Here is a 57,671-nt window from a genome sequence, read left to right as displayed (position 1 = left end):
TTAAAGTAGCATCCAATCACCAGGTTTACGCCCTATGATTGAGAGCTAGTAGGTCTTAAAGCACATTTCCCGTGACTCCATCTATCCCTTCAAATTCAAATCCCGACCAGGCAAGACCCTGGCACACCTTAGAAGTTGAAAAAACGCTGGAACTGCTCTCTAGCGACGCAGAATCTGGTCTAACCACCGTAGAAGCTCAAGAACGGTTGCAGCAGTACGGCCCCAATGAGCTACAGGAAACTGCCGGGAGGAGTTCCTGGGAAATCTTGCTCGATCAGTTCAAAAACATCATGTTGTTGATGCTGATCTTGGTGGCGCTGATTTCTGGGATTCTAGACCTGGTGGATTTACGAAGCGGAAAGTTAGCCGCAGGCGAAATCCCCTTCAAAGATACAATTGCCATTTTGTTGATTGTAGTCCTCAACGGCATATTGGGCTACCTTCAGGAAAGCCGTGCCGAGAAAGCTCTAGCAGCCTTGAAAAAGCTGTCTTCCCCAAAAGTGCGAATCATTCGCGACGGCAGACAAGTGGAAGTGGAAGGCAAGACGCTGGTGCCGGGGGACATTATGCTAGTGGAAGCTGGGGTGCAGATTTCCGCAGACGGGCGGCTGATTGAAGAGGCAAATCTGCAAATAAGGGAATCAGCACTCACTGGCGAAGCTCACGCGGTGAACAAACAAGCATCAGTGCATTTGAGCGACGAAACATCTTTAGGCGATCGCATTAACTTAGTCTTTCAGGGAACCGAAGTTGTCCAAGGACGAGGCAAAGTAATCGTCACTGGAACCGGAATGAAGACGGAACTCGGCAAAATTGCCGATCTGTTGCAATCCGTCGAAAGCGAAGACACCCCCTTACAACAACGGATGACCCAGTTGGGTAACGTGCTTGTGAGTGGTTCTCTGATCTTAGTTGCCATAGTGATCGTGGGCGGCATGATCCAAAGCCGCTTCAGCTCAGGACGTTGGGATTGGGGTGTCTTGCAAGACCTCGTAGAAGTTTCCCTCTCGATGGCTGTAGCTGTGGTGCCAGAAGGCTTGCCAGCTGTAATCACCGTAACTTTGGCACTGGGAACGCAGCGGATGGTGCGCCGTCACGCCCTAATTCGCAAACTCCCAGCAGTAGAAACTCTGGGTTCAGTTACGACTATTTGCTCAGATAAAACTGGCACCCTCACTCAAAATAAAATGGTGGTGCAACGGGTAGAAACTGGTTCCCAAAGTTTCCGCGTCGCTGGCCAAGGTTATATCCCCACTGGGGAATTTTATCTAGGCGATCAACAGGTAGCAGTAGAACAGTATTCGGATCTGCAAACCTTGATGCTTGGTTGCGTGCTTTGCAATGATGCCATGTTGCAGCACGAGAAAGACCAATGGACGATTCTGGGAGACCCCACCGAAGGGGCGCTGATTGTCCTCGCCGGAAAGGGAGGCGTGGATAAAGAACCTGTCTTGCGGCAGATGCCCCGCGTCAGAGAGTTTCCCTTCTCCTCTGAACGCAAGCGGATGAGTGTAATTTGTCGAGCCGGGGACAAAGGACAGGCGAACTCCCAGTCACCTTACTTAATGTTTACCAAGGGTTCGCCAGAGTTAATACTGGAGCGTTGTACTCATATTCAGATCGGCGACAAGAAGGAGCCTTTGAGGGATGAGCAACGCACTCAGATTCTGGAGCAAAATAACCAAATGGCATCCGCTGGCTTGCGGGTGCTGGGCTTTTCCTACAAGCCTATGGACAACGTTCCTCCAGAAGGGTCAGAAGAAACAGAGGAACAAAAATTAGTGTGGCTGGGTTTGGTGGGAATGCTGGATGCTCCCCGGCCAGAAGTGCGGGATGCGGTAGCCAAATGCAAACAAGCTGGCATCCGAGCGATGATGATTACTGGCGACCACCAGCTGACAGCGCAAGCGATCGCTCAAGATTTGGGAATAGCACAAGTAGGCGATCGCGTCCTCACAGGTCAACAGTTGCAAAAGTTTAGCCCAGAAGAACTAGATCAACAAGTTGACGACGTTAACATCTACGCCCGCGTTGCCCCAGAACACAAACTACGCATCGTCCAATCCCTCCAACGTCGCGGCAGATTCGTCGCCATGACTGGTGACGGTGTTAACGATGCCCCAGCCCTCAAACAAGCTGATATTGGCATCGCAATGGGCATCACAGGCACCGATGTCAGTAAAGAAGCAAGCGACATGGTACTACTAGACGACAACTTCGCCACCATCGTCGCCGCCACAGAAGAAGGGCGGACAGTTTATAGCAATATTCGCCGCTTTATCAAATACATTCTGGGCAGCAACATTGGTGAAGTGTTAACCATTGCCGCCGCACCCCTACTGGGCTTGGGAGGCGTTCCCCTCTCGCCATTGCAGATTCTCTGGATGAACCTCGTCACCGATGGTTTACCAGCTCTCGCCCTCGCCGTAGAACCCGCAGAACCAGACGTGATGCGCCGTCCTCCCATGAATCCTCGCGAGAGTATTTTTGCGCGGGGACTGGGGTCTTACATGATCCGGATAGGGATTATCTTTGCCATTATCTCCATTGCTTTGATGGTAGTGGCATACCGCTACTTTCCCGATGATTGGAAGACGATGGTGTTTACGACTTTATGTCTGGCTCAGATGGGACACGCGCTCGCAGTTCGTTCCAACACTAGGCTGACAATAGAGTTAAACCCCTTCTCTAACCCTTATTTGCTATGGGCTGTGAGTGTCACCACGGCGTTACAGCTGCTGCTGCTTTACGTCCCATTCCTGCAAGATTTCTTTGGTACGACACCACTATCTCTGCAAGAACTGGGTATTTGCCTGGGATTCAGCTCTTTAATGTTTGTTTGGGTGGAACTGGAAAAGCTGTTTATTCGCTGGTACAAAAGCAGACAATGATAGCTGATGGCTAATTAGCTGATAAACAACTAGCAATTAGCAATTAGCCATTAGCAATCCTTCCATTATTTATGTACCTCAAAAGCCTTAACCTCCGTTCCTTTCGCAACTACCGCGAGTGCTTAGTCGATTTCGACGCACCCAAGACAATTTTGGTGGGGAATAACGCTCAAGGGAAATCTAATCTTCTGGAGGCGGTGGAGTTATTAGCAACATTAAAGAGCCATCGAGCCGTACGCGATCGCGATCTCGTTTGCGAGGGAACGGCGGAAGGTAAAATCGCCGCAACCCTAGAACGCGCCAACGGTACAGTCGATCTAGCTTTAACCCTACGCACTCAAGCGCGGCGCACCGTATCCCTCAACTCCGAAACCTTACGTCGCCAACTCGACTTTCTCGGCGTACTCAACGCTGTCCAGTTCTCCAGTCTAGACTTGGATCTGGTACGAGGTTCGCCAGAGATGCGTCGCAACTGGGTAGATTCCATTCTGACTCAGCTTGAACCTGTCTACGCTCACATTTTGCAGCAATATAACCAAGTTTTACGGCAACGCAACGCCCTGCTCAAGGCTTTCCGAAAAGAGTCCGATTCAAACAACTCAACAGCCAACACTCCAAACTCTTCAGAACTGGCGTTGTGGGATGCCCAATTGGTAACAACTGGTTCCCGCGTCACACGCCGACGCGCCAGAGTCTTGACGCGATTGGCTCCTATAGCTCAAATTTGGCACTCTAGCATTAGCGGTAGGTCAGAGGTGCTGGAATTGAAATATGCTCCCAATATCAGTTTAGAGAAGGACGACCCCGAAGCAGTGCAGCAGGCATTTTTAGAAAAAATCCAGCAGCGTCGCATCGCCGAACAGCACCAAGGTACAACTCTCGTCGGCCCTCACCGAGACGAAGTTGAATTTACCATCAACCAGACACCAGCAAGAGTTTATGGCTCCCAAGGTCAGCAGCGAACGCTAGTATTAGCCCTAAAACTAGCAGAGCTAAAGTTAATTGAAGAAGTCGTTGGTGAACCGCCCTTGTTGCTACTTGATGACGTTTTGGCTGAACTAGACCTGAATCGTCAAAATCAACTCCTAGATGCCATTCAAGACCGCTTTCAGACCCTGATTACTACAACTCACTTAGGTTCCTTCGATGCTCAGTGGCTAGATTCTTCCCAAATTCTCTGTGTTGAAGCAGGACAGATAAAGCGATAGTCATTAGGTGGGGACTAATGGCTAATGACCAAGGACTAATCCTTCATCCGGAGTTAAAGGAAAAAGTCTCGTATCCTAAAAGTACGCCCTGATTAGGGGATAATTTGGGTATCAATTGCCTAGCGGTCTGGTAACAGACACCCCGAATGATGGTGAATTTACTAAACTTTGCTGTTATGCACCGAACTAATATTACTATTGATGCGGATGAGATTGTCGCACTGGGTGCTTCTTTGCAACGGATCGATCAGAAGATACTGACCCCAGTCAAAGTAAATGGTTCCAAAAGAATATGGTATCAAGGTATTAAAGAACCTTATTTTGATGTCTTTTTGGATCTGCGCGAGGATAATATCGAGTGGTTTCAGTTTACTTTACGTGGCAAATCTCTTTCTTGGAATAAGGCTGGCTGGCAAACAGGAATAACGAATGAAGGAAGTGTGAATGACATCACTTTTTATGCTGCTAGCAAGCTTATTAATACTGATAACAAACTTGACTTCTCTTTCGTGAAATTAGCACATTCTATTCTACAAACTCGTGCTGGCGATGCCATTTTTGATAAAATTTTGGCGTTATTTGAGCCTGATAAAATTCATTAGTTATTAGCCATATGCTAGTAGGTTGATTTTGGTTGACGATAGGGGTATAGCAATGCCCACTGGTCTCAACTTAAGCCCCGGCGAATGAATTCGCGGCTACAAAAACCAAGTCCGCCTGCGCGGACTAACGGAAAACTAAGACTTTTGAAACCCTCGCACCATCAGGGTTTTGTTTGTGTAGCTGCGGTTTTAAGCGCCAAGTTCTTAAATTGACACCGATGGGCATTGCGGCAAAAAAGAATCGATGGACGCAGGCAGAATACCTGCGCCACAGACAACTGACTAGAAAGTAAAGGTAGTGCGGATCGTACCGATCACAATATCATTATTGCGCGAGTTGTGATCGGGAGCGGTGAGCCAAATAACTCCAGGAGTGATGGAGACATTTTCTGTCACTTGATATTGGTAAAACGCTTCAACGTGCAGTGAAGTATCGTCATTTTCTCCAACTGGGGGTAGGGGTATATTTGGAGGTAATAGAGCTACTGCGCCTAGATTTACATCTATGGTGGAGTTAGTTACTTTAGGTTCCATCCCGACAATCACACCACCCAAGTTGCCTTTTTTCCCAAGGTCGGGAAATGCTAAAGTAATAGCCCAGTTCCAGATATCAACATCTCCGCGGTCAATTAACCCGCCCAAGGTGGAGAGGTTGCGGGTGTTAGTGTAACCAGCCCAACCACCGATAACAAAGCGATCGCTTAATTGCCAAGACAACTCCAAACCATAAGAATTACTAACTAGGGGGAGTCCGGTGCTGAAACCCAAGCTACCCAAAGTATCGCCTACCGAGGAACCGCCAGCATCTCGGTCGAAGAAGCGAGAAAGTCCACCTTGGAAGTTAGCTAGATTACTTCCAGTCCCAGTGTCATTGTTGTTATATGAATGAATGTAAGTTAAGCCAATATTCAAGCGATCGCTTGGCTTGATCAGCAGCTGTGCAAAACCAGCGTAAGGGCCATTGAACAAACCCCCATCGTCTTCTGGGTTCGCGGCATCACCAGCTAAATAACCTAAGCTGATTTCCAGTCTATTACCTAACTGATGTCTTACCCCAATCCCGGCACCTTCAGCGAGGTAATAAATCGGGTTGCGCGTTCCAAAGGCAGACAGTGCGCCCGTTGCACCGTCGCCATCTAGGAAATTGACGGTACTGGCAAAGTCATCCGAAGCACCAGCATTAGCGGCAATTACAACCTCTGTGTTTTCGCCGAGGGGAAAAGCGTAAAGCAAAGCATCGACAAAAATATCATTGTCTGCTTCTCCAGAGAAAGCTAGCTGACCTTCTGGCGTCAGGGTACGTTCAGCAAGAGAACCCAATCCTTCTGCTTGCAGTCGCGTTCTCAAAACGTCTCTTCCGGTGAAGCTGGTTTCAAAGTTGAGACGCGATCTATGACCAAAAATTGTCAGGCTGTCAATATCATCGCCTGTGGCATCTTCTCCGGTTAAGATACTTGCCAGCCCAAAGATAACTTCGCCCGCTAGTTTGGTGGTGGTGGAGAAGTTATTTTCTTCTAAGAATTTGGTGCGACCTTCTAGATTATCTACTCGCGTCCGTAAAGTCGCCAATTCTGTGCCAAATTCATCAATCAGCCGTTGCAAAGTGGCTAAATCTTCTTTGGTGACAAAATCAGCTGTGCTGGCGGCAATCAATTTCTCGATTTGCAACAGACAGGCATTCAACCCAGCAGCAAATTCATAACGCGATAGCGCCCGATTGCCGCGAAATGTGCCATCAGGATATCCTGCAATACAGCCGTAGCGTTCGACAAGACTTCGCAGTGCTTCATACGCCCAGTCTGTCGGTTGCACATCCCGCAACTGAGAAACATTCGTCACCTGTTCCAGGGAATCTTCACTAACGCGATCGCTATAAACATCGATTTGTTCTAATACATCAGCATTTGTGGTTGATGGTTGATTGCTATCAGCCACAATTTCTGAACTTGGAACCACTCTTTTGATTGTTGATGGTTGATTGTCAGCCACCAAATTCGGTGTTTCTACTGCCTCTATTACATCATCTTCAGTAACATTAGTTACGTTATAATCTGCGTTAGCATCTGAAACTTCTAAGTTTGTACCTTCGATAACATCTGAGGTTTCAGACGCGATCGCACCAGCACCAATCAACAAGATCGCACCCAAAACAGCTGGACTTACCAGCAGAGCATTCCATAAGCTCTTTAACATTCTTTTTTAACTCCTCACACCCGTTTAAGATTCTCAGAAATTTTTGACTTACTGCCTAGAGGCAGCTTATGGACAAAATTTTTTCTTGATTTTGCCCGTAGCTTGTCCTGTTCAACTGCAAAGTATCAGTTGCTACCGAGAAATTATGCCTATTTTCACACCAATGTAATTGTTCTGATTTTTTGAGAATTTTGCAATCCTCCACTAGGGCATTACTTTCGCAAAATCTCATCGCCGACAGTAACATCGTACTAAAATGAGACTGATTCTCATATAGTAGAACAAGACTCATTCTCAAAAAAAAGATATTTATCAAGTTAAGGGGAAAAATTGTGACAAGCCCTCATATGCGACATCATCCGGGCAGAATTGGGCTATTTTTGGGAGCTTTGCTGCCGATATTAGCTGCTAATGGATGCACTCAAACCCAATCTACGGCACAGTCTCAAAATCAGACAGCTTCGCCGCCAGCAGCAAAAGGTGGCGAGACGGTGAAAATAGTAACAACCTTTTTGCCGATGTACTGGTTCACCAAGGCAGTTGCTGGTGAGAAGGCACAGGTAGATATTTTAGTACCACCGGGTTCGGAAGTGCATGAGTATCAAGCGACACCAGCAACCGTACAAGTGATCGCGCAAGCGGATGTCCTGGTGAAAAACGGTTTGGGTTTGGAAGAATTTCTCAAAGAAACAGTCAAAAACGCCGGAAATACCAACCTAAAAGAGATTGAGGCAAGTAAAGGTATTAAAACCCTAGAAGAAACCGACCACGACCACGCCGAAGAAAAAGGCGATCGCGAACACGTCGGAGGTAATCCCCACGTTTGGCTAGATCCATCCTTAGCAAAGCAGCAAGTTGAGAATATTCGGGATGGTTTAGTCGCAGCCGATCCGGGAAACCAAACTACTTACCAAGCCAACGCAGCTGCTTACATTCAGCAGCTAGAAGCGTTAGACAAAGAATTTCAGCAACGGTTGCAACCTTATCGCGGTTGCACTTATGTCACCTTCCACGATGCTTACCCTTACTTAGCTAAACGCTACCAACTTAAACAGGTTGCGGTTGTCCAGATTCCAGAAGATAGCCTCTCGCCTGCTGATGTACAAAAGGCAGTGGGAGCAGTGAAACAGCATAAGGTGAAAGCTTTGCTTGGGGAACCGGAAACTGACAACAAATTGCTGCAAAGTCTTTCCCAAGACTTAAACTTAACCCTGCGTCCCATCGATCCTCTGGAAAATGGCCCGCAAGATCCGGATCATTACTTTAGAGCGATGAGAAACAATCTGCAAACTATTGAAGCTGCGTGTAAGGAAAGTTAGGAGTTGGAAGTTGGAAGTTTTGAGTATTGAGTGTTGAGTTGTGAATTCAAAAAATTTAAATTGCCAACACCCGATTTTGAAGGTGGATGGCTTGACTGTTTATCAAGGCAACTATCTGGCGTTGCGGGATGTCTCTTTTGAATTGCAGCCTGGAACTGACACAGCGGTGGTGGGGCCGAATGGTGCGGGTAAAAGTACGCTGGTGCAGGCGATTCTAGGATTGATTGAGCGAAGTGCTGGAAAGATTGAGATTTTTGATCGTCCAGTGGAAAGATTGGGGCATCTATGTCATTTGCTGGGCTATATGCCGCAAAATTTTATTTTTGACCGCAGTTTTCCCATATCTGTTGAGGAATTGGTGGGGTTGGGATGGGTTAAGGAAAGCAAAAGCCTTCATGGGAATTCCCCCAGTAACAAAGGGAATACACCCTTTTGGCGAAGGCTGTGGTGGGAAGATGGAGAAAAGATAGATGCGATCGCATCCGCGCTTAAACGTGTGGATGCCTACCACCTGCGCCATCAAGCCATCGGCACTCTCAGCGGCGGACAACTAAAGCGAGTATTGTTGGCTTATTGCTTGGTGATGCCTCGTCAACTGCTGGTGCTGGATGAAGCGTTTGCTGGTGTGGACGTACAGGGGGCAGCAGATTTTTATACTTTGCTAAATGAACTTAAACGGGAGCGAAACTGGACAGTGTTACAGGTTTCCCACGATATTGATATGGTGAGCCGACATTGCGATCGCGTTCTCTGTCTCAACCAAACCGTCGTTTGCACTGGCACGCCCGATATTGCCCTTTCTCCCCAAAACCTTTTAGCTACCTATGGCCCTGCCTTCAGTCGCTATCACCATCATCACGGTTAACACTCCCCGCATTAAAGTAATTCACTACAGCAATTCCAGGGTTGGGTGGGATACATCTGTAGGGACATGGCAATGCCTAATGGTCTCAATTTAAGAAGAGCTTGGCAGTTAAAACCGCAGCTACACAGACAAAACCCGCCTGCGCGGGTTCCAAAAGTCTTAATTTTCCGTTAGTCCGCGCAGGCGGACTTGGTTTTTGTAGCCGCGAATTCCATTCGCCAGGGCTTAAGTTGACACCAATGGGCAATGCCATGTCCCTAACAACGCTGCCCGAAAGTCCCAATTGCTACGAAGCAAAGTTTTCAGCCCAGCAGGTAGTCATTAGTCAAAAGCTATGAACTAATGACTAATGACTAATAACTAATGACTAAATGGCCTCTTTTTTTAGCAGTTCAGCGATCGCTTGCCGTTCTGCTGGGGGTTCAGATGGTCGCACCTGACGAGCGTCAGTAATTAGCCAATCTAACGCTGCTGCTTGGACATCAATCGTGGCACCAGTTTTATCCACGCAGTAGCGTCCAAACACTAACTTATCTACCAGGCGCACGTCTTCTCCCAAGCGGGAGTATTCAAAAATTACGCTGTTTTCCACTTTCGCGCCGCTACAGACCCAGCAATTTGGCCCAATCATGGTGGGGCCTACTATTTTGGCTCCATCTTCAATGTGGGTCATAGCGCCGATATAGACGGGGCCTGTAATATCAACCTTGTCCCAGTTCACAGCAACATTCAAGCCAGTGTAGATACCGGGAGCCACTTCGTGTCCGGGAATGGCAACATTTTTTACTTCTCCCAGTAGTACGCTGCGAATTGCCCGCCAGTAATCCGGCACTTTCCCAATATCCACCCACTCGAAATCCATTGGAATCGCGTAGAAAGGGGCATTCATCTCTACTAACTGGGGAAATAGGTCGCTACCAATGTCATATTGAACGCCAGAGGGGATGTACTTCAACACTTCTGGCTCAAAAATGTAAATACCAGTGTTGATGTTGGTGCTGAGAGCTTCTTCCACCGAGGGCTTTTCTTGGAAAGCTTTAACTCGTCCGTCCTCGTCCGTGACGACGACACCGTAGCTGGAAACTTCTTCTCGCGGGACGGTTTTCATGACGATAGTAGCGATCGCGCCCTTTTCTCGATGCCACTTTACTGCTGCTGTCAGATCGAGATCAATTAGGGCATCTCCGCACAAAACTACAAAAGTATCGTCAAAAAAAGGAGAAAAGTCCTGAATACGCCGCATTCCCCCAGCAGATCCTATAGCCTCTCCTACCAGATCGCCGTTTTCTTCAATCTTCCCTTCAAAAGAGTAGCCAATCTGTACGCCAAAACGCTGACCATCCCGGAAATAACTTTCAATCTCGTTAGCAAGGTGGCTGACATTGACCATGATCTCGTCAAACCCATGCTGCCTTAGCAGTTCCACTAAAAACTCCATCACTGGTTTTTGCAGGATCGGAATCAAAGGTTTGGGAATGGTGTAGGTAATAGGACGAACGCGAGTACCCTTACCAGCCGCCAGAATCATGGCTTTCATGAATATTTTTCCTCAATCCTATGCCACTTTAGTTTTATTGCATTTAGCTGAATCTCCATCCCTTAAAGAATAAGGGATGGACGGACAAACATTGTAATCTACCGACTCTGTAGATGTTCTACAAGTTTCCTTGTAGGCGATAGGCATTGGCTAAAAGAGAATTTTTAGTTCCCAGTACAACCAATACAACCAGTCGCTAGTCCCCTGTCACTAGAGTACGGATTTTCAGGTCTTGGTAGAACTCTTCTTGGGCTAACTCTACTTTAGACTGAGCTGATAGTAACAGCAGCGCCCAAAAAACGCCCACTCGATCATGTAGTTTTGGCACAGCATAAGCCTCTGGTGGAGATGCCTGACCGTTTAACTTTTCTGAGTGTTGCTTCACCCCTGCCCATAACTCTACCAGCTCCTCTAGCTCTAGCCAATCCTGACCAAGTGGCATTTGGGGACGATGGCGGCTCAAAAACACGTCTAACTGGGCTGCTGTCTCGGTAAGATTTTCATGGTGAGCCAAAGCAGCGATCGCTTTGGCAGCTTGGGCGCGAGACTGGGAGACGCGATAAAGTGGGTCTTTCGTAGCACGGCGAGAAGGTTTTTCTTCTAGTGCATCTGCCATCTGCTGTATTTGGTCAATTAATTCTTGCAGCGTCACGCGACGGCTAGAAGGAGGCATAGCAGTCCCGCGTCGGCGCAGATGTCGCTCCAGCTTTACTGGTAAGCTTCTGGCAGCATCAGCAACCTCTTGTGCATCGGTGTCATCCAGTTCGGGATCGTCTGCTGTTGATGCTTGGGAAAACAGGGTGTCCGCCTTGAGTAACACCAGCATGGAAGCATACAAAAAAGCCTGTCCAGAGTGAGACAGTTCTACTTCACAGGTGCCAGAATACTTATCGCCTAATTTCTCTAGTTCCGATAGGCATTTGTCAATTACCTCAATCACCTGAACATCCCAAGGGTCAATTTCTCCTCGCTGGGCGAGATCGATGAGGAGGGCGATCGCTTCTTGGGCTGGTTGGGCTGTCATATGAATTCTGGATTTTGGATTTTGAATGGGGAATTGGGAAATATCCTAATCCCTCCTTTTGCCCCTAGACCTTTTTCCAACCAAGTTAAATGGACTGTGCAAAGGCTTTTGTTGTCTCTGCCTCTTGCTCTTGGAGAGTAGCACTAAGGGACATACTTTGTTTTTCTTCCAGTTCTGCTTGACGTTGGGCAATATTTTGCTCTAATTCCTGAATACGCTCGTCCTTAGAGCGCATCTGGCGCATTTGTTTTCCAGATTCTATCCCGCGTAGCAGCCGCGTCCAGATGCTAAACAGCCAAGCGAGAATCGCGCCCACGCCCATCGCCAGAATCAGTTCAATACAGATGGGCGCTTGCACCTGCACACCTTCGACAATTTGAATAGCAGCGGGTGCAGTATTTTCTAAACTGAATAAAACCAAGGCAAGGATTAGCGCAAAGATTATCAAGAAATTAATTTGCCGCATAATTTATACTCCTCAACAAGCACACTTACTTAAAAAGTTTACCGGGTAGCAATGCCTAAATTGCCAAGAAAACCCGATTTCCATCTCAAGTTAACCTACCGCAGTGCCTGTCTTCAGCTTATTTTCTCGTTTCCTCACTTCAGTTAGCAACAGAAAATGTTGCCAAGCGGTGGTATCTATCCTGTCAATCCCAATAATTCTCCGATAACCCTACAGGACTTGTCACCTCAATGCTTTACAAACCAAGTCAGCCAACGTAACCGCCTCTTGCAAAGCATTCCTCAGTAGAACCTCGAAACGAGAGATTAGAAAATAAATTCGTTTAAAATTAGCAAAAATTAATTTTATGATTCTTTAAAGATGCCAGTGAAACCAGCCAATCATTGTATCAACGTGGGAACTGCACTTTTATACTTAATATTTTTCCTAACCGCGGCATCAACTTAAAAACGCCAATAGCAACTACGGCAAAGGAAAAAATACAACATCTAAACTCTACTATCAATCAGCATCTCTGATTTCTATAGCACTTTCCCCAGAGGGTTAGTGTCTAATGGATTCATTTCAGATGCAATTTCAACAACTTCTGGTTCAACTGCCTCAAGATGTTTTTCCAAAATTGCTAAATTACGGATATTTGACTTGTAATAAGCATCGAACAAGTCACCCACCAAAGGCACCGTGCCAACGACAGCTTCCAAAGAAATATTGAAAATCATTCGTCTTAAATCTTCACCCGGTATCCGGAATTTGGCAGCTAAAAAGATAATATAAGCAGAAAATGTTGTACTTACAATATCTCCTGCTCCTGGGACTAAACCAATTATTGGATCTAAACCAATCCGAAAACGTGTGCCTGGAATACCGATGGCTGTATCCATCAGGCGGCTAAGCTTACGGATGCGATTAAGGGTAGCAATGCGTTCAGCGGTGTTCATGTTTTTGATTTTGGCACCATAAACAGACGCTCGTCTTGTACCGCGAGGAATAATATACAATTGCACCTAGCCAATCCAAAGCTATACCTGTATTGGATTGTGGAGGCAATGCCTACCTATCTCTGTCTAAGTGGCTTTGGTTTATTAAACTAAAAACTAATATAGCAGTGCTAAATGATTCGGGAATGCCAGCTCCCCGACTTCTTAGAGAAGTTGGGGAGCTGAAGTGCTGGGACATCAGAACTCAAATAGGATTGCTATGCTATAGGTTCCCCTAAAATATCAGCCCTTAGGTGGATTAATAAAAATTGAGTGTTCTTTCTATAGATAGCTGAATATTAACGTGAGATTGAATATTAGTAGTGATAAGCATTTTGAATTAACCGTTTTTATTTTTTTTAATGAGGGCTTTAGATATGACTGTTTCGACAGAATCTACAAGACGAAATAGAGCCACTCGGACTAGAAACCTAATTATCAACGGCAGTTTCCAAAACGGCCCTAGCCCAGGACAATCCTTAAAACTCAATCCAGGGTCAACAGCCATTCAAGGATGGGTTGTGACACGAGCGCCCATTGATTATGTAGGCACACTATGGCAAGCTGCTAATGGCGATCGCAGTCTGGATCTTGACGGTGCAGGTGCTGGCGGAATTGCACAAACATTTGACACAGTACCTGGTGAAAGTTACGTTGTTACCTTTAGTCTGGCTGGAAACCCGTTGGGCGCGCCTCCAATTAAGCTGTTGGGTGTAACAGCGGCAGGACAATCAACTAATTTTGCATTTAACATTTCTGGTCGTACTCCAACGAATATGGGCTGGGAAACTAAAAGATGGATGTTTATGGCGCAATCTAACAAGACAACTCTTGAGTTTTTTAGCCTTAATACATCCGGTGGTTCTTGGGGCCCTGCACTTGATAGCGTATTGGTTGTATTAGCTTGAGAAAAGGTTGACAACTGTTATTTGTCAATTCAGAAAGTCTTTCTTCAGAGGTGTGTCTTATTTCTGTATCAAGTTCAAGATTAGTAACACTATCTCAAAGGAAAGGAAGTTATAATGGTTAGTCACCACAAATTATCTGGGGTTGCGGGTAGAGTAGCAATTATTGCCAGCTTAGTGCTTGGAGTAGGGCTTTTAGAAAGTAGAAATATAGCAAAAGCGACAATTGTCTCTCCAAGTATGTCAACTAACATAGAGGGGAATGGAAATAATAATATCCCTTTTAATAACTTCCTTGTTTCTCCTGTAGGAATACGATATCAACAAGTTTTTGCAGCTCCTGAATTTTTAAGTATAGAACCAGGATTGATTACTCAAATTGCTTTTCGTCCCGATGCAGGACGAGCGGGTAATGCTTTTTCATCCACTATCCCAAATATCCAAATTAATCTTTCCACAACCAGTTTATTGCCAGATGCTTTAAGCACAACCTTTGCCGAAAATGTTGGAGATGATGAAACAATAGTCTATAACAGGGAGCTTTTACTCTCTAGTGAGGATATTGGCGCTCCAAACCAACCAAAAGATTTTGATATCGTTATTGATTTAGAAAATCCATTTTTTTATGACCCAAATCAAGGCAACTTGTTGCTTGATGTGAGAACCTTCTCTTTCACTAGGACAACTGCATTTGATTCGCAAAATACCTTTGGAGATTCTATATCTCGCGTGTTTAGTTTCGACCCTACTGCTTCTACTGGTACTGACGATACAACTGGGTTAGTAACTAAGTTTAAAATTGCAACTAGGAATAATACAGCTTTGATTCCCGAAAGTTCTTCGACGTTAGCACTGTTAGCATTTAGTGCATTAACTGCAATTTCACAAGTGAAGCGTTCTCTGTCAACTCCCAAGTAATTTCCACTGACAAGGGTTTTCTCAGAAAAATTGAGGCAAAACCGTGTCTAGATTCGCCAGAATAGAGGGGTGTGTCACCTGGAAATTGAAAGATGATCGCGATCGCTGTGGGTTTTAACGTGCTGATCTCGCTGGTGCTGTTGTATAGTGCCTGGGTAATAACTAAATTGCGATCGCGTCTAGCAAAAATAGCAGATAAAATAATTGCCGCCGAACGCAGTACCTACAAAGTGCTACATAATGCCCCCAAAACCATTTTTAAAGGTCAAACGGGGGCATTGCGGCTAGGACAGCAATATCAGCAACTCGATCCTCAACTACAACGAGTGCAACAAGTTTTAGGATTATTCAGCCTAGGCAGAAAGTTCTGGCTGCGGGGTAAGCCGAAATCGGTAGCAACAGGGGTACGCTTCTGGCGCAGAAGTTGAAACCACTACTGTTAAGATTGGGGCAATTCTTCAAAACAAAGATTAGACGATTGCCTTGTTGTGTGGGCAACATATCAGTATTAACGGGAAAACTGAATAGAATTGGAGTAAGACATAGAGACTAGAAGATGTCAAACAACCGTGCTGGATCTGGATCATTTATTGGTGGTGTGTTACTAGGCACCGCTATCGGAACAATAACCGGGTTACTGATTGCGCCCCGCAATGGTCGAGAGACGCGGCAGCTGTTGAAAAAATCTGCCGATGCCTTACCGGAGTTGGCAGAAGATTTATCAACCAGCGTGCAGTTGCAAGCCGATCGCCTCTCAGAATCAGCACTGAAAAACTGGGATGAGACGCTGATCAGATTGCGGCAAGCGATCGCAGCGGGGATTGAAGCTACTCAACGCGAACAACAAGCCCTCAAGCAAACACCGGGGGCAGAATTAGAACCTGATGTCCGTCCTCTTGTAACCACAGACGATAGGCGAACGTTAAGTGACTGAACCCTTATTTTGGCTTGGACTCTCAATTCTACTGGTTGCCGTCAGCTTAACCGCAGTCTTAATCACGCTACTGCCAGCAGTGCAGGAGTTAGCGCGGGCAGCCAGAAGTCTAGAAAAGTTGGCTGACACTCTGCGCCGAGAATTGCCGCCAACCCTGGAGGCAATTCGTCTGACAGGTATGGAAATTACTGACTTGACAGATGATGTCGGCGAAGGTGTCAAAAGCGCTGGTCAAGTCGTTAAACAAGTCGATCAAAGCATCAGCGGTGCCAAAAAGCAGGCTCAAAATATCGAAGTTGGCACCAAGAGCGTTTTTGCGGGTGTCAAAGCGGCTTGGAGAACCTTCAAGCGTCCCACCTCGACCCGTCGGTCGATGGATCGTCTGCCACCAAGCCACAGAAATTCCGTTGAGATGCGTGGCTACCGCGATGCTTCTTATCAAGACCCTACTAACAAAGCCTCTCCTTCCAATGGACATTATGAGGAATGGGAGCGGGAGCAGCCAGACTCAGAAGATTAGAGGGCTATGGAATCAGCAGCTCTGTCAGTGAATTAGCAACTAACTCAACACTCTTTAATCATGAGAAACGATAGAAACTCACAGTCTGCCAATTCCGCCACTGACAGGCTGTTAGATGATAATCGGCATTCCCCCCGGCGGAATTATCAATACAACGGTGTTTTTGCCCTGATATCAATCAACCTCCTGATATTTATTGTTGGCAATATACCCGGCATTCCTCTTACTAGAACCCTGGCTCTGAACCATTCCAACCCAGCCTGGTATCAATTTTTTACGGCAATGTTTTCTCACGCAAGCTGGGCGCACTTGTCGGGAAATCTGTTTTTTCTTTACATCTTTGGTCGCTTAGTTGAGGAAGAGGAAGGCCTTTTAGGGGTTGTTGGCTCTTACTTAATATGCGGACTGGGAGCTAGCCTAATGAGCTGGCTTTTTCAACCGGGGGGAATTTATTCTTTGGGAGCCTCGGGAGCAGTCTTTGGGTTGTTCGCCGTCAGCGTGTTGATTAAGTTGAGCTGGAATTGGCGAAAAATTCTGGAAGTGCTGATTCTGGGGCAGTTTGTTGTTGAACGAGTATTTTTCGAGTTCGGACAGACGGGGGCGCGAGACGGCGTAGACCATTTCGCTCACCTGGGCGGCGCTGCTGTGGGGGTAGCGCTGATTATGGGGTTGATGCGACTAGAGAAAAAGCACCAGGGTAAAGGCGGGTAATCTGAGGGCGATCGCTATTTGAGGAGACTCAATTAGATGGCATAGTATTAAAGGAAGGTAAACAAGTGTTAAGAAATATCAGTTTACCTAACCAGTCCGTTATAAAAAAAATCAAATTGCCAATGCCGCATATTTCCCCAAAACGACTTCTGGCATCTCTGGTCGCCTTTATTTTGGCAATGTCCATATGGGCGATCGCTCCCGTGGCCCACGCCTATAACAACCCCGACTTACTGCCCGAAACCCCTACCCCAGTAATAGACTTAGCTAAAGCCCTCACCAACATTCAGGAAGAGGCACTTGTCAAAAATATAGAAGAATTTGAAGCTGAAACTGGCTGGAAACTGCGAGTTTTAACCCAGTATGACCGCACCCCCGGTCGTGCCGTAAAAGATTTCTGGGGACTGGATGATAAAAGTATCCTGCTAGTTGCCGACCAAAGGGGCGGCAATATCCTCAACTTTAATGTAGGCGATGAAGTTTATAAGCTCATGCCTCGTACCTTCTGGATCGAGTTACAGACACGCTTTGGTAATCTGTACTTTGTCCGCGAAAACGGCGAAGACCAGTCAATCATTCAATCCTTAGAATCCATCAAAGGCTGTCTGGTTCAAGGTGGTTGCCGGGTTGTCCCCGGACTGCCCAGAGAGCAGTGGATTCTCACCCTGATTACCTCCATAGTTGGTGGAGTTATCTGTGGCTTTGCCGCTATCCCCCGCAAAGAAGGGCAGATTTTTGCATGGCAGTGGGCTTTAATCTTCTCACCACTGTGGGGAATTTTGTTTATTGCCTTTGGCATCGGCCCAGTTATCTCTCGTACCTCCGAGTGGTTGCCTCTGTTTCGCAACTTTGCAGGTTTCATGATCGGTGCCTTAGTAGCTTACCTCTCGCCAATGATCAGTAACTCTACGGCTTCCGAAACCTAAAGGGTGTAAGGTGGAAGGTGATATTTAGGAGTTAAAAGTGAAGAGTTAGGAGTGAGGAGTTGTAGAGACAGCGATTTATCGCGTCTTTGAGTTATTAATTTATAACCCATAACTCATAACTCATAACTCATAACTTATAACTCATAACTTTTTCATCCCCTTCTTGCTGATGGCTATGGAATGGCACGTAACAGATGCCCAAAGTTTGGCAATTATCGACCGGGAAATGGGCGACCACATCTTTTCTCCGGCAGAATATGAGATTGTCCGCCGGGTGATTTACGCAACCGCCGACTTTGAATATATGTCTTTAATACGTTTTTCTGAACGTGCGCTCCAAGCTGGTGCAGCAGCTTTAGCGGCTCGTAGTACCATTGTCGTAGATGTGCCAATGGTGCAAGTCGGCATTACACCAACTATCCAAAATACTTTTGCTAATCCGGTGTATTGCAGTATGGAAGCCCTGACGCGCCCCCAAAAAGAAAAAAGTCGTGCTGCCTGGGGAATCGAAACCCTAGCTAAACGCTATCCTGAGGGAATTTTTGTCGTCGGTCAGGCGCAGACGGCTCTCACTGCCCTTGTAGAGTTAATTGAGGCAGAGGAAATTAGACCAGCGTTAGTGATTGGTACACCTTCGGGATTTGTAGATGTGGATGTCGCCAAAGATCGGCTGAAAGATTCTCTGGTTCCTCACATTCGGATTGAAGGTCGGAAGGGCAGTGCAGTAGTAGCTGCGGCGATTGTCAACGGATTGGTTGACTTAGCTTGGCAGGCATACGGGCAAGATCCTAATGGCGTAGGCTAAAATCTTTACTCTTGTTACCGAGTTTAAACCCGGTAACAAAAGCTACGAGGCAGTGCCTCCCCAACAAATCCTAACCAGAGTGCGATCGCACTCTGGTTAGGTATTTCCAGTCCTCAGCCTAGAGACTAACGTGAAGGCGGAACTTCGCCCTTATTACTTACCTGGTAATCCGTTATGTCGGTTCGGGTCTTTCTTCTGCTTCTTAGTCCCATCAGATTCCTTTTTAGGCTTTTTGGCTTCTCTACCGCCCTTTTCCTTTGCCATTGCTTTTCTCCGTTAGGGGTTCCCTTAATTGTGTATCAACTTTCCGATTTCCGAACTTGGGAAACTCTATTTTTTTTTTAACCTTCCCTTGAATAATTCGGGATAAGGTCAAAAGGGATGACGAGCGTTATCCTGATTATTTATTTGAGGAATTAAGGACGACGCGATCGCTTACGCCGTTGAGTACGCTTTTTAGGCTCTTCAGGATAGGGAACATCATCGGCGTACTGCAACTGACGGCTGACATCGACAAAGAAACCTCGTTGCAAGTAAGGATAGTCGCTTACCCACAGATTCTCATCCGGAAGATAAACGTCTGTGAATTTGGCAATGCGTCCCAAATCTTTTTGATTTGATAGCACTACCATTTCCGCAATTTGCCCCGGTCTAATTGCTTTATGAGTCTTCTTTAGGGGCGCTTGTATCTGAGTAGTAAATCCGGTTTCGTCTCCGACTTCTATATTCAGCCGTCGTTCCCGATTTTCAATGATCACCAGCTGTCCGCGATTATTGACAGTTTGCTCCTCGCCAATCAATTCTTCTGTAACAAAAACATCCAATACCTCACCCCGCCAGAATCCACTGTAAGGGTAGCGACGATAGGAAACATTCCGCATACTAGCCGAGTAGATGGGCCCCCACAGCCAGTAAAGACCACCTATTACTCCCAAGAAAAAGGTTATCCCACCCAACTGTTCGCCCAAAACAAAATTACCTAAGAGTGAAACCACCACAACGACGAGGACTGAAATCAGCAGTCGCTTTAAAAACTCTTGAAACTTACCCCAGTAGTACGCATACTGCGGGCCTGTGGCGATGACGGGAATCAACTCTTCAAATTTCTGGCGCGTTAATGGGACTAACATGAGGAAAGCTAATTGCTAATTGGAGAATTGCTAGTTGAAGGATTGCTAATTGCGATTAGCGACTTACAATATCTTTTCTAAACCATAAACTAAAGATTTGAGTTGAGTAACTTTGCGGATGGCTAGTAGAACACCAGGCATATAGCACGACCTGTCTGTAGTATCGTGGCGCAGAGTATAAATTTGACCAGATGCTCCAAAGATAACTTCTTGGTGGGCAATCAAACCAGGTAGACGAACGCTGTGGATGCGAATTCCTTCCTCTGCTTGAGAACCTCTGGCACCTGGTAGTTTTTCAGTTTCTTCTACCGATGGTGGGTTAAAGGTTTTGCCGAGTTCAGCTAACAATTGGGCAGTCTGAAGAGCCGTACCGCTAGGGGCATCGGCTTTTTGGTTGTGGTGTAACTCGATAATTTCAACATGGTCAAAGTATTGGGATGCCTGGATAGCGGCTTGCTGTAGCAACACCATGCCGATAGAGAAGTTAGGGATTATCAAGGCACCTGTGCTGGCTTTGTCGGCGAAGTCGGCAAGGTCTTGAATTTGTTCTACACTCAGTCCGGTGGTGCCAACTACGGGACGAATGCCGTAAGCGATCGCACTCCGCACGTTCTCATAAACTGAGTCAGGATGGGTAAAATCTACCATCACTCCCTGTTGTCTTTCCTGTGTCGCCAGCACCAGCATCCCTTGTAAGTCGCTGACAATCGGCACTTCCAAAGGGCCGCAGCCTGCCACTTCTCCAACGTCTTTCCCTTGATGTTCCGGAGTGCGGTCTATTGCGCCCAAGAGGGTCATATCTTTGGCTTGTGCAACGGCTTTGACCACTTCGCGTCCCATTTTGCCAGCCGCACCGTTGACAACAACGGGGATGGGAGATTGTTGATTCGTCATACTTTAAGCATATCCTTCTTGACAAGGGCATTTTAGAACAAGAAGGGCAATGCTGTGGGCTAGTTTTGAATTAGTGTATCAAGGTAATTGAAATTAGGCACTTTTCACTTCAGATAGCGCCTTACTAGATTTTGCGATCGCTACCAACCCCAGGTTCCCGGTTCGCCTTTGAATGGCCCTACAATATCGCTGGTAATCCAACCGCCGTAAAAACCCCCAGGCTGCGGCTGCACTTTTTCACCATCGACATAGCAAGCATCCATCATCTGGGCATAAAAGGCTATGTAGTCTTTAATAGCTGCAAAGGTTGGCGTGGGATTGGGATAACCCCAGGCTGCGTTTGGTGCTTGTTTATCGCCAACGGAGACGGTGTAGTAAATAGCACTTCCTTTCCACTCACAAAATGAACCCTTAGTTGCCCCCACCAGGTATTCCATCTTGATATCTTCCGGAGGAAGGTAGTAAACGGGCGGGTGACTGGTTTCTAGTACCCGCTGTGCCTTGTGGGTATCTGCGATCGCTATGCCATTGAAGACAATCTGGATGTGTTTGGGGGTTTCTTCCAGACGCGGCGGACGCGGATAATCCCATACTGATTCTTGACCGGGGCCGGGGGGAATGCGATCGCGTTTCATTTTGACTTTTCTACTCTTGAAACCACACTCGTTATTGTAGAGGTGTTGCGTTGCTCTTTAAAAATCAGCTTTCTTAATTAGATGTTACTGCCCAAAAGGATTGCATTTTACCTAGAAGACATTGAAACCCCAGCCGGAAAAGTTTTCAATCTCATCATTACCGGACTGGTGCTACTGTCTTCAGCCATTTTTGTTATAGAAACTTATCCCATACCAAATTATGTCCGATTCAATCTTGAAACTATAGATTTTTGTATCTTACTCCTTTTTGCCTGGGAGTATTTGCTGCGTTTGGGGTATGCCAATGATAAGAAAAAGTTTTTTATTAGTTTTTATTCAATTATTGATTTACTAGCCATATTACCATTTTTCTTAGGGATAGTAGATATCAGTTTTATCCGTATATTTCGCTGGTTCCGAATTTTGCGGCTCATCCGATTTATCAAAGGAAAAACTTTATTTGGCAGCATCACTTCAGAAGATAGCGTAATTTTCGCCCAAATATTATTTACTTTATTTGCCATCGTCTTTGTTTACTCTGGCTTAATTTATCAAGTCGAGCATCCAGTAAATCCCAAAGTCTTTAATACGTTTTTAGATGCTTATTATTTCTCTGTAGTGACGATGACAACTGTTGGATTTGGCGACGTTACCCCGATTTCAGAAGCAGGTCGCTTGCTAACAGTATTAATGATTTTCACCGGAATTGCTCTAATCCCTTGGCAGTTGGGAGATTTAATTAAGCGATTAGTTAAAACTACAAATCAGGTAGAGACACTGTGTACTAATTGCGGTTTATCAACCCATGATGCAGATGCTAAATTCTGCAAAAATTGCGGCAAAAGCCTGGAATAATTAGATACATCTATAGCAATTCAATGGTTGGCTACGATACATCACTAGGGACATGGCATTGCCCATTAGTGTCAATTTAAGCCCTGGCGAATGGAATTCGCGGCTACAAAAACGAAGTCCGCCTGCGCGGACTAACGGATCAAGATTCTTATAACCCGCGCAGGCGGGTTTTGTTTGTATAGCTGCGGTTTCAACCGCCAAGCTAACGTTAAGTTGACACCAATGGGCATTGCCATGTCCCTACCAACGGGGGCTGAACCTCAAAACTGCGATATATTCCACCCAACTGAGAAACGTTCTATTTGCTTATAATAAAATTTACCAAATTATCTACTTTACCGCTTCACTAAAATTTACAAATTTAATTAACTTAGCTTTTCCGTAATAGCGCAACCTAACACTGTAGGAATGCGCGGGAATAACTATCCAAATGCAAGAAGGATTGTTAGTAATGGATAAGCTACTAATTAGTATCTTGGCTTTGTTAGTGGTTGTGGTAATCACGAACCCATTAGCCAACCCAATTGCAAATATGTATGGCCCGTACTTTCTGCTACTTTATGCCTTTGTGAGCGGAGTGACGATAGTAATTTGCGGGTTGAGCATCCATCGTTCCGACCAGACCGCAAACTTACCTTTGCCCTTAGTTCCTGCCGACCCCAACCCCTACGAAATTGCCTATATGCGGGGTGGAGAAAATGAAGTTACAAGATTGGCTCTTTTTAATTTAACAGGGCGCGGTTACTTGCAGGTTGCAGGCGATCGCTTAGAAAAAGCACCCAATCATCCAGATCCTTTAATTCTGCCTGTAATAGAGGGCGATGTGTTTCGCTGGTTCGTTTCTTCTCACAAAGCCCAGGAAATCTTCCAGTCATCGCTACCTGCCACAGTGAAGCAGCACTGTACAGTTTACGAACAGCGGCTACAAAATGAGAAACTGCTGTGTCCGGATGAAACAAAACAGATAGCACAGCGCGTTAGTTGGAAAGGAGTGCTAATTATCCTGGGTTTAGGCAGCTACAAGCTCGTAGTAGCTCTAGCAAAAGGATATACCAATGTTGTGTTTCTCATCGTTCTAGGCATTGTTTCGCTCATTACCCTGGCCGTTGTCTGCAAACCACTGCGCTTGAGTCAGCGAGGACAAGCTTATCTCAAGCGACTCCAGCAAACATTTGAGCGCCTGAAGTGGCAACCTTCCATCCTCCACCCTAGCGGAACAGACTTCGGCCTGTTACTGCCTGTAGCCATCTTCGGTGTAGGGATGTTATCAGCAACCCCCTATGCTGAATTTGAGAAAATGTTCCATCTGTCAGCAGCTAGTGGTGGCGGTGGTTGTGGTGGAGATAGCGGCGGCTGTGGTGCTGGCTGCGGTGGTGGCTGTGGTGGTGGTTGTGGTGGATGCGGTGGAGGATAAGAAGCCATCAGAAGCTTCTCTTTGACTTGTCTTCGCGTCCTTTGCGGTTCATTTCTTATGCTCTCTAATCTAGCCAGTTTTCTCTCGTTTCCAAGTTGAGCCTGGAAACCAGTAGAGTCTCTACAGCCTTTTCTCTGCGTTCTCTGTGTCTCTGCGGTTAATTTTCTATGTCCCATCTACCCACTCTAGGCATCGGCTTAGGCTTCCGAGAACCCTTCCGTAGCGACTTGTTTTTGTATCAACAACAAGTTGACTTTCTAGAAATTGTTGCCGAACACTATCTGGATGCGCCACCCCAAAAACAGCAAGAATTAGAACTATTGGCGGATCACTTCCCGCTTATCCCCCACGCGATTAATCTGTCGCTAGGTAGTGCAGAAGGTTTAGATACCGATTACTTACGGAAACTGGCAATACTAATTAAACAACTCAATCCGCCTTGGTGGAGCGAACACATCTGTTTTACAAAAGCGGGTGGAGTAGATATCGGACATTTATCACCGCTACCCTATACACACGAAGCGGTAGAAGTTCTTTGCCGCAACATTGAGCAAGTGCGGCGCTATGTTGACGTGCCATTAATTTTAGAAAATATTACCTATATGGTGACACTTCCCGGCGCAGAGATGACGGAAGCCCAGTTTTTAACCGAAGTGGTAGAACGTTCTGATTGTGGGTTGTTGCTGGATATTACGAATTTGCATATCAATGCTGTAAATCATAATTATGATGTTCGTGATTTCTTATCGCAATTGCCTTTAGAAAGAATTGTCCAGCTGCATTTTGTGGGCGGACATTGGCATAATGGCGTGTTAATTGACAGCCATTCGCATTCGACACCGAAGGAAGTTTGGCAACTTATGGATGAAGTTGTCGCCAAAGTTCCAGTTAAAGGGATTGTGCTAGAACGGGATGAAAACTTACCGCCTTTTGCCGAACTTTCCGCTGAATTGGAGGAGGCGCGTAAAATTGGAAAGCGTTATAAACGATGGGATTAGCTCAAACACAGCAAATTTTAGCCCAGCTTTACACTAATAGTCTGTTGCGATCGCGTTTTTTTGCCAATCCGCAAGCAGTCGGTGAAGAGTTGGGACTTAATTCTGATCAAGCACAGCAGCTGGCTAAATTATCTGCACAACAGGTTAACCTTTTCGCCAGTTCGCTGAAACGCAAGCGGTTGGGAGAAGTGCGCGAACTGCTACCTTTGACGCACTCCGTTTTGGGTAAAGGCTTTGCTGAGTTATTTTGGCGATACGCTGAGACTTATATACCCACGGGAATCAAAAAACATCTGGAGGATGCGATCGCATTCTCCGCTTTCGTCGAAAATGTTACTCAGCTAGAAAGCATCGATCCGCCTTGGGTTGTGGATTTGGTGCGCTACGAAAAAGCCTGGTTACAAGCCGCAGAACCTAGTAGCCGATTAACTGTATGCTGGTTTCGTTATGCCATCGACAAGTTAGCGCGAACAGTACAACAGAATGAAACTCCGGTGGTATTGATGCAACCTGCGATCGCTATCTGGTTTCGCCTGTCGCCGCGAAGCCATCTACGGCATTTCGTGCTGAAGTTGTAGAGTGGGATGCGCTGATGCGCTACCGCTTCGGCGTAAGTAGCTATAGTATTCCTAAACGATTTATGAAGTATTTTTTTGTTTGTCCCGCCTGCCACAGCCATCCTACCTGCCCTACAATTTACAAATGAAATAGGACTCTTATATACATAAAATACCTTTAATTTAAACAGCCCTTCGGCTTAATCTAACTAGAAATATTTATTTAATAGTTATTAAAATTTTATAGGTTGGGCAAAAGCCTAACCTATAGAATCAAACTATTAGACTTCTTGCAAAAGTACCTGAATAACTCCTATCTAACTTTCCTAATTAACAGCAGAAGCACGAATTATTATTACTTCCCGCTGTTTACGAAGAAACTGAGTTTTGTTGTTTTCACCTTTTGCAAGAAGGCTATTAAATGTGCAATGCCCTGGAAGTTCTAAACGAAATTGAAGTTACTACTATTCAGATTCAGGTCTAAAGGCGAAACCCCTTGAACAATAGCAACTAGGTCGTTGCCAAAAGATATGGATGTCCCCGACGGAAGACCTTCAGGAGATGCACCTAAGCTAAAAGTAGCAGCTTGAACCCCAGCTAAATCTATCGTGTAGTTGCCAGTACCACCGCCACTACCGGGGAAACTAGGTGGCGTTCCAACTGGATCGTTATTGAAGCTGGAGATTGCTAGAAAGTATGTACCCGATTCTAGTGTTGAAGCAGGAAGCGTGGATTGAAAGGTGCCGCTAGAGTCGTCATTTTGAGCAACTAAGATGCCATCCTCGTCGAAGAGGAATAACTGCGTGTCAAAATTAGCGCCGCCCACTGTTGTAGCAAAAAAATCTTCCTCGCCACTCAGAGTGATTTGGAACAGGTCAACATCGTTACCACTGGATATTGTCCCAGTAATAGAGTCTAACGTTCCCGATCCGGGTGCAATAACCTGAGCCTCAGTAAGAAGCTGTCCTGCGTCCCCTGCTTCAGCAATAGTAAGAGGAGTGTCGGGATTTTCAGGGAGTTGTATAACATCTTCAGTGAGATTGAAGTCACTAATCAGGGCGTAATCACTATTACCGCCACCAACATAGTAAACTTCAGAGCCTCCCCGTGAGTTCCCTAGTACCGTTCCGTTGTCGCCGAGAACGAAAGTATCGCTACCTTCACCGCCAGTTAAAGTATCAATCTCGAAGGGAGCGATCGCGCTTCCGTTTCCGCCAAATCCAAATTGTGGAACAAACGGGTCAACGCCAATCAGCGTATCATTCCCCGCGCCACCAGAGAGAGAGTCGCTACCAACTCCACCAACAAGTAGGTCTACTCCCGCTTCACCAATGAGCGTGTCATTGTCTAAGCTACCGAAGAGTATATCGTCACCATTCCCACCATTGAGGAGATCGTTCCCAGCTCCCCCATCGGCTAGGTCGTTACCCTCGTCACCGAAGATTTGGTCATTTCCGGCATCAGCAAAGAAGCGATCGTTCCCAATGCCTCCAAAGGCTATGTCGTCGCCGTCCCCGCCATTAATGATATCGTCCCCATCGTTACCAAACAGAATGTCATTGCCAGCTTCACCAAATAGTCGGTCATCCCCCAGATCCCCCGATAGTTGGTCATTCCCCTCGCCAGCAAATAGAACATCAAATCCATCGCCACCAAATAGTCGGTCATTACCAGCACCCCCATTCAGATTGTCAACCCCCCTGCCACCATTCAGGTTGTCATCGCCATCTCCACCATTGAGAGTGTCGTTCCCGTTCTCCCCAAAAAGGGAGTCATTTCCACCTTCACCAAATAGAACATCCAACCCATTACCACCATTGATGAAGTCATTTCCACCTTCACCAAAAACTTGAGAGTCACCATAGATTAGGTCGTTGCCGTCTTCTCCAAATAGGAAGTCGTTACCACCGCCACCAATAATAATGTCAACCCCAGTACCACCAAATACAAAGTCATCTCCATTAAGGCCAAATATGCCATCATTGCCATCCAGCCCAAAAATTTGATCGCTCTCATTAGTACCAATAAGAAGATCGTTGTTACCAGGTGCGCCAGAAATAACAGCCATCTATGTTCACCTCATTTTTTAAAGAAATCATGGTTTTGCTTGCAGAAAGTGTGGAATGAGTTTTCACATCTCTCAGCAGCTTCTCTTGACATAAATTGGAGTGTTTCATCTTGAAGTCCACAAGAATACTCTTGGCGTCTCCCTATAAAACTTGGGTTATATTGCCGAGATAAAATTTGCCGACTTCTGATGACTTATCAGGGTCAGCTCCGGGAAATTACGCAACTCGTTACAAAAGTACACATTAATCTTTTGGAGGGTCACAAAACCCGATTTTCAGGAGCTACTTAGAGGGTGTTTGAAAAGGTATTATTTGTAATATTTCTCACTCAGCGCTCCCCCTAAATCCCCCTTTAAAAGGGTTGAAACAGCCTCAAAGTCCTACTTTTCAAGGGAGATTTAGAGCAGGGTGCTTTCATAGAATCGAAGAAAATATCGAATATTGACGATACATCTGTAGGGGCATGGCATTGCCATGTCCGAACCCAAGCAGGTATGGCGGGAACCTGATAACCACCATATATTCAACCCAACTGAGAAACGCTATAGTTTTGTCGATAGGTTTTTGCTCGTCTCAGCCCCTCTTAGGAAAGGCTTTTGCTCAAAGCGCTCTAGACCTAACCCTCAGCACCTTCCCTGGCAGGGAAGGGGAGCCATCTTTAAAGTCCCTTTCCGCATCGGAGAGGGGTTTGGGGAGAGGTCTGCCGACTTGTGTATACACGGTAGCTTGGAAAAGAAGGCTCTTCAGTTCTGCTTTATTGATTCCACCTTTCATCACAAGCGTTTCCGGTTCCGCCCTTTTGAAGGAGCGTTAGAGGGGAGCAAATGTGTGGCATCAAAACGTATTGAATTAGGATTAGCAGTCTGGAAAAAGCAGCAGCTAAGTTGTAGAAATAACTAAAACTAACTCATCCCTACCTATATGACAGGATTTGAACCACTGGCTCCATTGGGTTTAGAAGTAGGCAAAATCTTTATCAAAACAGTTTGGGAAGGTGGGGGAAAAGTCATCGGCGGGATAGGCAGAAGACTAGATGAGGGAACAAAGAATTTAATTTTTCAGGCATCTCAGCAATATGACAAGAACTATACTAAGCGTCACGGCATCCTGAAAGTGTTGGGAATGCGGGAGCCTGTAGCTTTGGAGTCAGTCTATACTGGCGTTCAGTTTTTGGATGAGCGGGATATTTGTCGATTTGAATCAATTACCAACCTAGAAGAAGCTTACCGCCAAGCTCAAAAACGCAGCTATCAGTCTAAAGATTGCCCAAAGCAAGATGGGCTGAAAGTTGCTAACGAAAAGCAATATCTAATGGTACTGGGTGGGCCAGGAGCGGGAAAATCCACATTTTTGCGGCGGATGGGGCTGGAAACTCTGAAGGGCAAAAAAGGAGAATTTGAACACTCCTGTATCCCCGTTTTCATAGAACTCAAAAGATTTAACGCTAGAGACATCAATATTGAGAAAGTAATCGCTGATGAGTTTAGTATCTGTAATTTTCCCTCACCTGAAGAATCTACCAAGAAATTATTATAACAAGGCAAGTTGCTGATTTTGCTAGATGGGTTGGATGAAGTGCCGACAAGGAATATAAATGAAGTAATCGGTCAAATTCAAAACTTTGTTGATCGATATGATAAAAATCGCTTCATTGCCTCCTGTCGCATCGCTGCCTATCGCAGTGGGTTCCGTCGCTTTAGCGATGTGGCAATGGCAGACTTTGATGATACCCAGATTGAGCAGTTTATTAATAACTGGTTTCAGTCAGAGGTAGATAAACAGGCAGAAACCGCTAATAAATGCTGGGAAATTCTGCAAAAATTAGAACATAAAGCGGCTAAAGAGTTAGCCCATACGCCGTTATTGTTAACATTTCTCTGTCTAGTATATGACCGTTCCCAAAGTTTTCCTAATAATCGCAGTATTCTCTACGGGAAGGCGCTGGGGATATTGCTAGAGGAATGGGCGTCAGAAAAGCGAATTCTGCGAGATGAAATTTATCAAGGGCTGCGTACAGAGCAAGAAGAGATACTTCTATCTGAGATTGCCTACAAAGGTTTCGAGGCAGATCGATTATTTTTCTCGCAGCGAGAGGTTGTTGAGCAAATCAAAACCTTTTTGGCGAGTAACTTAAATGCGCCTCAACATCTAGAGGGCAAGGCGGTTCTGAATGCGATTGCTATTCAACAAGGCATCTTAGTAGAAAGAGCAGAGGATGTCTTCTCTTTCTCTCATTTGACGTTACAGGAATATTTAACCGCACAGTATATTGACGATCATCAGCAAATTAAGGAGTTAGTTACCGAACATCTTACAGATAAACGCTGGAAAGAAGTATTTTTGCTAGTGGCTGGGTTGATGCGTGGTGGTGCAGATGAATTGCTGTTGCTGATGGAAAAAGAGGCGCAAAAGTACATTAATACTCCTAAACTAAAAGCTTTATTACAATGGGCTGAACAAGCAACCGCTGGCTCGGAAAGTAATATTAAACCTATGGGGAAAAGAGCTGTTGCAATAGCTCATGCCTACGGCAACAACAATAGCTACTCCTATGCCGACGCTATTACCAATGTCAATACTATTAGCAACATCAGCTCTACTGCCAATGACAGCGGCATTCATAACGCCATCGTATACATTTACAGCAACGTCTATACTTACTATGCTAACGCTAACGCTAACGCTAACGCCATTGCCATCGTCAACGCCATCACCAGGCTCTTTATTTATGAACTTGAGAAACTAAAAATTTTCAATAACGTAGACTTTGATGTGCTAATTATCCAACTGAAAGCTCAAATTTCTGATAATCAACAATTGTTGGAATCGCCTCCAGAATTTGCTGAGCGTCTTCTGCAAACTTGGCTCAAAGCATTCAAACTCAACCTAGAAATGCTTAATTTATCTAAGGAAGAAGCAGATACACTAGAAAATTATCTCTATGCCAATTACCTCATAATTCAGTGCAAAGAAGCAGCGGTGCGGGTGTCGCCCAAAACGTGGGAAGAAATAGAGGAGCGGATGCTGCTGGTTCCTAATAATTGAAATTGCAGATACCAGCAGATAAAAGGTTTATAACCCGCACCTTCATCGCGCGGCAGAACCCCTGTAAATTCTTTCTGCTTGCTCAGAAGATAACCGCATGGATGGAATTCGTTCAGTATTAGATACTACAGGCTGATCATCATACGAGGGAAGTTCACTGTAGGGTGCCGCGAACTCGTGAAGAACAGGATCGTACTCCAAAACCTCCCCTGTTTCAATCTGATAGACCCAGGCGTGGAGAGATAGCTGTTTTCGGTGAAGTTTGGAGCGAATTACTGGATAAGTCCGCAGATTTTCGATTTGGGTTAGCACGTTCTCAGCAATGGTGGCGTCCAGAAGTTCTTCCCCAGCGAGGTCTGTGTAGTTATCTTTAACCAGCCGCCGAGTTGCTTCTGCGTGCTTTAACCATTCGTAAACTAGCGGCATTTCTTCAGCTAATTTGTCCAATTTTAACAGTCCCTTCATTGCGCCGCAGTGGGAATGACCGCAGACAACAATTTGCTCGATACCTAAAGCATGAACGGCGTATTCAACCGCTGCGCCTTCGCCGCCATTGGTTGCGCCAAAGGGCGGAATCATGTTACCAGCATTGCGAATAATAAATAGTTCGCCGACACCAGCTTGAGTGATCAAATTCGGGTCGATACGCGAATCTGAGCAGGTGATAAATAGCGCTCTCGGTTTCTGACCGTGAGCGAGTTGCTCAAACAACTCATGGTGCGTGCTGAAGTAGCCGCTTTGGAACTGGCGCAGACCTTTAATCAGTTTTTTCATAAAACCTATTTTTTTTTGCGATCGCGATCGCAATTTCCCTCTAATAATAGGAAACCGCGATCGCATCTCTAGAAGACGCATTGTAACGAAATTGCAACAATAATCCAACTAATTTTAGAGCTTTGCTACTTAGCGAGAGTGCCAACGCTTCACTTTTTAAATTCACACAAATGGCAAATTGTCAATAAAAAAGTTTTGGCAAGTGTCCCGCCTACCCTACAATAAAGTTTATTAGCGATCGCACTTTCTACAGATAGCAGCACTCCCACAAAATTGTTCAAAATAAAGAGAGAACGTGCTTAATATCGCTCAACAATGACAACCGCCACTAAACCATCAACACAGAAAGCTTGGGCGAAAGCGATCGCCAAACCCGCTGCTGAATTTCCCCTCACCCCTTTACCACTGCTTTCGGGCAAAATACCGGAAGGTTTGCGGGGTACCCTGTATCGCAATGGCCCCGGACGCTTAGAACGCCAACCTTCGGGTCGGGTGGGACACTGGTTTGATGGCGATGGGGCAATTTTGCGAGTGCATTTCACAGATGAGGGCGCTACCGGACTCTATCGCTACGTGCAAACAAAAGGATACAAAGAGGAAACGGCGGCGGGTAAATTCCTCTATGGCAACTATGGCATGACCGCACCAGGGCCAATCTGGAATCAATGGCTCAAACCCATCAAAAACGCCGCCAATACCTCAGTGCTGGCGCTGCCTGATAAACTGTTAGCACTTTGGGAAGGTGGGCAACCTCACGCCCTCGACCTACAAAGTTTGGAAACTTCGGGATTAGATGATTTAGCTGCATTGGATGCGGGAATGCCTTATTCTGCTCACCCCAAGCGCGATCCTCAAACGGGCGAAATTTTTAACTTTGGTATCGCAGCTGGAATGAACGGCAAGCTGAATATCTATAAAAGTGACTCTACAGGCAAGATTCTGCAAAAGGGGGAAGCTCAACTTGATGGTATCCCTTTAGTGCATGATTTTGTCTTGGCAGGGCAATATCTGGTGTTTTTTATTCCCCCAGTGCGATTAAAAGCCCTCCCGGTGTTGGCGGGAATAAGTAGCTATAGCGATTCGCTAGAGTGGCAACCTAAACTCGGTACTCAGATTTTAGTCGTTGATCGCGACACCTTATCTGTAGTGAGTCGCAGCGAAACCGATCCTTGGTATCAGTGGCATTTTAGCAATGGTTATGTTGATGCTGATGGGATGGTTATTGTAGATTTTGCACGCTATAAAGATTTTCAGACGAATCAGTATCTCAAGGAAATAGCGAGTGGCGAAACTCACACACCTGCTAAACCAACGCTGTACCAAGTACGATTAAATCCGCAAACGGGCAAGGCAATTTCTGTGCAAGAATTGTTAAATCGACCCGGCGAATTTCCGCTGGTTCCTCAGCAATACGTGGGTAAAGCTTCGCCTCATACCTATCTATCAGTATTTCGGGAAGGGGCGGATATTGGTAAAGAAATTTTGGGCGCGATCGCACGTTTCGACAACCAAACTGGTAATCTCACAGAAACTGATTTGGGCGAAAATCGCTATCCCACCGAACCCATCTATGTGACTGATGCCTTGAATCCTGCACAGGGTTGGGTGTTAACTGTGGTATACGATGGTAATTCTGATACTAGCGAAGTCTGGGTTATGGATAGCGATCGCTTAGACGATCAACCCGTTTGTCGTTTAGCATTGCCTAGCGTTGTTCCTATGGGTTTTCACGGTACCTGGAAACCCGCTTAAATTAGGAGCCAACGAGTTATTAATTTAAAACTCATAACTCCTAATCCCATTACCTATGTTCTGAACAAAAAGAGCGCCTATAGCAATCCTATTTGAGTTGTGAGCCAGGGGTTAAGATACCCGACTTCTTACAGAAGTCGGGTATCTCGCCTTCACGAATCATTCATAACTGCTATATAGCAATTCTAGGGTTAGGTGCGATACATCTTTTGTAGGGTACATGGCAATGCCATGTCCCTACCAAGGTCGCGCGAAGGTCAGAATTACGATATACTCCACCCAACTGAGAAAGGCTTTACAAAAACAAAAAGAATAAAACAAGAAGCTTATTTAATTTAATTAAATAAGCTTCTTGTTAACAAAACCAACTTATATTTCAGATACCATTACAAAAAAGATTGGCGACGTATGGCTCCCTAAAACAACCGATGGCAAGAGTTTCAAAATCTAAAATCCAAAATCCAAAATCCGGCCGCTCTACTTCGGCTCTCTAAAAATAGAAATAAATACCCATTGGAGCCTAATTATTCGGGGCTTATTTCTATGCCTAGTCAAGAGTTTAAAAACTCCTTTCAGCCATCGCGACACTACCTATTCCTTTCCGTCCGCTACCGCGATGGGCGCTGTCCTGGCTAGGATCGTGAGCGGACAACTGTTGTTGAGCCGAAGACGTTTGTTGCAGATTTTCAGAGTGTTTTTCAACTGCATGCAAGTTTACCGCTAAGCCAGTAACTAACAAACTTGAGAATAAGATGGAACTGTAAAGGCGCATAGTAGATGTCTCGTCAGAGCTTCTATTGCCTGATTCGGACTCTTTGATGCACTATCAGGATAAAATCCTGAAATCGTTTGCCTGATGGGGTTCCGGAATGTCAAAAATTATTTTTTAATGCGTAGAATAAACACTTGACAGTTCGGCTTACCGTATTTTTTTATCAGAATAAAAAATCCTAGATTTTTGCTTTGGGGGTGCGATGGGTGGGCAAGAGCATTAAATATCTTTGCTCGTAGCACAGGCAGCTAAAGTAGGGCAGACATCGCCAGCTATAGCATTCCTAAATGATTCGTGAAGGCGAGATACCTGACTTACATAAGTCAGGTATCTGAACCCCTGGATTACTTATACAAATTGGCTTCGCTAAAGTTTTGTGTTTAAATAGGCTGCGGGCGACCAACCTGGATTCTCTGGATAGGTAAGATATACAAAGAGATATAAAGTTCCCATTTCCACGGATTTGTTTTAGCCATCCATGACCACTTCTCCCCGCCGCTATCACATCACCACCTTCGGCTGCCAGATGAACAAAGCCGACTCAGAGCGCATGGCTGGCATATTGGAAAATATGGGCTTTGAGTGGTCAGAAGACCCCAACGATGCCAGTCTGATCCTCTACAACACCTGCACGATTCGGGATAATGCCGAACAAAAGGTTTATTCCTACCTCGGTAGACAGGCAAAGCGTAAGCAAGAGCAACCCGATTTGACCCTCATAGTTGCTGGTTGTGTTGCTCAGCAGGAAGGAGAGCAATTGCTGCGGCGGGTGCCAGAACTAGACTTAGTTATGGGGCCACAACACGCCAACCGCCTTGAAGATTTGCTTCAACAAGTCTTTGACGGGAATCAGGTGGTGGCGACAGAAGAAGTCCACATTATGGAAGACATCACCAAACCGCGCCGCGACAGCAAGGTGACGGCTTGGGTGAATGTTATTTATGGCTGCAATGAGCGCTGTACTTACTGCGTCGTTCCTAATGTCCGGGGGGTGGAGCAATCTCGGACTCCAGAGGCGATTCGCGCCGAAATGGAGGAATTAGGCCGTCAGGGGTACAAGGAAGTGACGCTGCTGGGTCAAAATATTGATGCTTATGGGCGGGATTTGCCTGGGGCGACAGCCGAAGGTCGTCATCAGCACACCTTGACAGATTTGCTTTACTATGTACATGATGTGCCGGGGATTGAACGCCTCCGTTTTGCCACCAGCCATCCGCGTTATTTCACAGAACGCCTGATTCGCGCTTGTGCGGAATTGCCCAAGGTGTGCGAACTTTTCCATATTCCCTTCCAGTCTGGGGATAACGACATTCTCAAGGCAATGTCGCGGGGTTACACCCAGGAGAAATATCGCCGCATTATTGATACCATTCGGCGATATATGCCGGATGCGGCAATTACCGCTGATGCGATTGTCGGCTTTCCTGGGGAAACAGAGGAACAGTTTGAGAATACGTTGCGGCTAGTTGAGGATATTGGTTTTGACCTTCTGAATACTGCTGCTTATTCGCCGCGTCCGGGTACGCCTGCCGCGTTGTGGGAAAATCAGCTGAGTGAGGAAGTTAAGAGCGATCGCTTGCAACGTCTCAATCACTTGGTTAATGTAAAAGCGGCTCAAGCGTCGCAGCGCTACTTTGGACGCATCGAAGAAGTGCTGGTAGAAGACCAAAATCCCAAAGACCCGACTCAGGTAATGGGACGCACTCGCGGCAATCGCCTTACCTTTTTCACCGGTGATATTAACGAACTCAAAGGTAAAATAGTCCCAGTGAAAATTACCCAAGTTCGCCCTTTTAGTTTGACAGGTGAGGCGCTATCAGTCGCTTGCTGTTAGTCTTTGCCTATCCCAGCCAGAGAGTAAAATTTACTCCCACAGCGCCTTAGCCTCAATGTTCTACAACCCAAGCCCACGCAACGGGAAGATAAATATTAGTCTCGCGTTGCGTCGGGCTTCGTTTGTATAGCCGCGGCTTTAGCCGTTGGGCATTCTTACAATAAATGTATAAATACACTTCATCTGGCGGAAAATATTACTCTTGACCAGAGGAAGACATTTGCCTATTTCCCACGTCCGGGGTCAGAGCATGAAGCAGTTTTGCATCTGTTTTGAAGACTTAGGACTAATTTGCCAGGATTACGTCCAGCTAAAGGGCAATATAGTCAAAGAAAAAAGTTAATCAGATGAAAACATTTGTTACATTGTGGAAACTCGAAGTAAACTCCCGCCTCCCACTCCTGCGACGGGACTTACAAGAAGCGGTTTATCTTCCCCCTCGCTTAGCTTACGCCTTATACAACACCCTGATATTGGTGTACTGGTCGGCAATTGCGGCTGGTAGCGTCGGTTGGTTAGCTTGTCGCTTTACTTACCTACTCGGTGTTAGCACTCGTCAATTCCTGCTTCCTAAACAGGAACCGCTTCAGCTAAAGAGTAAAAAAACCACTCTTCAGACTCTAACCCCTACGACACCAATCACGGCTGCAAAACCCACTCTTCAAGCTGCTGTCACGCCACCACTCCCCGCAGCAGAACCAGTTAAGGCTCCAGTCACAAGTGTACCTTCCGCAGTTGAACAGATAGCAGTAGGCGAACTGACGACGACAGCGGCGCAAAAGGTCAAAGCAGCAAATCCTGATAAAGTTGTCTTGGCGCGACCTTGGGGTAAAGGATGGCGGATTGCTGTGCTGGAGCCAGAAGAAGCTGCAAGTATTCAACATCCTTGGAAACTGGTGGTGCGTTCTTGAAGGCAACTAGCGATCGCATTCTTCCCGATTGGTGCTATGAATCGTGCTAATTAGGTTTTAAACAGCTGGAGGTCGTTGTAGCCGTCCAGCTATGATAGGCTATCGGCTCCCAGGAGTGCCAAGGAGAAAAAAATGAAAAAATTGCGGGTTGGGTTGCTGTTTGGCGGTTGTTCTGGAGAACATGAGGTTTCGCTCTCATCAGCACGAGCGATCGCGCAAGCCCTAAGTGCAGACCAAAATACCGGAAAGTACGAAATCCTGCCTTTCTACATCCGCAAAGATGGACGGTGGCAAGCCGGGGAATTGGCGCAACAAGTTTTAGAATCAGGAACACCCCTACAATTAGAAACTTCAACTCCTGATTCTCCATCTGCAATCGCCAGTAGCGAAATATCAACCGCCAACACGCAACAACTCAACCGTTGGCAATCTCCCTCCCAAGCTGCTGAGATAGATGTCTGGTTCCCCATCCTACACGGCCCTAACGGGGAAGATGGCACGGTTCAGGGGATGCTGAAATTAATGCAGGTTCCCTTTGTGGGAAGTGGGGTTTTAGGTTCCGCGATTGGGATGGACAAAATTGCTATGAAAATGGCTTTTGCCCATGCGGGAATACCCCAGGTGAAATATATTGCTGTCAATCGGTCGCAGGTATGGTCTAATCCTTGTGTTTTCCCGAAACTCTGCGAAGAAATTGAAGGAACTCTGGGCTATCCGTGTTTTGTCAAGCCGGCAAATTTAGGCTCATCGGTGGGAATTAGCAAAGTGCGATCGCGCACTGAGTTAGAAACTGCCTTGGATAACGCCGCCAGCTACGACCGTCGCCTGATTGTAGAAGCTGGTGTTGTGGCGCGAGAAGTAGAATGTGCCGTTTTAGGCAACGACAATCCTAAAGCCTCTGTCGTGGGAGAAATTACCTTTCAAAGTGATTTTTACGACTACGAAACTAAGTATACTCAGGGAGAAGCAGATTTACTAATCCCCGCACCATTACCAGATGCGATCGCTACTCAAATTCAAGACCTGGCACTCAAAGCTTTTGCCGCCATTGATGCTGCTGGTTTAGCACGGGTAGACTTTTTCTATGTGGAAGCCACAGGCGAAATTTTAATTAACGAAATCAACACGTTCCCAGGCTTCACAGCGACCAGTATGTATCCCCAACTATGGGCAGCAAGTGGTATTTCTTTCCCTGAATTAGTCGATCAGTTAGTTCAACTGGCACTAGAACGACATACCTAAAGCAATCTCCTTGCAAGCTACAGCTTGGGAACGATACACAAGAAGCTCTGTCTCTTGTAAAAATTAAAAAAAGTTCACAATTGCGGGAGGCGTAACCGCACTTACGCGCTGCTTCGCTAACAAAATCTTCATTCCCAGTTAGAGACTGGGAATGAAAAAGGTGTTCGCCAAGGTACGCCAAGAAAAAGCTATCCTCGGTTGTCCTTTGCGTTTAAAAGCCTTCTAGTCTAATCTAAGTTTTGTATCAGTTTGTGAAATTCAAAGGAGATAAACTTGGAACGGACATTTGTCATGGTTAAGCCGGATGGCGTACAGCGCAACCTTGTAGGTGAGGTCATCCGCCGTTTTGAAAGCAAAGGTTTCACTCTAGTTGGGTTAAAACTAATGAGTGTTAGCCGCGAACTGGCAGAACAGCACTATGACGTTCACCGGGAAAGACCCTTTTTTGCTGGTCTGGTCGAGTTTATCACCTCTAGTCCAGTGGTAGCGACGGTATGGGAAGGTGAGGGAGTTGTAGCATCAGCAAGAAAAATTATCGGTGCTACCAACCCGCTGACAGCAGAACTGGGTACGATTCGCGGTGATTATGGAGTTAGCATTGGTCGCAACCTCATCCACGGTTCTGATGCTATCGAGACAGCACAGCGGGAGATAAGCCTCTGGTTTAAAGATGAAGAACTCGTCAGCTGGAAACCAAGTTTGACATCTTGGCTGTACGAGTAAATAACTAATGGCTAATGGTTAATTACCATTAGCCATAATTTTTTTCCTTTTTATTTTTGAGTTTCCGTGGGAGTTCGCTGGGAAAATCCCCAGGTAAATATGATTGCAATACAGGAGATCATTAACCAGTCTGGTGCATAAGACTCCAGGTTAAAGGCTCTCAATAGCAGTCGCAATCCCACCAACGCTACTGTAATGTAGCCAGCATCCTCAAGATGCACAAATTCATCTAGCCAGCGGATGAATAATCCCGCCATGAACCGAAGCGTAATCACCCCAATCGTTCCTCCGGCGATAACAAGCACGGTATCTTTGGAAACAGCGATCGCTGTTGTTACGCTATCGAGGGAAAAAGCTAGATCCGTAAAAGCTATTATCGGAATTGCCTGCCAAAGGGAAGTAAAACGAGGCCCATGATTTTCCCCTTCTTTCCCGTCATCGGAAGTAAAGTATTGGAACACCAGCCAAAGCAGATACATTGCACCTAGTAGCTCAAACTGCCAGAACTGAACGACCCAGGTTGCTGTCAGAATCAAGGTGATTCTGAGGATGTAGGCAACTGCTAATCCGAAGTTGAGAGCGCGACGTTGGAGAGTGCTATCTTCTAAGCCTTGTGCAATAGCTGCTAAGGCGATCGCATTGTCTGCTGACAGCACCGCCTCTAACGCCACCAGAACTAGCAGTACCAGGGGAGCTTCAATTCCTACATTGAGCGGAGAGTTCAGGATGTGGTCTAGCATTAACGCCTGTTTAAACTGGAAATATCAAATTAAAAGCAATAATTTCAAGGCTAAAACGTGCCAAAATGATTGCTATCTTAATTAAGCTTAACCTTTGTCGGGAAAGTTTAGACGAAATCAACGATGCTATGCAAACATATGGGTTAAAATTTTTAGGCTTGTGTGTTGCATCTTGTTACAAGATAGTTATAGTAGGCATGATTTAGCCGAAATTGTTGAACTATAAACCTGAAAAAGGAGTTTGTAAACAATGTCTATATCAGATACCCAAGTCTTTATTGCTTTAGTTGCCGCCTTGATTCCCGGCATCCTGGCAATCCGCCTATCAACGGAACTGTACAAGTAGCGATTAGGGGCTGGGGACTAGGGACTGGAAGGGGGACTAGGGGCTGGGAATTGGGGATTAGGGACTGGGTAAGATTCTTCCCAATACCCAATACCCAATACTCAATACCCAATACCCAATACCCAATCCCTAATCCCCAGTCCCTAATCCCCAGCCCCCAATCCCCAGCCCCTTATGAATGCAATTGAACCCACAAGACCTCCTCTGCAATCGGTACCACAACGGGCGGTTCCCCGGACGCAGCGACAACAGCGACGCCATCCCAACCGGGCGACGCTCGTGGAAACCACGGCTAAGTTAACTGTAAATATAGTGCTTTCATCGGCGGCGATCTCCGCGCTGGCGCAACTGTTGCCTTATCATATGTCCCAGCAAGCAAAGCTCTCGGACATTCAAGAGGAAGTTAAACGCACAGAAAAACGTGTCAACCGCTTGAGTGATAACTTCAGGCGTTATTTTGACCCGCAGCAAGCCAAAAGCGTTATGCAGGAGCAAAGCCATCGTGTAGACCCCTCTCAGCGTCAAGTGGTCTTGATGGATAGCAGCACGGCTGAAGAAGAAGAATTGAAAATGGCAAATTAAAAAAGGGCAATGCCTAATTTTTAATTTTTATCTTTTAATTTTTAATTGTTCTTCAGGCGATCGCAGGTTTCAGCAACTGTATCATCCAAGTTTCGACGACCAGGCGCAAGCGTCCAGCTGCACCAGATCGGGAAAGCAACGCTAAAGCGTTCTGGTAGTCAGCGATCGCGCAGTTCCAGTCACCCCTCAGTTCGTAGGTGCGACCGCGTTCTGCATAAATGTTACCTTCCAATTGTCCTAACCCCATCACTAGATCAAAATTCTCTAGCGCCAAGTCGTACAATCCCAAATCCCGAAAGGTGATACCTTGGTTAATCCAAGCGCGAACATTGCCGGGGTTGAGATCCAGAGTCATCTCATAGTCAGCGATCGCTTCTGCCATCTGTCCCACAGAAGCGTAGTAGTTGGCGCGATTGTTGTAGGCGCTGTCTAGGTGGGGATCTAGTTCCAAAGCGGTATTGTAATCAGCGATCGCTTTTTCCTTTTGACCGCTCTGAAAATAAATCAGCCCTCGGTTATTGTATTGGGCTGCACTCATGGGGTTACGCTCAATTAAAGTTGTCAGGATAGGGATCGCGCCCTCGTAATCGCCTTGTTGCGCTTTTTCCTTTGCCTGAGAGCGCAGCGAACCATCTGACTCTATCGCGTGTCCGACTGATACAGATTTGACTCGAAGTAAACGTCTTGGAGTCACGCCAGTCGATGAGATCGGATAACTGTGTTGGTGTCTTGCTTGGTCTTGACAGTGGATTGCGCGAACGTTCATATCATTCTCAAAGGTATCTTGGACTTATCTGGAATCACTTTATCGCCTTGCTTTGAGTCGCTGCCTTGCTTCTGTGTCACTTAAGTAAAGCGTCTGGCAAGCGGTCGATTGACACCCAGACAATCCAGTTAGGCTTGGATGTCCTTTAAATACCTACAGCCCCAATCCACAGCATTACTGAAACCTCTACAGACAGACAAAGCGATCGCTTTTCACCTGTCCTGAGAACCCGTTTATTATGTGAAGCTTAAGCGATTGGCATATAGAGGGATTGGGGAGGAAGTGGCTGGGAATTGGTTCTGCCTTGCATACTTTATCCCTTGCCTATCCTCTTCCCGTCTAGCCCCATCTGGTAGAATGCAAGCGATGATCAAGCTGTGTTGGTGTTTTGAATCCTTAAGGAAAACAACTTTATGACCACTGCAACTTTCTATCCCAACGCCCCGGATCTGTGCGAAGATGACTACCTCCTGCTTGGCTTAGCCACTTGCTTCTACAAGGAAGATGGCGAAGTTCGTGAAGTCAAAGTAATTGAACCCATCCCCTCAGCCGCCCTAGAAGCGATTCTCAAAGGAATTCCCACCTCATACCAGATGGCGATCGCTACCACGATGGGTGCTGTCCTCACAGAGGATAATACACTTACCCAGCCCGCTGATTTCCCGGAAGAGGCGCAGTTTAGCGATGAGTTTGCTTTTCGAGCGATCGCATCTGCCCGCACTTATAAAACCCACCCAGAAGCCCAGTCTCATATCCCTGTGGGAACAACACGCACTGACTTTAACTATTCCATAGAACGCAAGCGGGTACTGAATGCTCAGCGCGTTGTCCGCAAGGAAGACAACGTAAAACAGCACTCCCATACTCACAAAGTTCTTTAAGGTTTAACTATCATGTTGAAACTCTACGGCGGAGCCTTTAGTCGAGCGTCAATTGTCAAGTGGTATCTGGAAGAACTTGGCATCCCTTATGAATTCGTCATGCTGGATATGCAAGCAGGCGCTCACCGACAACCAGATTATCTGGCGATTAATCCTATGGGGAAAGTCCCGGCGATTGTGGATAGGGATTTTCAGCTTTGGGAGTCGGGGGCAATTCTGCTGTATTTAGCCGAAAAGTACGGCAAGATGCCATCTTCCCTAGAGGAAAAAGCAAAAATTACTCAGTGGGCGATGTTTAGCAATGCCACACTAGGGCCAGGAATTTTTGTGGAAGCCAGCCGGGAACAGGAGATGCCCAAGTTGATGCAACCGCTCAATGACATCTTAGAGCGGCAACCGTTCTTAATCGGAGACGAGTTCAGTGTCGCCGATGTAGCGGTTGGGTCAGTTTTGGCTTACATCCCAATAATGCTAAAGCTGGACTTGAGCGAATATCCAGCCGTTGTGAACTATATCAAGCGTCTTTCAGAGCGTCCGGCTTTTGGCAAGGCAATGGGGACGCGCGGTTAAACAAAAATAAAGGATGTAGAGCTGCGCCCTACATCCTTTATTTTTACAAAAGAGAATTTGGGGTTTAACGGAACCCTACAGCAGCTTGCCAAACGAAAGCAAGCAACAAGAAGAACACGGGGATGATCGGGAGAACGTCTACCAACGGATCAAAGAAGGAGTAAGCTTCAGGCAGTTTTGCCAATAGCAGTGCTGCTTCCATATTTAAATTTACCTTTCCAACACAGTTTTCAGAATTGACATGGATCTTAACACGATCTAGCTTACATATTCCTGGTTTTGGACGGTTAGAAGCAAATTTTATCGGAAGCGATCGCCTCTTGCGTGTGCCTCTAGTTCTTCACCCCCACAAGCCTTGCACAACCTGCCATCTGCGTAGATGAAAGCGTTTGGTTTCGTGGTAGTGGGAAGGATATATTTTTATACTGCAACTGTGGCAGATAATTTGTTAAAAATCTTGATAATTAAGTAAATTCACCCTTTATTAAAGGTTGAATTTATAAATTTCTGCCAGGATTTTTTTTGCTGCCATTACCTGTAATATACTGCCTAACTTTTTATTGATTGCGGAAATACAAGTGGAGAATAATTTCTTGTGTTCAAAAAAATTATTCGATTTTTTATTTTTTTGCCTTTTTGTTTACCAAGGATTTCCAATCATTGTGAAAGCTGCCCAATAATAAGGGTCAGACAAACTTTGATTTCCCAACTTGGCTAGTTCCGGCGTTAGCGGTATCTCCCCATCAGGAGTAAGCAATTTACCATTTTGGATGCGTATTTGCCCCTTGATCATTGCTACTTGCGCCTGTCTTAGCGCCTCCACCTTCACAGGAGCTTTTCTCAACTCTTCGTAAAACTGGGCCATTAGTCCCAAAGTTCCCTGATCTGACACATACCACAAACTTGCTAGCGCCGACTTCACCCCAGCTTGCACCGCCAACCCCGCAAAGCCCATCTCTGCCTGTTCATCACCTAAGGCTGTGCGGCAGGCACTTAGTACCAGCAAATCTACCGGGGGGTCATTCCAGCCCACCTGGGGCAGCTGGTTCAATGACAGCTTACTGTCCCACAGTTGGATGTATGAGTTGCTGGGATTACCTGGCTGAAATTCTGCATGGGTTGCTAAGTGAACGATTCTATAAGGTTGTAGGCGGCGCTGGGTGTTGAGATTTTTCAGGGTGAAGCCGCTGTTGAGGAAGGATTTACCAGGCCACAGCTCAGGCGTAATGGCCAATAATTCTACTGGTACAGCGGGAAGTGGCTTTTGGTCAGTAAATTTTGATACCCCCATTGCCAAGACTTGCTCGTTTACTATGTCGCGGTGTTCGGTGTTGCTGAGGCTGAGACTGGGCATCAAGCTGACGCTGTATTGCTCCACCAGAAACTGTTCACCATCATGCAAGGCAGCCAAGGGAATAGAGCGCAACCCGGTGTCTGGCACGAAGACAATATTCTGGATGCCTCTAGCTTGCAAGTCGGCTTGCAGAGGGGCGACGATCCATTTATGGAGTTGTTGGGCTGAGGTAAGGTAGGTGGGAGTTCGTTTGATTTTGATAACTTCGTTGCGAAATTCATCGGCAACTTTGATAACTTGCGATCGCGTAATTCCAGAAAACTGCTTGTGAATTGGTGTCCCCTGTGCCGTTACCAGCACCACTTCTAGCTCATCACGCGAATTTTGTGTTCGTAATTGGGAATTGGTTATGAGCGAATCCCCCTTGTCTTCCCCTTTCTCTATCTCCCCTTCAGGTGTAATATCTGGGGTAGCAAAAGAAATATAAATAATCGCTGGCCTTACGCCTGTTTCTTTTTCAACTCTCTCTAGAGTTTGACGGGTATCTAGTAGAGAATTGACACGACTGGGAACGTTTTTTATCTCCAAATATTCGGAAAAATCGCGAGTGTAATTATCTTCTCTTTCAGTGACTAAGGCATCAATTTCAATGTTTGGAACATTCTGCGGTAGTTGTAATTTTTCCTCTTCATCGTTGTCACCAACCAAGTCTGTTTGATTCAGTATTTGATTTGGAGTAGGGGTAACAAATTGAATATTTCCTTGCCCACCCCTACCTGGAAAAGATTGAAAGGTAGTAATGGGGGATTGCCCATTAGTAACTGCCCCCAATGTGCCGTTAGCAGTGGGATTTCCCACTAAAAAGGGAACTAACCTGGAACCGCCGCCGTGCCGGATAGCGATCGCGCCTCCCCCAACACCTCCGGCATTAGAAATACTTGCTAATACACCATTTTGGTCTAAAAAAGTACCCCCAACCCGGAAAAATTGATCTGTCGTAATATCAACATTTCCCCCCGTGCCGTTGGTTCCACCTTGGGCATTGATGGAGGTAACTTGGATATCCCCAACCGGATCGAGGATCACAGATCCACCATTACCAAAAGCGGAACTAGAGTTGATAACATCAGCATTGATTTGGTTGCGAGCTTTGATTGCGATCGCGCCGCCATCGCCCAAATTTGACGACGAGTTTATCGCTCCGGTAATATTAATTCTTCCTGCCGTACTATTAGGCAAATTATTACTATTTTGGTCAAGAGCCGTCAGACTAATTGCTCCCCCATCACCAACATTTGATGACGAATTTATCGTTCCTGCAATATTAATTGAACCTGTTTGACTTACAATATTAACATCGCCACCATCACCCGAATCAGAATTAGTAAAAATTCCGCCTCCAGGCAAATTCAGGATATTAATATTGCTAAAAGCGGACATAGTTACCGAACCAGCAGCATTATCAGCGAAAGTGGTAGAAGTATCAATTTTTCCTAATACTGTAATGCTGCCAGTTGCAGACAAATTGACAAAACCACTCACTAAAGGCGGCACAAAATCAGGTTGTACTGCTTGTCCCACAACATCCCCTACCACAACATCACCAGCATTCACCTGGATGCCAGAACCAACCAGTTTCACCTCTCCAGCGCTGTTAACATTTAGTTCGGTGGCATTACCGATGCCCCCACCAGTTAGCAACTGGGGCAGGGAAAGGGGTAGGGAGGCAGAGGGGGAGGGAGGAACAGAGGAGGTGAGGGGAGTAACTTCCAAACTTAACGGACTTCCCGCCTGAGAGATGCGAACCATGCTCTCGCCTGGTACAGATGCGATCACGATATCATCCCCTGGTGCCGTGAGACTACCCAGTGAGACAACAGTGCCACCAACCAGGCTTAAATCTTCTTGAACAGCTAGATCCGCCAAATTGACAATGGCTCCGGGTGTCTGAAGAGTCGTGAAGGCAAAGGTGCTGGGAGTTCCCACCAAAGCGGCATAGTTATTAGATCCGGTGGCATTAAACCATCTTATGGAGGCGGGATTCATCGCCTCTGGAAAACCAATTGCATTCGCGGTGGTGGCGGTGAAGCTTCCTGGTATATTCAAGCTGGCTCCTGCGCCAAAGATGATACCAGCAGGGTTCATCAAAAAGAGGTTGGAATTGCCGCTAACCTGAATTAAGCCGTTGATTGCAGAGCGATCGCCTCCTACTACTCTCACCAGAATATTCTCAATAGATGGGCTAGAGAGAAAATTGGCAATCTGGTCTTGACTAAGCCCAAACTGGGTGAAACTGTGGAAAAGATTAGCGCGATCGCTCGATCTAGTGCCGCCATCGATATCGAAGCGGTTCCCGTCAGGTGTCACAATAGTTCCGGTACCATCAACCGCCGGAACTATTGACTGTGCTGCTGCTGATGCGGGAATCAGGGCAAAAAACAAAGCTACCAAACTTTTAGCTTTGCTTCCCTGAATATTCAAGGAAAAAAAGCAAGACCGAAATTTCCAGCTTTTTTTACCACCAATTGGGCTAGGGCAATCTTTTTCCAGTCCCCAGTCCCCAGTCCCCAGTCCCCAGTTCCTAATTCCTGGTAGTGCTACCAGCCACAACTTAATTCTTTTTTTAGCTAATTTCATGGTGCCGATTCTGACAGGAAACACGCCCTTGCTCTAGTTATTAATTCTTCTACGCTAGCTTCCAAAGAAGTATCTGCACACCTGATGCAATTGTGCCATGACTACACTATAAGTAGTGTTTTAGATATTATCTAGCTGCCGTTTTAAATGTTTACCAGTCTAAATTGATACTTTTAATCTGCAACGGTTCACTGTATCGTTTTGCCCGTAAAGGCAAATTAATGGGGATAAGAAACGAGTCAGTTTTACCGCTGCCTCTTATAATGGACGGGCTTAACCCTAGTCAACAGGAGTTTGGTCAATAACCCATCCCCTTTAAGGTATAAGCTGGTTAACTAGCTCTCGTTGGGCAAACCTCACCACTCTGGAAAAAACCCTAGCCTTGTGGTAAAACCCACAAAGTAATAGCTTATGCAAGTGTTTCTAGTTGCTGACCCTCAAACCAAACTACTTATAAAGTAAGCGACAGAGCTTTTCTCCAGATTTCCTGCATAAATTAAAACGTAAAAACATTCTTTGTTTAGGAAGCGGTACACCCCGCCCCGCTTTCCTGCCAACCCCCGAAAAGGGATGGATGTCTAGCGGGAAGCATTATGACCAACGATGAAAGCAATTAGATGGCACCGCACCCCAATTGTTCCTGCAACTTTGCTTGTTCTGTGTCTTGGCGGTGTATCAGCCAGAGCGCAAAATAAAGTATATAATCCGATTCCTGTACTGACAAACAACGAAGTTGCCGACACGCTTACAGAAAACGATATTCCTACTGGTGAGGGAGGCTTTGCCCGTGACTACTTGGTGAAGTTGAACGCTGGAGATCAGGTGGCTATTGACTTGACCTCAGATAACTTTGACTCGATTGTTACGCTGATGGCTGCTGATGGTTCCACTGTAGCGGAAAACGATGACGGCCCAGACGGTAGCACAAATTCTGTGCTGTTTTCCCGAATTAGCGAGACTGGTTCATACATTATTCGGGTTCGGGCTTTTGGAGAAACGGGCGGCGGGTCTTTTAAGCTGAAGATAACGCGCCTGAAGCCAATTTAACGATTTTGGATGCCAGGATTTTGGATTGCTTGGGTTACTTGTGAGTTACAAACTCCTTGGAGTTAAAATCTAAAATCCTTAGATTGTGGTGAGTAGGCACAGTAACAAAGCTTCTGTCCATTCTACGACTGCGCCGTAGGTATCTCCCGTGTGTCCGCCCAGCTGGTGGTGAAACCAAGCACCAGTTAAAAGCGCGACAAGGCATCCTGCGACTGCCATGATTACCGCCAATAGAGGGCGAGTCGGTGACACAATGAGCTGTAATCCGCTTAAAAGCAGTAGTAAGACCAATCCCAGCAAGATATCCTGGGGGGTGCGAATAAACTCTTTGTGAAAAGCACCTTTGCCAGTAGGTTTGAGATAGGGATAACGAGCGATCGCTACCACTTGCCCCCACCGACCCCATCCCGCGGCTGCCATCAGCGCTAGCCAGCGGTTAGATTCAATATCTGTCAGGGCTGCTGTTTTTAAAAGTATGAGTGCGATCGCAGCGATCGCGCCAAAGGCACCAGTCGCACTATCCGTCATCACCTCTAAACGCCGTGACGGATCTTGCACTGCCAACCCATCAGCGGTATCCATTGCCCCATCTAAGTGTAAGCCTCCGGTGATGGCAATCCCCATCACTACCACTAAGGCTGAACGAGTCAGTACGGGTACGCCCAGCTGTTGCAAACAGACATCGCAAAGCGACAGAAGCGCCCCAATTAATAAGCCTACTAGCGGAGCATGGCGGGCAATGCGCTGAAATTCCAATGTCCAGCCCGCAGGAAGGGGTATACAAGTATAGAACGCGATCGCCCCTAGCAGCGATCGCCAAAACGAAGAAACTTGAATCACAAAAAATACAAAAGACACTTCTTACTTTCCGAATACAAATTCAGTAGATTAGCGTAGGAGCAGACGATAAATGTTGGGCTAAGATTGTCTCGTAGCAGTTCGATCTCGCGCATAGCGCCTATGGCGTTAGATTATTTAGCTACCTGCTTCCCCAAGTAGGAAAGCATCTACTACGACCAGACAAGATCGGGCTGGTTTGAACTAAAGGCTGTTTCCCATGATGAGTCACGACCAATCTCCGCCCAAGCTACCAGCTCCCTGTATAATTGACTTCGGCATTGTCGTTAATAAGCAAGATATGCGGCGACTGCTGGCTGATTTAGGCCGCGTCCGCTACATTCATAGTCTTGATGGCAACGTTCAGAGCCAGGGAGAAGGGTATGTGCTGGATGTATTTGCTGACGATCAACGGTCTACGATGATTGCCAACCAGGCAATTTATCTTAATGTCTACAGTTTTGATTATCTGCAACTGCACCAGTCCCCAGATCAGGAATCTTATTTTGACTTGATTCAAGACCATCGTCAATTACGTTTGATACCGCTTTCTAACCCACTCCAAGAGCAAGCCACGCCTAGCATCAATGCCGCCGCCTTAGAAGCGATGGTAACGCAAGTGCTGTCTGCTAAGTGGGATGTCCAATTTGATGACGATGATTGCTCATTCTAAGTAGTTGTTAGCCATTAGTGATTAGTCATTAGTTATTAGCAACAATCTAATAACTATTAAGTTTGATTGTCAGTCGTTAGTCATTAGTTCGTAACAATGAACTAAAAACTAAGGATTAAAAACTTCTGCTAGTGGTACTGGCTAATACCATTTTGCTTTCCAGAGATACCATTTTTGTCATTTGTCCAATGCCCGACAAATGATAAATTATTGTGAAAAGTTAGAACGCGATTTGGTATAAGTAAGTGGGATTTTCTTTTAAATGTCAGGCGCGTTGTAGCCATTCCAAAGCACGGGCGGGAATTTTTTCCACACCTCATGGTTTGGTCGAAACTCCTAAATTTATGCCTGTGGGAACTCTAGCGACTGTCAAAGGTATAACAGCAGCCCAGCTAGAAGCAACAGGCGCTCAGATGGTGCTATCGAATACCTATCACCTCCACCTGCAACCAGGGGAAGCGATTGTCGCGGGTGCTGGGGGGCTGCATCGGTTTATGGGCTGGAAGAAGCCAATGCTGACGGATTCTGGCGGCTTCCAAGTGTTTAGTTTAAGCCAGTTGCGTAAAATTACTGAAGAGGGTGTAATATTTCGCTCTCCCCGCGATGGGCGGATGATTAACCTAACGCCGGAGCGTTCGATCCAGATTCAGAACACTCTGGGAGCGGATGTCATCATGGCATTTGATGAATGTCCTCCTTACCCCGCTGAACGCTCAGATGTAGAAGCGGCAACAGAACGGACTTACCGCTGGCTGGAGCGCTGTATAAAGGCTCACCAACGTCTAGATGAGCAAGCTTTGTTTGGGATTGTTCAGGGTGGTGTCTATTTAGATTTGCGTGTCCGTGCGGCTGAGTCGTTAGCAGCGTTAGATTTGCCAGGATATGCAATTGGCGGCGTGAGTGTGGGGGAACCAGCGGAACTGATCCACCAGATTGTAGAGGTGACTGCGCCAGTGCTACCACCAGAAAAGCCGCGTTACCTGATGGGTGTGGGGACTTATCGGGAAATGGCAAGAGCGATCGCATCCGGTATAGATTTGTTTGACTGCGTGATTCCCACCCGTTGGGCGCGTCACGGGACTGTTGTGGTAGGGGGCGAACGTTGGAATTTGAAAAACGCTCAGTACCGAGAAGATTTTACACCCCTTGATGCCAGTTGTCCCTGCTACACTTGTCAGAACTTCACCCGCGCTTACTTGTGTCATTTAGTGCGATCGCGTGAAATCTTGGGTTACACCTTACTCTCAATTCACAACATCACCGAACTAATTCGCTTTACCGAAAAAATAAGAGAGGCAATTTTAAGCGATCGCTTTACCGAAGAATTTGCTCAATGGCTATGACACCCCAACCGAGGAGTTAAACATTGACTTTCTGGTTCCCACCGTCTAACTGGGAACCAGAAAGTGTATCAAAGTTGATAGTTAACGCTGAAATAAAAACCCTGATCTTGAGCATTTTCGCCTCGGTCATCAATATTAACTAAGGGAATGCCGTAGTCTAGCCTAATATTCAGCTTAGGTATCGGTTGCCAGATTAACCCTAAGCCGACACCTGCTAAAAATCTTTCATCAGGTAATGGGTTGGGGTTATCATCCACATTCCACACCCACCCCAAATCTATAAAAGGGGCAACCTGCATGGTAGCGGCTCCGGCTTCGTCTCGCTGGACGGTGATCCGGTCTTCAATAGAAAATCTCACGCCATTGTCAGCAGCACGGACATTTTGCCTGTAGCCGCGTAGCGATTGACCGCCGCCAATTACAAATTGTTGGGAGGGTAACAAACCACTGGTTGACAGCTGGACATCTGCCTGAAGAATTAAAAAGTTATCGTTATTCAGGACTTGTACTCGCTGGATTTGACCCAGCCAGCTCAAGAAACGACCATCAGGAACCGGATCTTCATTCACGGTAGCATCGAATAATCCAGTACCAAGACTAAAGAGCGATCGCAACGCCCATGCACCCCTGACATCCCGACGTAGATAATCTTGTCCAAACTTAACCACGCTGGTACGGCTGACACCATTTTCGTCTGGCCCAAATCCGAAAGGAGTCGGCCCCGCAAAGGTGAACGTCTGACCATCCTGATAAGTAAAGCCTAAAGAAAGGGCAAATTCTTCTCGCGGTGAGCGGATTAACGGCTGTCGATAACTAATTTCGTAAACTTCCGTCTCCCCCCGAATGTCAAACACATCAAAGGGACGTTGGGTAACTTTGTTGCGATTAGGTGCTGCTCTCAGTTGCAGGGTGCCGTTCATGGCGTTGAGTGGTATTCGATAGCTGAAGTCGAAAATATCAGCGCCACTGGTCGTCGTATGGTAATAGGAGCCAGCGATTTCATCCCCAAGCCCAGTTACGTTGCGATAACGCAGGTTGACTCCCAATCTTTCTGAACCGACACTGGGAGGCGAGTAGTTGTCAACGCCTAAGCTGGCTTCTAAGGGGTTAGCTTCGGTGACGCGCACCACCAGAATACTTTGACCAACCCCACTTCCAGCTCGGAGGCTGGCTTCTATGTTTTTAAATAGGGGATCGATACGCAAAAGCCTTAATTGGTCTTCCAGTTGACCTGTGTTGAGAGGTCTACCAGCCCCTAGCCGTACTCTGGAACGGATGTAATTTGGATTCAGGCGGCGCGTTCCTTCTACCCTAATTTCTTCTAGGGTGCCTTCGATGACGCGAATTTGGACGACACCATCGCTAACGGCTTGGTCTACAAGAATTGCTCTTGAGGTAATGTAGCCTTGGTTTAGGTACAGCTGAGTGATCGCATCGGCAACGTTTCTGAGTTCTTCTAGGGTGACAACGCGCCCCTCAACTTTTTGGGTAATCGCGTTCAGTTCATCTTGATCAAAGATTGTGCTGCCGAGAACTTGAATTTTGTTAACTTGAAGGCTGTCTGAGGCGGGCGCTGTAGTGGGTGTCGGGGTTGGTGTTGGCGTCAGTACAGGCGGCGGTGACTCTTGGGGCAGCGGTTCTGGGGTGGGTACAGGTTGCGGGAAGCGATCGCGATTAGGATCGGGCTGCGGCGGAAGCTGAATAGATGGTGGTATCTGCGGCGCTTGCACCAGCCTCTGTTCAGAACCCTCTAAAGAAGAATCAGGGATCAACAATGAATCGGGTTGGTCTTTGTCCATCTCGGCGCTTGGGATCGTCTGCATCGTCTCCCATTCGCTTTGTAAATTTAATCCATCTGGCACTGGCTTGGCTTCTATTGTCGCAGCATTCGCGCTGCTGGTAGCAACACACCCCAACAGCGTTGATACGCATACACCAAGGGCGATCGCGTCCTCAATTAACACTCCACACCAAAACACTTTAAACCTTGATTGCATGGCAACTATCTTCCCCACACGTTTAATCAGCTAAAAACTTGAACAAATACCATACTTTTGTCATCTCAACTGGATTTTCCTCGCTAAATTTCAATTGTCTTTTCATTGCTTGCTACTTCGTTGCTCAAATGTACTGATAGTTTTATGGCAGTGGCAATAGTAGTTTAAGCAAAAAATAAATGAATTGTATTATTTAGCACCTTTGCCAGAGAGATTTTATGGCATAAGTTTTGTCAGGCTGGATGCCTGTGCCACCAGTTAAGCGTTTAGATATAACTGACGGTACTATGTAGTAGCGATCGCTAACGCTTCACGCACAAATCTATTCCACAACTTCACCCAGTTTTACTCAGCTAATACTATTTTCCTTTTGATGTGTTACGCAGAGATCCCCCCTTGCCCTTGTCCATCGAAGGGTTTGGGGGGATCTAATTCCATAAAAGGGAAAAAGCAAAAGTTAAGAATTATTTTGCCTTTTACATGAGAACCTTTTGACTTTTAGAGGGATTTGGGGGGATTTTTAATCCAGCATCAAAAAATTGAATTTTCTTTTCAGCCCCGCTATCCAGAATATCCTGGGTGGTGTCATCAGTGGCAATGCCTTGGGCTACTAATTTTTCGGCGATGGCTGGGAAAGCGTCGCGTTGTTACTCGGTATCGGACTAATGGGAACTAGAGGCTCAGTTGCCATGTGTTCCAGCCCAACTGCCTTCAAGAGTTTTGCCCATTCAGATGATACGGCTGAATCTTTCGGGTTTGACTGGCGCAAAGCTGCTAGAGTATTCAAAGCGTCGAACCAAATGCCCGCTTCTGCATAAATATCCGGGCGAGCCTTGAGTGCGGCTTGCTTTAAATTATTATTCAGCGTGGCGTTGAGTGGCACACGCCGAATCCACCCTTCTACAAAAATATTAGGCGATCGCTCTGGCGGATTGCACAGTATCGATAAGAACCAATGATAATTCTTTCCAACTTCTAGGGGTGGTACATTAGCTGACACTGGGACGCTGACGCTGACAATACCTGACTTTCCAGGCATCATAAAAGTTGTTGTATAAATCTCTTTCTCGTTTCCATCCCTCAGCACAAACTCCACTGGCAGTGACTTAGCTTGGCGAGGCATTGGCGGCAGATAAAATAATAAAACTGGATTTTGAGCGACTGTAAACCCAATGTTGTTGGCGGGGATGAGCGCAGTTAGTGGCTTTTTTGCTATCGGACAGTTCCCGCCGCGCGTTCCTCCTCCTTCCCGTCGCCCTGGTGCGCTAATGTTGACTGGAGGTTCGTAATCAGCAACTAACAAGGGCTGTGGCATTGCCTGGGCGCTTTTTGGCTCCAGTGTGCCTAACAGCGTTGAGAAACCCGTCAGTAGCACCAGTTCCATAGATAAGGCTATGGATTTTCTTAAAAGAGAGGACTTCATCCAGGCCATAACAGAGTTGTTCTGTGATAATTTTGAGTTTTGAATATTTAGGGGTAAAGTTCCCCTCATACCATTTGAGATTTTGGCTCGTGAAACCCTAGCCTGTAGGGAGCTTCAACAAATCGATATGGTATTGCTTTCCATTGTGGCGCTGTCTTTTGCGGCTAGAAAATACTATCTGTAAAAGGCAGTTATTTGACAATTGAAGAGCTGATGCGTGTTAGGAAGGGCGGGTATAGCACTCTGAAATAGTTGAAGCTGTTATGTATTTAGTTTTCCAGTTTGAGAGCGATCGCTTTCTGGAATTGGGAACAAGTTAGGAGTTAAGAGTTAAAAGCTCCTTTGGCCTCGTAACTCATAACTCATAACTTTCTTACAGAGGCGATTTTGTGTTAATTCGGACTAGCTGCACCCTGAGTCAGAGGCTCTTTAGCAACCGGGTCTAAGTCTGCTGACTTCAGCAATTTTTCCCAAGCATACTCCAAATTACGATCGTTGGGACGCAAGCGACGTAGATCCATCAATGTTTCCAGCGTCTCATACCAAAAGTTAGCTTTTGCATACAAAGCAACGCGCTCCTGTAGACTTGCCTGCTGGAGTTTATTGTTAAGCTCTGGATCTACGGCGACGCGCTTTATCCACCCCCAGACCGCTATATCTTGTTCGCGGTCTTTAGCATTACAAATTACGTTCACTTCCCAATAATATTGCTCGTCCTGCCGCAGGGGTGGAACATCGGCGGAGGCAGGCAGTTGCAAGCTTAAAATGCCAGGAGTGCCTTTAATGGCAAATCTGTTTTTGTAAACCTCTTTGCCGTCTTCGTCTTTTTCTTTCAGCACAAACTCCACCTCTTTGGCGGTTGTTGGTGGCATATACCAAAAGAAACTTGGATAGTCGGCTGATGTCAGACCCACGCCCACTGACCCATCACCTGATCTTTTAGGGATCAAGGCGGTGAGTTGCTTACTATTATTCCCGACAAAATTATTGCTATTATTGACCATGCAACCTCCGTTACCGCGTGTTGCACCCTGTTCTCTGCCGTCAGGGTTGCCACGCTCTGGCGGCGTGTATCCCCAACTATCCGGAAGGCTGCGACTGAGCGAGGAAGATTGTGATTGTAGTTGTGCCTGTGCGGGAACGTTCAGAGCCAGTCCCAGCGAGAAGGAAACAACTAAGGTTGTAATACTTGAGTAGCGTTTAATCTGAGCCATAATAGAATTGTTTTCGGTTGACACTTTCCAAGGCTTTAGCCGTGGGATGTTCGCTTCAACGAGTCCGTTTAACAAATTGAAACTGTTTCCAAGTTGCCTGCGTGGTTTATGTCCCTGTCGGGGCGTATTGTCATAATCCCCTAATTTTTTTTCTAGCGCAGTGTCCGGTGTCGATGCAAAAACTCTCTCTACTTTGATACCTGAAGAGTTTAAGACTCCAGGCAGTTTTGGCTGCTGAACCTGCACTTCCTGACTTTGGAAAGGTCTGTTTAACAATCTATCGCTAGATTGATGTTGCTTTGGAGCAGCAAGGCGGTCTGATTGCGTGTCCATAATTATATCAAACCATCTAAAGAAAATATCTTTTTCTTTTCAAACATTGACTGATAATGTTTACGCTTGTTGTAATAATCCCCATTGGGAGGGATTTAGGCGCAATTAAGCCGTCTCAAAATTAGCTGGGTCATCATTTATGTATGATGCCCTGACGGTCGCCTGGGTTCCCAATTGACACAGACCAATAAGATATTACTCAGGTTCGCACAGAGCAGTTGTCTTGGTTGCAATTTTGGTAACTTGGGCTGCTTTCTTAGGGTCAAACCAATTTTAGATTGGCCTTGAATCCAAATTCATCGGAGGCGAATAAACTCCGATGAGGCAAAATCGCTCAGACTCGGCTTAGTGTCCACTCCTACATTATCTTCACTGAGATTTAAGATGATTCCTAATTCAGCGTTACAAGTCAAACAGAATCCTTGGCGGCGGACAGTTAGACCGATTGGAGCCTCCGCTTTGCATGGCATGGCTTTTCGGAAAGATGCGCTGATCGCTATTGACGCTTTTAGCGGATATCTTCTACAAATTGACCCCAAGAGCGACAACACAACTATCTTAAATGCTAATCATCTGCCAGATTTTCTTGGTGTGACTGGCTTGGCTATTTGGGAAGACACTCTCTGGTGTACGCAGGACAATAGTGTTTTCTTTTGTACAGATGCACTTAATGCGATCGCAACAACTGATTTGACACCGGAACAATTTGTTACGTTGTCCTATCCTGCTAATGGCATTGCTGTTGCGGAATCGACGGTTTACGTTACTTCTCGGAAGTCTGGCTATATTCTAGTTTTTAGTCGGGAGACGGGTAAACAGATTGCCCGATTTCCTGCGCCGGGGGTTGGGGTAGAAAATATTACGGTTAAGGACGAGGAACTTTGGGTTTCGGATGATATTGAACAGACGGTTTACTGCTTAGATCGGGCTACGGGGCAGATTAAATTCAGTGTACTGACTCCTTTTGAGCGTCCGACGGGGTTAGCTTTTCACACTGAACCGGAAACTGGGCAGGATATTCTTTATGTTGCTTATGCGGGTGAGGAACCGTATATCCGAGATAATCCGAATGCTGACCCCAATTTTGAATTAGCGTATCGCGATCGCACGTTTATCCACCCGCTGTATTTTCACTACAACGAAGCTGAAGGCTATGCCCTCTCTAATGGCTATTTGATTGAGATGTCCTATGTTGAGGAACTTTCCCCCCTCGACAATGTGGAGTTAACAGATGTCGAATGGCGAATTGCTTTGCCTTCGGAAACTCATCGACAGAAGGTAAGGACAATTGAATGGGTGGGATTGCCTTTTACTGAAGAAATTCAGGACGGACAGCGCGTGGCTGTGTTCAAATTTGACAGTTTAAAAACAGGCGATCGCCATATATTCGGTTGGAAAGCTTTGCTAGAAGTCTGGAGCATTAAATATCGCCTGACACCCAGAGATGCCGAAAAGCTCCCGGATCTGCCGCCATTACAGAATAAATATCTGGTGGATGATGACGACTTGGCAATGGACACAGATATTATCCGCAGTGCTGCTAAGGAGGCAATTGGTACTGAAACTAATTTACTGCGGAAAATTTACAAAATTCGCAACTTTACTTACGATGCTCTCTCCTACGGCATTAAACCTCACATTGATCCCCCAGATGTTGCTTTAGAAAGGGGCGTTGGTTCCTGCGGCGAATATCTAGGTGTTTTACTGGCGCTGTCACGACTCAATGGGATTGCTTGTCGTACTGTTGGGCGCTACAAATGTCCTCCCCATCCTGAATTAAAGAATGTGCCGTTGCAACCGGACTTTAATCATGTCTGGATGGAGTTTTATTTGCCTGGTTTTGGTTGGTTGCCGATGGAATCAAATCCTGATGATGTTGTCGATAAAGGCCCTTATCCATCAAGGTTTTTTATGGGTCTTTCTTGGTATCACGCTGAGATTGGCAAAGGTATCACGTTTGAAAGTTTGATGAGTGGGGGTGAGAGAGTTAATAAGCAGGCAGTTTCTATTGGCGATTTAGCTCTGAATCATGTGATATTCACGATTCTGGAGGAATTACAACCCGGAGCGGAAGGATGAAGAATCAGGGATGATATCATTTCCGGTTAATTACCTATAGGAACCCGGAACCTCTCTAGTAAGAGGGGGGAGGCGATGGCGGGGCCGGGTTCTTTTATCACGGGTAATCAACTGGGCTTGATATGAATTGATTTATCCTTCTTTAGAAAATCACTTAAGTAGGTAGGGCGCGTGCCTTATCTACTTTTTTTATTTTAAATTTTCCTGATATTGCCCGCATAGGTCAATGCTGAAACTGTCACAAACTTTTCCTGATATTCAAGGGTTTGCATAAATAATAATTTAATACTAAATTTGCGCTTCTCAACAGCAACAGGCAATTGCTTCAAATTAATTTGTAGTTCAAAAAGAAGTGGGTCTTGCGGCATCATGGGGTAAAATGTAGCAATTGCTACATTTTACCCAAAAAGAACAATGGACTTTCATCTAGATACCTTATTAAACTTACCGAACGTTACGGTTTTCACCGCTTATCAAAAAGAAGGATTCTTCATTCTGAAATT

Annotated in this window: 51 protein-coding genes; 32 read left to right on the top strand and 19 right to left on the bottom strand. The window is 46.1% G+C overall.

The window, feature by feature from the left end; genetic code table 11:
* The first annotated feature begins 83 nt into the window (after positions 1 to 83).
* The 3 genes from H6F74_RS10425 to H6F74_RS10415 all read left to right on the top strand — a co-directional run bounded on the left by H6F74_RS10425 (position 84) and on the right by H6F74_RS10415 (position 4,701).
* Complete coding sequence (locus H6F74_RS10425; RefSeq protein WP_190440338.1) at positions 84 to 2,891, top strand: HAD-IC family P-type ATPase; 2,808 nt, start codon at positions 84 to 86, stop codon at positions 2,889 to 2,891.
* A gap of 71 nt (positions 2,892 to 2,962) precedes the next feature.
* Complete coding sequence (gene recF / locus H6F74_RS10420; RefSeq protein WP_190440219.1) at positions 2,963 to 4,099, top strand: DNA replication/repair protein RecF; 1,137 nt, start codon at positions 2,963 to 2,965, stop codon at positions 4,097 to 4,099.
* 146 nt (positions 4,100 to 4,245) lie between these two features.
* Complete coding sequence (locus H6F74_RS10415; protein WP_199301056.1) at positions 4,246 to 4,701, top strand: hypothetical protein; 456 nt, start codon at positions 4,246 to 4,248, stop codon at positions 4,699 to 4,701.
* Between the two features lie 282 nt (positions 4,702 to 4,983).
* Here H6F74_RS10415 and H6F74_RS10410 read toward each other — a convergent pair whose 3' ends face one another.
* Positions 4,984 to 6,894: an iron uptake porin gene (locus H6F74_RS10410; RefSeq protein WP_190440217.1), complete on the bottom strand. Its 1,911-nt coding sequence runs from the start codon at positions 6,892 to 6,894 to the stop codon at positions 4,984 to 4,986.
* Between the two features lie 347 nt (positions 6,895 to 7,241).
* Between H6F74_RS10410 and H6F74_RS10405 the strand changes: the two genes are divergently transcribed.
* Positions 7,242 to 8,213, top strand: coding sequence for a zinc ABC transporter substrate-binding protein (locus tag H6F74_RS10405; protein WP_190440332.1), 972 nt, complete (start codon positions 7,242 to 7,244; stop codon positions 8,211 to 8,213).
* Between the two features lie 40 nt (positions 8,214 to 8,253).
* Positions 8,254 to 9,078 (top strand): ATP-binding cassette domain-containing protein, encoded by an 825-nt coding sequence (locus H6F74_RS10400; protein WP_190440215.1) that lies wholly within the window; start codon positions 8,254 to 8,256, stop codon positions 9,076 to 9,078.
* 367 nt (positions 9,079 to 9,445) lie between these two features.
* On the opposite strand, the gene H6F74_RS10390 is transcribed toward H6F74_RS10400, so the two are convergent.
* The 4 genes from H6F74_RS10390 to H6F74_RS10375 all read right to left on the bottom strand — a co-directional run bounded on the left by H6F74_RS10390 (position 9,446) and on the right by H6F74_RS10375 (position 13,043).
* A complete protein-coding gene (locus tag H6F74_RS10390) occupies positions 9,446 to 10,615 on the bottom strand; it encodes an NDP-sugar synthase (RefSeq protein WP_190440211.1) in 1,170 nt (389 codons plus the stop codon).
* Positions 10,616 to 10,811: 196 nt separating this feature from the next.
* Entirely contained in the window at positions 10,812 to 11,639 is an 828-nt protein-coding gene (locus H6F74_RS10385; protein ID WP_190440209.1) for a segregation/condensation protein A, read from the bottom strand.
* 85 nt (positions 11,640 to 11,724) lie between these two features.
* A complete protein-coding gene (locus tag H6F74_RS10380) occupies positions 11,725 to 12,105 on the bottom strand; it encodes a LapA family protein (RefSeq protein WP_190440195.1) in 381 nt (126 codons plus the stop codon).
* Between the two features lie 521 nt (positions 12,106 to 12,626).
* The gene (locus H6F74_RS10375; protein ID WP_190440315.1) at positions 12,627 to 13,043 is read right to left on the bottom strand and encodes a DUF4112 domain-containing protein; all 417 of its coding nucleotides are present in this window, start codon (positions 13,041 to 13,043) and stop codon (positions 12,627 to 12,629) included.
* 416 nt (positions 13,044 to 13,459) lie between these two features.
* Here H6F74_RS10375 and H6F74_RS10370 point away from each other — a divergent pair, with 416 nt between their 5' ends.
* The 8 genes from H6F74_RS10370 to H6F74_RS10335 all read left to right on the top strand — a co-directional run bounded on the left by H6F74_RS10370 (position 13,460) and on the right by H6F74_RS10335 (position 18,801).
* A complete protein-coding gene (locus H6F74_RS10370; RefSeq protein WP_190440191.1) occupies positions 13,460 to 13,990 on the top strand; it encodes a choice-of-anchor C family protein in 531 nt (176 codons plus the stop codon).
* Positions 13,991 to 14,104: 114 nt separating this feature from the next.
* Positions 14,105 to 14,905 (top strand): hypothetical protein, encoded by an 801-nt coding sequence (locus H6F74_RS10365; protein ID WP_190440188.1) that lies wholly within the window; start codon positions 14,105 to 14,107, stop codon positions 14,903 to 14,905.
* Between the two features lie 92 nt (positions 14,906 to 14,997).
* Positions 14,998 to 15,333 (top strand): hypothetical protein, encoded by a 336-nt coding sequence (locus H6F74_RS10360; RefSeq protein WP_190440184.1) that lies wholly within the window; start codon positions 14,998 to 15,000, stop codon positions 15,331 to 15,333.
* Between the two features lie 128 nt (positions 15,334 to 15,461).
* Positions 15,462 to 15,839 carry a YtxH domain-containing protein gene (locus H6F74_RS10355; RefSeq protein WP_190425363.1) on the top strand — a complete coding sequence of 126 codons (378 nt, stop codon included), beginning with the start codon at positions 15,462 to 15,464 and terminating at the stop codon, positions 15,837 to 15,839.
* On the top strand, positions 15,832 to 16,359 hold the full coding sequence (locus H6F74_RS29265; RefSeq protein WP_190440181.1) for a DUF948 domain-containing protein: 528 nt from the start codon (positions 15,832 to 15,834) through the stop codon (positions 16,357 to 16,359). The genes H6F74_RS10355 and H6F74_RS29265 overlap by 8 nt, the downstream gene beginning before the upstream one ends.
* Positions 16,360 to 16,419: 60 nt before the next feature.
* A complete protein-coding gene (locus tag H6F74_RS10345; RefSeq protein WP_190440178.1) occupies positions 16,420 to 17,070 on the top strand; it encodes a rhomboid family intramembrane serine protease in 651 nt (216 codons plus the stop codon).
* Positions 17,071 to 17,192: 122 nt separating this feature from the next.
* Positions 17,193 to 17,996, top strand: coding sequence for a TPM domain-containing protein (locus H6F74_RS10340; protein WP_190440173.1), 804 nt, complete (start codon positions 17,193 to 17,195; stop codon positions 17,994 to 17,996).
* Between the two features lie 175 nt (positions 17,997 to 18,171).
* On the top strand, positions 18,172 to 18,801 hold the full coding sequence (locus tag H6F74_RS10335; RefSeq protein WP_190425375.1) for a precorrin-8X methylmutase: 630 nt from the start codon (positions 18,172 to 18,174) through the stop codon (positions 18,799 to 18,801).
* 416 nt (positions 18,802 to 19,217) lie between these two features.
* Here H6F74_RS10335 and H6F74_RS10330 read toward each other — a convergent pair whose 3' ends face one another.
* The 3 genes from H6F74_RS10330 to H6F74_RS10320 all read right to left on the bottom strand — a co-directional run bounded on the left by H6F74_RS10330 (position 19,218) and on the right by H6F74_RS10320 (position 21,460).
* The gene (locus H6F74_RS10330) at positions 19,218 to 19,931 is read right to left on the bottom strand and encodes a phosphate ABC transporter permease (RefSeq protein ID WP_190440163.1); all 714 of its coding nucleotides are present in this window, start codon (positions 19,929 to 19,931) and stop codon (positions 19,218 to 19,220) included.
* A gap of 63 nt (positions 19,932 to 19,994) precedes the next feature.
* Positions 19,995 to 20,825 (bottom strand): 4-hydroxy-tetrahydrodipicolinate reductase, encoded by an 831-nt coding sequence (gene dapB / locus H6F74_RS10325; RefSeq protein ID WP_190440160.1) that lies wholly within the window; start codon positions 20,823 to 20,825, stop codon positions 19,995 to 19,997.
* A 140-nt stretch (positions 20,826 to 20,965) separates the two neighbouring features.
* Positions 20,966 to 21,460, bottom strand: a complete 495-nt coding sequence (locus tag H6F74_RS10320) for a DUF427 domain-containing protein (RefSeq protein WP_190440157.1) — start codon at positions 21,458 to 21,460, stop codon at positions 20,966 to 20,968.
* Positions 21,461 to 21,541: 81 nt separating this feature from the next.
* Here H6F74_RS10320 and H6F74_RS10315 point away from each other — a divergent pair, with 81 nt between their 5' ends.
* The 4 genes from H6F74_RS10315 (at position 21,542) to H6F74_RS10300 (ending at position 25,305) form a co-directional block, all read left to right on the top strand.
* Positions 21,542 to 22,315, top strand: a complete 774-nt coding sequence (locus H6F74_RS10315; protein ID WP_190440154.1) for an ion transporter — start codon at positions 21,542 to 21,544, stop codon at positions 22,313 to 22,315.
* Between the two features lie 451 nt (positions 22,316 to 22,766).
* Positions 22,767 to 23,729 carry a TIGR04222 domain-containing membrane protein gene (locus H6F74_RS10310; RefSeq protein WP_190440151.1) on the top strand — a complete coding sequence of 321 codons (963 nt, stop codon included), beginning with the start codon at positions 22,767 to 22,769 and terminating at the stop codon, positions 23,727 to 23,729.
* Positions 23,730 to 23,896: 167 nt separating this feature from the next.
* The gene (locus H6F74_RS10305; RefSeq protein WP_190440148.1) at positions 23,897 to 24,727 is read left to right on the top strand and encodes a DUF692 domain-containing protein; all 831 of its coding nucleotides are present in this window, start codon (positions 23,897 to 23,899) and stop codon (positions 24,725 to 24,727) included.
* Entirely contained in the window at positions 24,718 to 25,305 is a 588-nt protein-coding gene (locus tag H6F74_RS10300; protein ID WP_190440145.1) for a hypothetical protein, read from the top strand. Before H6F74_RS10305 ends, H6F74_RS10300 begins: the two co-directional genes overlap by 10 nt.
* Positions 25,306 to 25,726: 421 nt before the next feature.
* Here H6F74_RS10300 and H6F74_RS30495 read toward each other — a convergent pair whose 3' ends face one another.
* A complete protein-coding gene (locus tag H6F74_RS30495) occupies positions 25,727 to 27,352 on the bottom strand; it encodes a DVUA0089 family protein (protein ID WP_190440142.1) in 1,626 nt (541 codons plus the stop codon).
* 922 nt (positions 27,353 to 28,274) lie between these two features.
* On the opposite strand from H6F74_RS30495, the gene H6F74_RS29945 reads away from it, so the two are divergent.
* Both H6F74_RS29945 and H6F74_RS10290 read left to right on the top strand, forming a co-directional pair.
* The gene (locus H6F74_RS29945) at positions 28,275 to 28,889 is read left to right on the top strand and encodes a hypothetical protein (protein WP_199301054.1); all 615 of its coding nucleotides are present in this window, start codon (positions 28,275 to 28,277) and stop codon (positions 28,887 to 28,889) included.
* A gap of 9 nt (positions 28,890 to 28,898) precedes the next feature.
* Positions 28,899 to 30,398, top strand: a complete 1,500-nt coding sequence (locus tag H6F74_RS10290; RefSeq protein WP_199301052.1) for a hypothetical protein — start codon at positions 28,899 to 28,901, stop codon at positions 30,396 to 30,398.
* Positions 30,399 to 30,440: 42 nt separating this feature from the next.
* Here H6F74_RS10290 and H6F74_RS10285 read toward each other — a convergent pair whose 3' ends face one another.
* Positions 30,441 to 31,172 (bottom strand): carbonic anhydrase, encoded by a 732-nt coding sequence (locus H6F74_RS10285; RefSeq protein ID WP_190440312.1) that lies wholly within the window; start codon positions 31,170 to 31,172, stop codon positions 30,441 to 30,443.
* Between the two features lie 315 nt (positions 31,173 to 31,487).
* Between H6F74_RS10285 and H6F74_RS10280 the strand changes: the two genes are divergently transcribed.
* The 5 genes from H6F74_RS10280 to ndk all read left to right on the top strand — a co-directional run bounded on the left by H6F74_RS10280 (position 31,488) and on the right by ndk (position 38,406).
* Entirely contained in the window at positions 31,488 to 32,924 is a 1,437-nt protein-coding gene (locus tag H6F74_RS10280) for a carotenoid oxygenase family protein (protein ID WP_190440130.1), read from the top strand.
* 1,250 nt (positions 32,925 to 34,174) lie between these two features.
* Positions 34,175 to 35,530 (top strand): tRNA (N6-isopentenyl adenosine(37)-C2)-methylthiotransferase MiaB, encoded by a 1,356-nt coding sequence (miaB, locus tag H6F74_RS10275; protein ID WP_190440128.1) that lies wholly within the window; start codon positions 34,175 to 34,177, stop codon positions 35,528 to 35,530.
* Positions 35,531 to 35,877: 347 nt separating this feature from the next.
* Positions 35,878 to 36,441 carry a hypothetical protein gene (locus H6F74_RS10270; RefSeq protein WP_190440126.1) on the top strand — a complete coding sequence of 188 codons (564 nt, stop codon included), beginning with the start codon at positions 35,878 to 35,880 and terminating at the stop codon, positions 36,439 to 36,441.
* Between the two features lie 132 nt (positions 36,442 to 36,573).
* Positions 36,574 to 37,683 carry a D-alanine--D-alanine ligase family protein gene (locus H6F74_RS10265; RefSeq protein ID WP_190440124.1) on the top strand — a complete coding sequence of 370 codons (1,110 nt, stop codon included), beginning with the start codon at positions 36,574 to 36,576 and terminating at the stop codon, positions 37,681 to 37,683.
* Positions 37,684 to 37,956: 273 nt separating this feature from the next.
* Positions 37,957 to 38,406, top strand: coding sequence for a nucleoside-diphosphate kinase (ndk, locus tag H6F74_RS10260; protein ID WP_190421700.1), 450 nt, complete (start codon positions 37,957 to 37,959; stop codon positions 38,404 to 38,406).
* Positions 38,407 to 38,456: 50 nt separating this feature from the next.
* On the opposite strand, the gene H6F74_RS10255 is transcribed toward ndk, so the two are convergent.
* Complete coding sequence (locus H6F74_RS10255; protein WP_190440121.1) at positions 38,457 to 39,146, bottom strand: DUF475 domain-containing protein; 690 nt, start codon at positions 39,144 to 39,146, stop codon at positions 38,457 to 38,459.
* A gap of 250 nt (positions 39,147 to 39,396) precedes the next feature.
* On the opposite strand from H6F74_RS10255, the gene psaM reads away from it, so the two are divergent.
* Positions 39,397 to 39,492 carry a photosystem I reaction center subunit XII gene (gene psaM, locus H6F74_RS10250; RefSeq protein WP_190421696.1) on the top strand — a complete coding sequence of 32 codons (96 nt, stop codon included), beginning with the start codon at positions 39,397 to 39,399 and terminating at the stop codon, positions 39,490 to 39,492.
* A gap of 174 nt (positions 39,493 to 39,666) precedes the next feature.
* The gene (locus tag H6F74_RS10245) at positions 39,667 to 40,074 is read left to right on the top strand and encodes a hypothetical protein (protein WP_190440119.1); all 408 of its coding nucleotides are present in this window, start codon (positions 39,667 to 39,669) and stop codon (positions 40,072 to 40,074) included.
* A 52-nt stretch (positions 40,075 to 40,126) separates the two neighbouring features.
* On the opposite strand, the gene H6F74_RS10240 is transcribed toward H6F74_RS10245, so the two are convergent.
* On the bottom strand, positions 40,127 to 40,840 hold the full coding sequence (locus H6F74_RS10240) for a tetratricopeptide repeat protein (protein WP_190440116.1): 714 nt from the start codon (positions 40,838 to 40,840) through the stop codon (positions 40,127 to 40,129).
* Positions 40,841 to 41,253: 413 nt separating this feature from the next.
* On the opposite strand from H6F74_RS10240, the gene H6F74_RS10235 reads away from it, so the two are divergent.
* Together H6F74_RS10235 and H6F74_RS10230 are read left to right on the top strand one after the other, a co-directional pair.
* Positions 41,254 to 41,721: a hypothetical protein gene (locus tag H6F74_RS10235; RefSeq protein ID WP_190421690.1), complete on the top strand. Its 468-nt coding sequence runs from the start codon at positions 41,254 to 41,256 to the stop codon at positions 41,719 to 41,721.
* Between the two features lie 12 nt (positions 41,722 to 41,733).
* The gene (locus H6F74_RS10230; RefSeq protein WP_190440103.1) at positions 41,734 to 42,291 is read left to right on the top strand and encodes a glutathione S-transferase family protein; all 558 of its coding nucleotides are present in this window, start codon (positions 41,734 to 41,736) and stop codon (positions 42,289 to 42,291) included.
* A gap of 64 nt (positions 42,292 to 42,355) precedes the next feature.
* Here the strand turns inward: H6F74_RS10230 and H6F74_RS10225 are convergent, their stop codons facing one another.
* The gene (locus H6F74_RS10225) at positions 42,356 to 42,493 is read right to left on the bottom strand and encodes a photosystem II reaction center protein K (protein WP_190421686.1); all 138 of its coding nucleotides are present in this window, start codon (positions 42,491 to 42,493) and stop codon (positions 42,356 to 42,358) included.
* 438 nt (positions 42,494 to 42,931) lie between these two features.
* On the bottom strand, positions 42,932 to 46,246 hold the full coding sequence (locus H6F74_RS10220) for a CHAT domain-containing protein (protein ID WP_206756301.1): 3,315 nt from the start codon (positions 46,244 to 46,246) through the stop codon (positions 42,932 to 42,934).
* A gap of 579 nt (positions 46,247 to 46,825) precedes the next feature.
* Between H6F74_RS10220 and H6F74_RS10215 the strand changes: the two genes are divergently transcribed.
* Positions 46,826 to 47,269: a PPC domain-containing protein gene (locus H6F74_RS10215; protein WP_190440098.1), complete on the top strand. Its 444-nt coding sequence runs from the start codon at positions 46,826 to 46,828 to the stop codon at positions 47,267 to 47,269.
* A gap of 78 nt (positions 47,270 to 47,347) precedes the next feature.
* Here the strand turns inward: H6F74_RS10215 and cobS are convergent, their stop codons facing one another.
* The gene (gene cobS, locus H6F74_RS10210) at positions 47,348 to 48,127 is read right to left on the bottom strand and encodes an adenosylcobinamide-GDP ribazoletransferase (protein WP_190440095.1); all 780 of its coding nucleotides are present in this window, start codon (positions 48,125 to 48,127) and stop codon (positions 47,348 to 47,350) included.
* 202 nt (positions 48,128 to 48,329) lie between these two features.
* On the opposite strand from cobS, the gene H6F74_RS10205 reads away from it, so the two are divergent.
* Positions 48,330 to 48,779, top strand: a complete 450-nt coding sequence (locus tag H6F74_RS10205; RefSeq protein WP_190440309.1) for a hypothetical protein — start codon at positions 48,330 to 48,332, stop codon at positions 48,777 to 48,779.
* 245 nt (positions 48,780 to 49,024) lie between these two features.
* On the top strand, positions 49,025 to 50,122 hold the full coding sequence (gene tgt, locus H6F74_RS10200; protein ID WP_190440091.1) for a tRNA guanosine(34) transglycosylase Tgt: 1,098 nt from the start codon (positions 49,025 to 49,027) through the stop codon (positions 50,120 to 50,122).
* A gap of 68 nt (positions 50,123 to 50,190) precedes the next feature.
* Here tgt and H6F74_RS10195 read toward each other — a convergent pair whose 3' ends face one another.
* The 3 genes from H6F74_RS10195 to H6F74_RS10185 form a co-directional block, all read right to left on the bottom strand.
* Positions 50,191 to 52,119: a ShlB/FhaC/HecB family hemolysin secretion/activation protein gene (locus tag H6F74_RS10195; RefSeq protein ID WP_190440087.1), complete on the bottom strand. Its 1,929-nt coding sequence runs from the start codon at positions 52,117 to 52,119 to the stop codon at positions 50,191 to 50,193.
* A 610-nt stretch (positions 52,120 to 52,729) separates the two neighbouring features.
* Positions 52,730 to 53,503 carry a DUF928 domain-containing protein gene (locus H6F74_RS10190; protein ID WP_190440083.1) on the bottom strand — a complete coding sequence of 258 codons (774 nt, stop codon included), beginning with the start codon at positions 53,501 to 53,503 and terminating at the stop codon, positions 52,730 to 52,732.
* A gap of 431 nt (positions 53,504 to 53,934) precedes the next feature.
* Entirely contained in the window at positions 53,935 to 55,089 is a 1,155-nt protein-coding gene (locus H6F74_RS10185) for a DUF928 domain-containing protein (RefSeq protein ID WP_190440081.1), read from the bottom strand.
* Between the two features lie 384 nt (positions 55,090 to 55,473).
* On the opposite strand from H6F74_RS10185, the gene H6F74_RS10180 reads away from it, so the two are divergent.
* Entirely contained in the window at positions 55,474 to 57,168 is a 1,695-nt protein-coding gene (locus H6F74_RS10180; RefSeq protein WP_190440078.1) for a transglutaminase domain-containing protein, read from the top strand.
* Between the two features lie 194 nt (positions 57,169 to 57,362).
* Here H6F74_RS10180 and H6F74_RS10175 read toward each other — a convergent pair whose 3' ends face one another.
* A complete protein-coding gene (locus H6F74_RS10175) occupies positions 57,363 to 57,539 on the bottom strand; it encodes a hypothetical protein (protein WP_190440074.1) in 177 nt (58 codons plus the stop codon).
* Between the last annotated feature and the right edge of the window lie 132 nt (positions 57,540 to 57,671).

The sequence above is a fragment of the Trichocoleus sp. FACHB-90 genome (genome assembly GCF_014695505.1).
Lineage (GTDB): Bacteria > Cyanobacteriota > Cyanobacteriia > Cyanobacteriales > FACHB-T130 > Funiculus > Funiculus sociatus.
Note: the sequence above shows the minus strand (reverse complement) of the source record. Positions and strands in the feature narration are given on the sequence as shown.

Excerpts from the sequence above, each read along its gene's own strand:
- recF (WP_190440219.1), top strand. The coding sequence starts at position 2,963 with ATGTACCTCAAAAGCCTTAACCTCCGTTCCTTTCGCAACTACCGCGAG.
- H6F74_RS10415 (WP_199301056.1), top strand. The coding sequence starts at position 4,246 with ATGATGGTGAATTTACTAAACTTTGCTGTTATGCACCGAACTAATATT.
- H6F74_RS10410 (WP_190440217.1), bottom strand. The coding sequence starts at position 6,894 with ATGTTAAAGAGCTTATGGAATGCTCTGCTGGTAAGTCCAGCTGTTTTG.
- H6F74_RS10405 (WP_190440332.1), top strand. The coding sequence starts at position 7,242 with ATGCGACATCATCCGGGCAGAATTGGGCTATTTTTGGGAGCTTTGCTG.
- H6F74_RS10390 (WP_190440211.1), bottom strand. The coding sequence starts at position 10,615 with ATGAAAGCCATGATTCTGGCGGCTGGTAAGGGTACTCGCGTTCGTCCT.
- H6F74_RS10385 (WP_190440209.1), bottom strand. The coding sequence starts at position 11,639 with ATGACAGCCCAACCAGCCCAAGAAGCGATCGCCCTCCTCATCGATCTC.
- H6F74_RS10380 (WP_190440195.1), bottom strand. The coding sequence starts at position 12,105 with ATGCGGCAAATTAATTTCTTGATAATCTTTGCGCTAATCCTTGCCTTG.
- H6F74_RS10375 (WP_190440315.1), bottom strand. The coding sequence starts at position 13,043 with ATGAACACCGCTGAACGCATTGCTACCCTTAATCGCATCCGTAAGCTT.
- H6F74_RS10370 (WP_190440191.1), top strand. The coding sequence starts at position 13,460 with ATGACTGTTTCGACAGAATCTACAAGACGAAATAGAGCCACTCGGACT.
- H6F74_RS10365 (WP_190440188.1), top strand. The coding sequence starts at position 14,105 with ATGGTTAGTCACCACAAATTATCTGGGGTTGCGGGTAGAGTAGCAATT.
- H6F74_RS10360 (WP_190440184.1), top strand. The coding sequence starts at position 14,998 with ATGATCGCGATCGCTGTGGGTTTTAACGTGCTGATCTCGCTGGTGCTG.
- H6F74_RS10355 (WP_190425363.1), top strand. The coding sequence starts at position 15,462 with ATGTCAAACAACCGTGCTGGATCTGGATCATTTATTGGTGGTGTGTTA.
- H6F74_RS10345 (WP_190440178.1), top strand. The coding sequence starts at position 16,420 with ATGAGAAACGATAGAAACTCACAGTCTGCCAATTCCGCCACTGACAGG.
- H6F74_RS10340 (WP_190440173.1), top strand. The coding sequence starts at position 17,193 with ATGCCGCATATTTCCCCAAAACGACTTCTGGCATCTCTGGTCGCCTTT.
- H6F74_RS10335 (WP_190425375.1), top strand. The coding sequence starts at position 18,172 with ATGGAATGGCACGTAACAGATGCCCAAAGTTTGGCAATTATCGACCGG.
- H6F74_RS10330 (WP_190440163.1), bottom strand. The coding sequence starts at position 19,931 with ATGTTAGTCCCATTAACGCGCCAGAAATTTGAAGAGTTGATTCCCGTC.
- dapB (WP_190440160.1), bottom strand. The coding sequence starts at position 20,825 with ATGACGAATCAACAATCTCCCATCCCCGTTGTTGTCAACGGTGCGGCT.
- H6F74_RS10320 (WP_190440157.1), bottom strand. The coding sequence starts at position 21,460 with ATGAAACGCGATCGCATTCCCCCCGGCCCCGGTCAAGAATCAGTATGG.
- H6F74_RS10315 (WP_190440154.1), top strand. The coding sequence starts at position 21,542 with ATGTTACTGCCCAAAAGGATTGCATTTTACCTAGAAGACATTGAAACC.
- H6F74_RS10310 (WP_190440151.1), top strand. The coding sequence starts at position 22,767 with ATGGATAAGCTACTAATTAGTATCTTGGCTTTGTTAGTGGTTGTGGTA.
- H6F74_RS10305 (WP_190440148.1), top strand. The coding sequence starts at position 23,897 with ATGTCCCATCTACCCACTCTAGGCATCGGCTTAGGCTTCCGAGAACCC.
- H6F74_RS10300 (WP_190440145.1), top strand. The coding sequence starts at position 24,718 with ATGGGATTAGCTCAAACACAGCAAATTTTAGCCCAGCTTTACACTAAT.
- H6F74_RS30495 (WP_190440142.1), bottom strand. The coding sequence starts at position 27,352 with ATGGCTGTTATTTCTGGCGCACCTGGTAACAACGATCTTCTTATTGGT.
- H6F74_RS29945 (WP_199301054.1), top strand. The coding sequence starts at position 28,275 with ATGACAGGATTTGAACCACTGGCTCCATTGGGTTTAGAAGTAGGCAAA.
- H6F74_RS10285 (WP_190440312.1), bottom strand. The coding sequence starts at position 31,172 with ATGAAAAAACTGATTAAAGGTCTGCGCCAGTTCCAAAGCGGCTACTTC.
- H6F74_RS10280 (WP_190440130.1), top strand. The coding sequence starts at position 31,488 with ATGACAACCGCCACTAAACCATCAACACAGAAAGCTTGGGCGAAAGCG.
- miaB (WP_190440128.1), top strand. The coding sequence starts at position 34,175 with ATGACCACTTCTCCCCGCCGCTATCACATCACCACCTTCGGCTGCCAG.
- H6F74_RS10270 (WP_190440126.1), top strand. The coding sequence starts at position 35,878 with ATGAAAACATTTGTTACATTGTGGAAACTCGAAGTAAACTCCCGCCTC.
- H6F74_RS10265 (WP_190440124.1), top strand. The coding sequence starts at position 36,574 with ATGAAAAAATTGCGGGTTGGGTTGCTGTTTGGCGGTTGTTCTGGAGAA.
- H6F74_RS10255 (WP_190440121.1), bottom strand. The coding sequence starts at position 39,146 with ATGCTAGACCACATCCTGAACTCTCCGCTCAATGTAGGAATTGAAGCT.
- psaM (WP_190421696.1), top strand. The coding sequence starts at position 39,397 with ATGTCTATATCAGATACCCAAGTCTTTATTGCTTTAGTTGCCGCCTTG.
- H6F74_RS10245 (WP_190440119.1), top strand. The coding sequence starts at position 39,667 with ATGAATGCAATTGAACCCACAAGACCTCCTCTGCAATCGGTACCACAA.
- H6F74_RS10240 (WP_190440116.1), bottom strand. The coding sequence starts at position 40,840 with ATGAACGTTCGCGCAATCCACTGTCAAGACCAAGCAAGACACCAACAC.
- H6F74_RS10235 (WP_190421690.1), top strand. The coding sequence starts at position 41,254 with ATGACCACTGCAACTTTCTATCCCAACGCCCCGGATCTGTGCGAAGAT.
- H6F74_RS10230 (WP_190440103.1), top strand. The coding sequence starts at position 41,734 with ATGTTGAAACTCTACGGCGGAGCCTTTAGTCGAGCGTCAATTGTCAAG.
- H6F74_RS10225 (WP_190421686.1), bottom strand. The coding sequence starts at position 42,493 with ATGGAAGCAGCACTGCTATTGGCAAAACTGCCTGAAGCTTACTCCTTC.
- H6F74_RS10215 (WP_190440098.1), top strand. The coding sequence starts at position 46,826 with ATGAAAGCAATTAGATGGCACCGCACCCCAATTGTTCCTGCAACTTTG.
- H6F74_RS10205 (WP_190440309.1), top strand. The coding sequence starts at position 48,330 with ATGAGTCACGACCAATCTCCGCCCAAGCTACCAGCTCCCTGTATAATT.
- H6F74_RS10195 (WP_190440087.1), bottom strand. The coding sequence starts at position 52,119 with ATGCAATCAAGGTTTAAAGTGTTTTGGTGTGGAGTGTTAATTGAGGAC.
- H6F74_RS10190 (WP_190440083.1), bottom strand. The coding sequence starts at position 53,503 with ATGGAACTGGTGCTACTGACGGGTTTCTCAACGCTGTTAGGCACACTG.
- H6F74_RS10185 (WP_190440081.1), bottom strand. The coding sequence starts at position 55,089 with ATGGACACGCAATCAGACCGCCTTGCTGCTCCAAAGCAACATCAATCT.
- H6F74_RS10180 (WP_190440078.1), top strand. The coding sequence starts at position 55,474 with ATGATTCCTAATTCAGCGTTACAAGTCAAACAGAATCCTTGGCGGCGG.
- H6F74_RS10175 (WP_190440074.1), bottom strand. The coding sequence starts at position 57,539 with ATGATGCCGCAAGACCCACTTCTTTTTGAACTACAAATTAATTTGAAG.